Source organism: Micromonospora sp. NPDC049374 (assembly GCF_040677165.1).
GTDB lineage: Bacteria > Actinomycetota > Actinomycetes > Mycobacteriales > Micromonosporaceae > Micromonospora.
Map to the genome: position 1 here is coordinate 1 of NZ_JBFAQH010000028.1, position 52185 is coordinate 52185.

Sequence of the window (52185 nt, forward strand, 5' to 3'; positions counted from 1 at the left end):
CGCTGCGCCGAAGACACATCAAACAAATCCGCAGCCACCACCAACACACCCTGCAACCCAGCCGGACAACCCCGCCCGTCAAACAACTCGACCATCTTCACTTCAAGGTCGAACTTGGCCATCGGGCTGACCTTGGGAACGATCTCGGCCTGTACGTCCGCGAACTCCAGCGCGCCGTCGCCGGTGTTCCGCAGCGTCAGCGACACCTGGAACAGCGGGTGGCGGGCCAGCGACCGGGTCGGCGCCAGCTCCTCGACCAGGCGCTCGAACGGCACATCCTGATGCGCCAGGGCGCCGAGGTTCACCTGCCGCACCCGCCGCAGCACCTCGGTGAACGTCGGGTCGCCGGACAGGTCGGTGCGGACGACCAGGGTGTTGACGAAGAAGCCGACCAGGTCGTCCAGGGCCTCGTCATGCCGACCCGCCACCGGGAAACCGATCGGGATGTCGGTACCCGCCCCGAGCCGCGACAACAACACCGCCAACGCCGACTGGAGCACCATGAACATGGTCACGCCCTCGGCCCGCGCCAGGTCAGCCAGCCGCTGATGCACCTCGGCCGGCACCTGCAACGGCACCAAATGCCCGCGGTGCGACGCCACCGCCGGGCGGGGCCGGTCGACCGGAAGCGCCAACTCCTCCGGCGCCCCGGCGAGCGCCTGTCGCCAGTACGCGACCTGCTTCGACAACAGGCTCTTCGGGTCGGACTCCACGCCGAGCAGTTCCTGCTGCCAGAGCGCGTAGTCGGCGTACTGCACCGGCAACGGCGCCCACGCCGGGGCCTCACCGCGCAGCCGGGCCTCGTACGCCGTCGAGATGTCCCGCCACATAAGCGCCTGCGACCACGCGTCGGTGGCGATGTGGTGCACGACAAGCACGAGCACGTGCTGGTCCGCGGCGGTCTCGAGCAGCCAGGCCCGTACGGGGATCTCGGTGGCCAGGTCGAAGGCGTGCGCCTCCGCGCGCGCGATCGCGTCGTCGACGTCGGCGGTCGCCAGCCGCACGACCTCGAGGCGCCACCCGGCGGCGTCGACGATGCGCTGGAACGGCTCGCCGTCCACGGTGTCGAACACCGTACGCAGCGACTCATGGCGGCCCAGCACGTCGCGCAGCGCGGCGCTCAGGGCGGCGACGTCGAGGGCGCCGGTCAGCCGTACCGTGACGCCGCTGTTGTACGTCGGATTCGGGCCTTCCATTTGACTGAGGAACCACAGCCGCCGCTGAGCATAAGACAACCGAACCATGAACGGATCTCCCCTAAGAGCTTGTTGCAGCGGCCGAATTCCAACGCATTGATGGCGGTTCAACAAGGAAGCAGTCGAACGGTGAGCCGGCGCTGTTCAACCGTGTTGTTCAACCGCCGGAAAGGGCGTGGTTGAACAGGGCAAGAAATTGCGCCGCGGAGGTCGTCCCTCCACGGCGCAGCGAACGCGTCGCAGCTGGTTCAGCCGACGATGAGCCGGTCCCGCTCGACGGCCTCGTAGAGCGCGCGGATGTTGGCGCTGCCGAAGCCACGGGCGCCGCGGCGCTGGATGAGCTCGTAGAACAGCGTGTTGCGCGGGTACGGGGACCGGGTGAACAACTGCAGCAGATAGCCCCACTCGTCGCGGTCGGCCAGCACGTTGGTCGCCCGCAGGCTTTCGATCATCGCGGATCGGTCCGGGAACCGGTCGGCGAGCGCCTCGTAATAGGTCCCCGGCGTCTGCAGGAACGCGACGCCTCGGTCGGTGGCCTCGGACACCGCCGCGACGATGTCGTCGACCAGCAGCGCCAGGTGCTGGACGCCCGGTCCGCCGTTGCGGTGCAGAAACGCGTTGAGCTGGCCCGAGCCGGTCGCCGAGCCCGGCGCCACCAGGGTGAACGTGATGTCGTCCGAGCTGCTGCGGACCACGATCGAGTCCATCGAGCTCCCGCCGACGTCGATGAACTCCGACGAGTACCGGTCCAGACCGAAGGCGTCGGTGTAGAAGTCGGCGTACTGCTCCAGCGTCCCGGCCTCGAGGCAGATCGCGACGTGGTCGAGCAGGCGGATCCGCTGTTCGGGCGCCGAGTCGTCGATCAGCGGCGTCCAGGTGCGGCCACCGGGCAGCAGCACCTCCGCGCTCGCCGGCACGAGTGTGTGGCGGACCGGACCGAAGCCGCCGACGACCGGGCTGCCCCGCACCGTCCCGAGGTCGACGGCGCCCGCCCCGACCGCCCGTGCTCGGGCGGCCGTGACGTCGTCGCAGCCGAACGCGATGTCGGCGACGCCGTCGCCGTGCGCGTCCAGGAACCGCGCCGCCTCCGCGCCGGCGGTCACCACCATCTGCAACCGCCCCTGGCGCAGCAGGATCGAGCGGGACTCGTCGTCGGCGGACTCCGCTACCCGGGTGAAGCCGAGAGCGTCTCCGAGATAATCGACTGCGATTTTGGGTTCGCTCACGTAAAGCTCGATGAACGCGATCTGCCGTGCCGCCATCATACCTCCCGAAGACGGGACTACGCGGGGCTTTCCTACGCCGCGTCAGCGTCACAGACGGGTCCGATAGAGGCAATGCCGGTCGCGATCCGGCAATCAAACAGCGGGTGTCCAACCGTTACCGGCGACGCAGTCGAACACTTCTGGTCCCGCGGTTTACGCTATTCAGGCCGGTGGCGGGGCGAGGGCGTGCTGCTCGGCCGTCGCCAGCTCGCCGGCGCCCACCATCGAGAACACCACCTCGACGACGAGGCCGCCGTGCGGCTGCGGGTGCGCGGTGAGCTCCGCGCCGTGCGCCCGGGCGATCGCGCGGACGATGGACAGCCCGAGGCCGTGATGCCCGTCGTCAGCCGTGCGGCGCAGCCGCTGGAACGGCTCGAAGAGACGGTCCACCTGATCCGCGGAGATGACCTCGCCGGTGTTGGCCACGGTGAGCACCACCCGGCCGATCTTCCGGTGCACGCTGACCTCGACCGTGCCGCCGGGCACGTTGTGGTGGATGGCGTTGTCGCAGAGGTTGACCAGCAACCGGCCGAGCAGCACCGGATCGCCCGGCACCGACACCGGCCGCAGCGAGGTCACCACCTGCACCCCGCGCCGTTCGGCCTCCGGCGCCCGCTCGCGCAGCGCCAGCTCGACCAGCCCGGTCAGGTCAACCATCTCGTCCGCGGCCCGACCCTGCTCGCTGCTGGAGAGGGTGAGCAGCGACTCGAGAAGCTGGCCCCGCTGATCGCTGATCACCAGGAGCCGCTCGAAATTGTGCCGGAACGATTCCAAGCTGGCGCCCGGATCGATCAGCGGCTCCTCGAGCAGCGCCCGCTCCACGGTCAGCGGGGTGCGCATCTCATGTGCGGCGTTGGCGACGAATCCCTTGTGGGCGTCGAGCGCGGTCTCCAACCGGCCGAGCAGGCCGTCGACGGTGTCGGCCAGATCCTTCAGTTCGTTGCGGTTGCCGGGCAGGGCCAGCCGCTCGTGCACGTTGCGATCGGAGATCTGGCGCAGGCGCTCGGTCATCGTCAGCACCGGGCGCAGCACGCGGCCGGCGATCAGCCAGCCGAGGAACAGCGAGATCAAAGCCATGATGGCCAGCGCGATCAGCGGCTGGAGCAGCCCGCTTCCGGCCGTGTCGGCCGCGTCGATAGCGGGCAGTGTGCCGTCGTCGGCGGGGCCGGGCGACGGCGGGCCGGACATCGGGCCGGACGGGAGCGGCGGCGGCGTCACGGGATTGAGGCTCTTGGCCAGCGCCCACATGATCACCAGCAGGACTGTGCTCGACATTACGGAGACGAGGACGTACAGCAGCGTCAGCCGCAGGCGGAGAGGGTGTTGTCCGAGTCGCATGATCAGATCCGGTATCCGGCGCGGGGCACCGTCTCGATCAGCGGCGGATCGCCGAGCTTGGTCCGCAGCCGGTTCACGGTGGCCTTCACCGTGGTGGTGAAGGGGTCGGTCGCCTCGTCCCAGACGCGGTCGAGCAGTTCCTCGGCAGACACCACCCGGCTGCCACAGGTCAGCAGATACTCCAGCACAGCAAACTCCTTAGGACTCAAGTTAAGCCGGGCCCCGGCCCGGGTTGCGGTGCGCTGCGCCGGGTCGAGGCGCAGGTCACCGTGCTCCAGCACGGGCGGCGCTGCGGGCTGCGAGCGCCGGGCCACCGCCCGGATCCGCGCCACCAGTTCCGCGTATGCGAAAGGTTTGGGAAGGTAGTCGTCGGCACCGATGCCCAGTCCCTCCACCCGGTTCGCGATGGTGCCCGAGGCGGTCAGCATCAGCACCCGGCTCAGCGATCTCTGGCTGACCAGCGTGCGGCACACGTCGTCGCCGTGCACCACGGGCAGGTCGCGGTCGAGGACGATCACGTCGTACGGGACCACCGTCGCCCGCTCCAGCGCCGACCCGCCGTCGTATGCGACATCGACGGCCATGCCCTCGCGCCGCAGCACCCGAGCGACCGAGTCGGCCAGGTCCGGCTGATCTTCAACCACGAGTACCCGCATCACACGCCTTCCTGTCTGTGTGACTCAACTGTCGACGACGGTTCCGGACTGACGCTAATAAGGCTCCTGTCACAAGCCGGTCACAACGACACGGACCGTGCTGTGACCGCCCGCCGTCTACAAATTCTCACTGACAGCAAGAGTCCCGGAAACAAGGCAGGAGGATGTGATGACCCTGGCCATCCATACTGAATCTCTCAGTAAGCGCTACCGCCGCCACCTCGCGCTCGACGACTGCACGCTGGCGATTCCAGACGGACGGATCGTCGGGCTGGTCGGTCCCAACGGTGCCGGTAAGTCGACCCTTCTCGGGTTGGCGTCCGGCATGATCGCGCCGACCAGCGGAAGCATCGAGGTGCTCGGTCAGCGGCCGGCGGTCAGCGCGGAACAGCTGGCTCGGGTCGGATTCGTCGCTCAGGACGCGCCGGTCTACAGCCGGCTGACCGTTGCCGACCACCTCAAGCTCGGCGCCCGGCTGAACCCGAAGTGGGATCAAGCGTTCGCCGAGCGGCGCATCCGCGAGCGTGGGCTCGACCTCAAGCAGAAGGCCGGTTCGCTCTCCGGCGGTCAGCGGGCCCAGCTCGCGCTGACCGTCGCCGCAGCCAAGCGGGGCGAACTGCTCGTCCTCGACGAGCCGGTGGCGGCGCTCGACCCGCTGGCCCGGCGCGGGTTCATGCGGGACCTGCTCGACTTCGTCGACGAGCTCGAGGTGAGCGTGATTCTCTCGTCGCACCTGCTCGGCGACCTGGAGCAGGTCTGCGATCACCTGATCGTGCTGGCCAACGGCCGGGTGCATATCTCCGGCGACGTGTCGGATCTGCTCGCCGTCCACTACCGGATCACCGGCCGTGCGGGCGACCCCTACCGGCTGCCAGCCGACGCCGAGCTGATCCACGCCGAGAACAGCCGCGGCGAGTCGTCGGTGATCGTGCGGTCCACCTCGCCAATTCCCGGGGCGGAGGCCGTGGACCTCGAGGACATGACCCTCGCCTATCTGACCCGGGCCACCACCACCGGCCCGGTCGGGCCGACCGCAGCAATGACGGGAGCCGACCGATGATCTGGCTGACCTGGAGGCAGTTCCGCGCCCAGACACTGGTGGCCGCGGGGGCGCTCGCCCTCCTCGCGATCTACCTGATCTACCTGGGCAGCGAGATCCGCAGCTTCTACGACACGAGGATCGCCAACTGCACGGAGCAGGCGTGCTATCTCGCACGGCTGGACCTGCGGGCCAGCTACGACGACGCGATCTCGGTCATGGTGGTGCTGCTCATCGCCGTACCCGGCCTGATCGGGGTCTTCTGGGGCGCCCCGCTGGTGACCCAGGAGCTGGAGCAGCGCACCGATCGGCTGGTGTGGAACCAGAGCGTCACCCGCACCAAGTGGCTGGCGGTCAAGCTCACCGTGATCGGCCTGGCCAGCATGGCGGTGGCCGGCCTGTTCAGCCTGCTGCTGACGTGGAGCGCAAGCCGGTACGACGAGGTGATCGGTGAGCGGTTCGCGGCGCTGAGCTTCGGCTCCCGCAACATCGTACCGATCGGGTACGCGCTGTTCGCCTTCGTGCTCGGCACCGTGGTCGGCATGATCGTCAAGCGCACGCTGCCGGCCATGGCGATCACCCTGATCATCTTTGCCGGGCTCCAGTTGCTGATCCCGACGGTTGTCCGGCAGAACCTGATGCCCCCGGTCACCGACCGGGTGGCCGTCGACGCCAGCGTGCTCAACAGCGGCGTCGGGATGAATCTGAAGGAGGACAACACCTTCGACATCCAGGGATACACGGCCAACGGGAGCTGGGCTCTCGAGTTCTCGTCACCGCTGTACAAGGCGGACGGTACGCCGTACCGCGGCGAGGACGCGAGGCCCTGCCTCATCCCGGACGACCGGGAGGCCGGCGACTCCTGCACGGCCGCACAGAACCTGCACTTCGACTACATCCACCAGCCGGGCCACCGATACTGGACGTTCCAGTGGATCGAACTGTCAATGTTCCTCGGGCTGTCTATTTTGCTTACCGCGTTCGGGTTCTTCTGGCTCCGGCGCCGCTCCTAGCGGTGACCCCGGCATGGCTACGGCACCGCGTTGATGCGGTGCCGTAGCCATGCCGCACTGGGCCCGATGCCCGAATTCTGGAACTCCGGCTGATCCGGCAACCCCCGCCGGCCCCGTCACCACCGCGCGGCGGCGAAAGAGCTTGTTGATCGTGGTGCATGATGTGCTGTTCCGCGGCCGGGCGGAGGACGAGCCGGCGGGTGCCGTGCTCCCGGCATGGATCGAGGCAACGATCCCCACGACAGGGGCTGCATCCTCGCTCACGCGTCCGTGGTGCTCCTCGGCCTTGCCAACGCCACGGGCCAGGATATCGGCCGCGTTGTCCCGCGGAGGGCACCGGAGTGTGGTCCGCCACGAGGTCGCACGCGTGTCTCGGCACCTGTGGGAGATGGCCGGCGACGACGTCGGCGGTCTGAACCGCCCGGGCCAACGGGCTGTGGTGGATCGCCGAGAAGGGCACTGTACGGAGCCGTCGGCCTAGCCGGTCCGCCTGCTCACGACCGAGTTGTGAAAGACCTCCGTCCGGGGGCGTGAGCGGACGCCGGATCCTGTTCGCCGTGGCGCACGAGGTACAGCTGTGTGCGAGCCATTGACACGCGCCCTCCCGTCTTTGCTCGGCGACGAGCACGATAGATCACGAAAGCGCGGATGACCCGGCTCAGAACAAGGCCAGCCCACTCTGCTGCCGCCGTCCGAGCGCTCAGCGTCGGCCACCTCGGTACGTCCGTGGCAAGTGTCAAGTGCGCCCTGGTCAGTCGACCATTACGGCGAAGACCGACGACACCGGCACCGGCCCGGCACACCGGGAGTCGTTCGACCGGGCGCGGCTATCGCCCATGACGAAGACGGAGTCGGCCGGCACGCTGACCGCGGCGAACCGGCGCGGCCCGCAGTAGTTCGGGTTCGGCGGCTCGTCGAGCGACGCGTCCTCAGCCACATAGGGCTCGGCCAGTGGCTTACCGTCGACCGTCACCTTGCCTGAGGTGTCGCAGCAGGCGATGGTTTCGCCGCCGACCGCGACGACGCGTTTGAGCAGCGGCGCCTTACGGTCACCCCAGAGACCGCCGGGGGAACGGATCAGGACGACATCGCCGCGCCGTGCCTCATACGTGCCGGTTACTTTCCGTGCGGTGACAACCTGACCGGCCTTGACCGTCGGCTCCATACTGACGCCGCCCTGGGTGAACTGTTCGGTGGCTCCCATCCCGGTCGCGTCACCGTCGCCGCAGCCGGCAACAGCCATCACGAGAAGGAACACCATCAGTCTGCGCATCCGACGGATCCTGCCAGAATCGACGGCGCTGTGCGGTCCGTCGGGCGCGGCGCTACCCGGCACTGCTGCCCCACGGTCATATGCACTGTCATGCCGCACGCCGCGCATTACGTAGGGCCACCATGGCCCCCCCTGCATCCGCGCAAGTGCTCGCCGTCGGTTGAGCAGAGCCCCTCCGTGGGCGGGCCGCTGCTGTGGCCGGCGAACGAGCCCTCTGGCCAAACCTTTGGGCCCTGGCCGATTCCGGGCCAGGGTCCGCTTCCCACGACTACGACGGCGTCACCCGTGACATCGAGGTCACCGACACCACCGGCCCGGCCGCCGTCCGGGCGCTGAAGGTAAAGGAGTCGTCGCACGACTCCCCGCCACCAATCGTCTTCCCTACCACTACCCAGACGTGCGGCCCGTGACCGCTCGTACAGCGTCTTCCACGGCCCGTACCGTGCCGGCACGTCCCGCCACGGTATCCCCGGTACGCACCCGGAACACGATCCGTTCATCACCTGCCGCTGATCCCGCCACCGCCCGCCACGCTACGGTTTCATCGCCGGCAGCAATGGCGCGATCCGCGCGTACTCGACCTCGCTCAGCTCGAACCGCCCACTCACCACAGACATTGATAGCCGCTCCACACCCCAAGATCCAGGAAGCTCCGGCACGCCCGGCGGAGAGCAATCGGATAGCACTGAGCCCCCAGACCGTCCTGCGGCATCCGTGCTAGGTGCCTGCCTGGTCGAGCACTTCAATAACACGCGCGCTGATCTTGCCGAGGGCGGCGGTATCAGCTGCGCCCAGGCTATCGAAAAGGACGTCTCGAATTTCTGCGCGTTGCGCGCGTAGCACGCGCACCACGAGCAGCCGACCTTGATAGGTCAAGGTGGCCTCGTAGGCACGTCGCCCCGTTGGTACCCGACCGCGGATAACCAAACCCTGGCGTTCCAGGACGTTCAGCGTGTGGCTGACGCGGCTGGGCGAGAAGCGCAGCATTCCGGCGAGCGCTTTCAAGCCCAGCGTCTGGTTCTCCGCGGCGCTGAGCAGGACCAGCAACTTGAAGTGCCCGTGGGAGATGTTCCCGTCGCGCTGGGACTGCCGTTCCAGCGCGGCCTCGAGGAGGTGGGCCGCCAGCACGAAGGCATGCCATACTGCGGCCCGGTCGAGGTCGTCGTCCCGTCGCACCGTCACGGTGCCCATTTTGCGGTCGACGCACCGGCATGTCGACCTGCCGGGCCTACACCATGGGGTTGCCGTTGGCGGAGTCTTCGGCTGGGACGATGTCCTGGACGACATCCCAGTGCTCCACGATGCGCCCGTTCTCCAGCCGGAAGATGTCGACGATGGCCACAGGGTTCGGGGCCCAGCCATGCACGATGCTGTGGGTAAAGACCAGATCGCCCTGCGCGGCAACCCGCTGTGGCTCCCACGAGAAGCCTTCCAGCCCCGGGACGACGTTGCGCAAGGTGTCGAGCCCGTTGGGCATCTGCGGGCTGTGCTGGACGTAGGGCTCGGCCCAGTAGCGGTCAATCGCGGTCAGATCCTTCTCCGCGAACAACTCCCGCATCGCGGTGAGCACGATGTCGGTGTTCCGCTTTGCCTGGTCGTCCTGGGCGGTGGGGTGCTGGGTCATGTTCAGGCCTCCTTGATCGTTCCGACGAAGTTGTAGAGCTTGCCGTCGACGGTCACGTTGGAATAGACCGTCCCGTTCTCGAAGTCCTCCAGGTGCGTGACGGTGGCCCCGCTCGCCTCGGTCCAGGAGTTCAAGTAGAGGCCCTCACGGATCTCCCGCAGGTCCAGACCCACTGTCTCCGCGTGACCGTCGGGGGCGAGCCCCGCGCCCTGCACGACGACGAAGCTGCCCTGGGTCGGCGAATCAAAGGTGAACCGCACCTTCAGATCGCCCAGGTCGAAGCGGTAGCTACGGCCTATCAATTGCCTGGTCAAGACAATGTCCTTCCGATCTCGAGCGGTGCGCCTCACCGCTGAGTTGAAGTCTCAACTCACGGGCTCGTTTCCGCAAACTTCTGGGATGTAGGTCACTCAGGCGCTTCGACCCGGGCCGGCGCCGCGATAAAGGTTCGTGGCGTCGAGCACCGTTTTGCCTTCGAGTCCGACGACGGATGACAGTGCCGCCTGTACGGGCGGTTCCCAGGACGGCGAGCAGCACCGCTTCCGAGGCGCCGACGTTGCCTCCTTCACGCCCGATCCGCCTCACGTGATGCCCGGCACGTTCCCAGACGCCGGCCAGCCCACCACCTGTGTTGCCCCGTCCGATCACGGTGATGTTCATTTCGCTCTTCTTGTCAGGCTGATGCGCGTTGGAACGTCTTCGACCCTTGTTCTTCCGGGGCGCCTACGGATGGGGTGGTGGGTCAGCCCTGCGGTCTCTGGCCGCAGGGGCCCGCGCGGTCTCAGTACGGCTGAAGGCGGCTCTGCCCGCAACCGCGCAGGACGGCCCTGGCCTCGGCGCGCGGGCCTTCCGGCGTGTCCACGCTGAACTCGCCGTGCACGACCAACTGTCCGGTGAAGCTGCGCGTGATCTGCGCGGGCCGGTCCGGGGTCTCCGCCCCGCCGTCCACCAGTTCGTACTGCAGCCTGGGTCGGCGAATCAAAGGTGAATCAGATCGTCAATCGCAAGCTCGACCCTTGAGTCGAAGTCTCAACGTAGCTCGATGGACGAACTGCCGACACGGATATCGCCACCGGCCATGATCAGTGACACCACGTCACCTCAGACGTCCGTTGAGCGTCTCCGTCTCCAGCCAGCGCGCTTCTCGATCCAGGATCGGCAGGAAGCCACGGCGCGTCTGGTCCTTGACGCTGCATGAAGGTGCAGGGCCGGTATCGTCGGCGGCGGCACGTCCTGAGGTGACCGCGCGGCCGCTGGTATGCCTTACGCCGCCGCGGTGACGGCGTCCACCGTGGTGCAGCCACTGGCCGGGCTCAGGCTGAGCGCGATGACCGCGTCGAGCCGGTCCCGGACCTCGATGAGTCGGGTGATCTGCGCGTCGATGCGGTCGCGCTCGCCGTCCAGCATGGCTCGGGACTGCGGTGTGGTGACCTTCGCGTCGACGCAGGGCAGGAGGTCCAGGATCGTCTTGCTGGACAGGCCTGCGCCGTACAGCATCTGGATCAGATGCACCCGGTCGGCCGCCATATCGCCATAGTGACGCTGACCGCCGTTGCTGCGTGTGCTGGTCAGTAGTCCTTGTTCCTCGTAGTAGCGCAGCGCTCGCACCGACACCCCGGCCCTGGTGGCGAGTTCACCGATCCGCACGACTTCTCCCCCTCAACTGGTGACGCCAGACACAGCACTTGCCTCTAACGTCAGCGTCAGGTTCTAGCGTAGCCCCCGCAACGGAACATCTTGAGCCTGTGGAGGCATCTCATGCGTATTGCTGGTTCGGTCGCGCTCGTCACCGGCACCAACCGTGGACTCGGCAAGCACTTCACCCAACAGTTGCTGGAGCGTGGCGCGACCAGGGTGTATGCCACGGCCCGCAACCCGGAACTTATCGACATCGCTGGCGTTGAGAAGCTGCGCCTGGACATCACCGACCCACAGTCGGTCGCGGACGCGGCGGCCGCCGCCCCTGACGTCACCCTGCTGATCAACAACGCCGGGCTCGCCACCGGGGCAAACCTGGTCAGCGGCGACCTGAGCAAGATCCGGTTGGAAATGGACACGCACTTCTACGGCACCCTCGGCATGGTTCGGGCGTTCGCGCCGGTACTCGCCAGCAACGGCGGCGGCGGGATTCTCAACGCCCTGTCCGCTCTGTCGTGGTTCTCCTACGACGGGGCCAACGCCTACAGCGCGGCGAAGGCAGCCGCGTGGAGCCTGACCAACGGCATCCGCATCGAACTCGCCGAGCAGGGCACCCTCGTGACCGGGCTGCACCTGGGCGCTGCCGACACCGACATGGCGGCCGGCTACGACGGCGACAAGATGGCCCCCGCCGACGTGGTCCGTGCCGCACTCGACGGCATCGAGGCCGACAAGCTCGAGGTCATTGCCGACGAATGGAGCGCCTACGTCAAGGCATCCCTCGCCGGGGACCCGAGCACGTTCTACACCGCCGCCTCGGCGAGCTGACGAAGCAGGTCGACGGGAGGCCCCGGGCACGGCGGCCAGGTCTGCGCGGCCGGTGGGGACGCGCAGACCCGCCGAACGCGCGGCGTCCCGAGCCACCTCCGCGAGCCGCTCACCCTCTGGATCGAAATCTCAGTCACCACCACAGCGCACGGTCATCAACCCCCCACGGGTACAGCCTTCACGCTCAGTCACGCAGACTCCGAGCATGCTCACGCTGCGCCAGCCAGGCATCACCGCCCAGTTTCCGGTGAACCTTTCGGGTGACGTCGGGCGAAGTCCCAGACGATGGCGCTGGCGTCCGGGCCGGCGCGATCGGTGAACAGGCCGTCGCCGGCAGGGCCTGGCCAGACGTGCCCCATCTCGTGGACGAGGTACGACTCGACGACAGACGTGCCGTCCGGCGTGGTGATGGTGGTTTGCGTGTACGAGTGCCTGCCCGGTTCCGCGGGCACCGTCGTCGTCTCTTCGACAACGTCCAAACTCTCGTTGAGTAGACCGTCGTCGACGAGGTCGCTCACCGCGGTCCAGTGCTCGACGAGGCGGGTGGCGACGATCGGTGGGACGACGTCATCCTTCTCGCCCTGGATGACGAGCAGCGGCACCTGCCGCGCCCGGTCGCCCATCTGGGACCACGCCTGACGTGCGGTGTAGTCCGGCGGGGTGCCGCCGGGGTCGTCAGCGTCCACCTGGTTCAGCCCGTACTCGCCACCGGCGACCGACGTCGCGGTCGCGAAGACGTCGGGGTAGGTCGCCGCGAGGATGACGGCGGCCCCCGCACCGGACGACGCGCCGGCGACGTGCACCTGGTCCGGGTCCGCGTGGTACTCCTCCACCACCTGCCGGGCCACGCCTGCGAGCAGCGCGGGTTCTCCGTCGTAGCGGTGCTGTTCCCGCGGGTCACCCGAGTTCCAGCAGTTGATCGCGCTGCGGAACATGCGCTGCGTCGGATAGACAACGATGAAGCCCTCGCGGTCGGCCAGATCGTTGAACTGCGTCGTGAACTTCATCGAGTTCCACCCGTACCCGGACATCCCGCACCCGTGGATCGCCATGATCACCGGCAACCGGGTCGTGCCGTCGTACTGTGGCGGCAGGTGAACCTGGTAACGCTGGGAGCCGACATCGCTTTCGTACTTGTGATTGCGATCTCCCTCCCCCATCCACCATGGCAAGCCAAACTGGAAAACCGCAGCACCGGCACCGATCGCGGCCACGAGCACCAGCACGACGCCGGAGGCGATCCAGAGCCATCGCCGCCGACGAGGCCGGTCGGACCGCGGCTGATCGGACTCAAGCGCCTGGTTCGGTGCGGTCATTGAGTGCTCCTTTCGCCGGTCAGCGCTCACCTGCTGGTAGTTGCCACGCTGGCGGTGGCGATCGCCGCTGCGGTGCGAGTCACCGCGGCGGCGACCGCCTCGGGTCCCCAATGGCCCCGTGCGATCTCGCTGGCCCGGGTCACCGTCGTTGACGTCCAGGGCAACGGGGGCCGCAGCGAGGGCATGGCGCCACTGGCGAAGAGCAGCCCGATGATCGCCGAGGTGCGGGGATCGGGAGCTTCACCTGCCTCCAGGATCCGGCGAATCCGCGCTCGCAGCCGCGCCTCGTGCGCCCCGTCGGCCGCAGGCCACCGGGTGGTGCGGAACACTCGCAACACCCGCGTCTCCTCACGACGAAGCAGGCCGCGGGCCACGAGCCGGTCGACCACTTCCCGCCACAGGTCGGCGCCAAGCGTGACGAGCAGCGGTTGTATCCGCTGGGTCTTCTCGGCGATGGTGTCGTAGGCGGACTGCAGCAGCGGGTCGGGCAACGGACCCTCGCCCGCCGGGGTGACCTGTGGGCCGTTCAACTCCCCGGAGCCGTCGGTTTGGATCCGATTGAGCAGCGCGAGTTCGGTGAGCACCGCGCCGCCAAGCGTGTAATACAGGGTGCCCGCCGCCTGGATGGAAGTGCCGTCGTCGTCCATCAGGAGCAGCATGAGGTCGTCGACGATGAGCAGGTCGTTCCGTGCCGACACCGGCGTCTCGCCCACAGGTGGTTCCTTCCCCTAGTCTTCGCGCGTTGCCTCTTCCCGTCGGCTCAGCCCAGGAAGGTGCGCAGGGCGGCGTTGACCTCTTCGGCGTGGGTCCAGAGCAGCCCGTGTGGGGCGCCTTCGACCTCGACGTACTCGGCGTCGGGAAGTTCCCGGCGGAAACGCCGGGCGGTGGTGTCGATGGGGAGGATGTTGTCGGCGGTGCCGTGCAGGATCAGGGCCGGCTTGCCGCTGGCACGGACCGCCTCGACGTCTTCGCGGAAGTCCTCGATCCAGGATGACACGACGGCGTAGGCCGCCACCGGCGCGCTGGAGACGGCGACGTTCCAGCTGCCGGTGACAGCCTCCTGGCTGATCCGGCTGCCGAGGTTCTCGTCGAGGTTGTAAAAGTCCGAGAAGAACTGCGTGTACCAGGCGTAGCGGTCACCTTTCGCCGCGGCCTCGATCCCGTCGAAGACCTTCTGCGGCAAGCCCTGTGGGTTGTCGTCACGGGCGACCAGGAACGGTTCGAGTGAGGCGAGGAACGCCAGCTTCGCCACCCGCTGGTGGCCGTACCGCGAGACGTAGCGGGCCAGCTCACCGGTGCCCATCGAGAACCCGACCAGGACGACGTTGCGCAGGTCGAGCGTCTCCAGCACGGTGTTCAGGTCAGCGGCGAACGTGTCGTAGTCGTAGCCGGAACCAACCTTCGACGAGCGCCCGAAGCCGCGGCGGTCGTAGGTAATCACTCGGTACCCGGCAGCGAGCAACTCGCGTGTCTGGAGCTCCCAGCTGTGGCCGTTCAGCGGATACCCGTGGATGAGGACAACCGGCTGACCTGCGCCCTGATCCTCGTAGTACAGCTCGATCGGGGTGCTGTTCTCGTTCCCGACGGCGATGAATCCCATGATCGTTTCCCTTCTGTCATCGGTTGCGGAGCATGGAGTCGGCGAGTGGGACTCCGCCGTTCCAGGCGTTGACGACCAGTTCGGTAGCCGAACCTCCGGGCAGAATCCGTTTCAGCAGCGCAAGGCTCTCGGTGCCGGTGACCCGACCCGACTGGCCACGGCGACCACACCCAGACTGAGCGGAAACGCGGTGACCTGTGCATGCTCCGGGCAGTTCGTGAACTCCGGCAGTGGCGATCGCGAAGGCGAGCATCATCACCAACGTCGCGGCCAGGGACGATCAGCTCCGGCCGTCCGTACACAGCGGTGGCGAAGTCAAATCGCCGCTTCTCCCCGCCGGACAGCTGCTTGTCGACGGGTCTGGCTGACATCGCGGTTCCTTTCGTCTGACACCATGCTCCCGCCAGCGCCGCCATGTTCGCGTCGGTATAAGCCCCTTAGCTGTCACCGTCAGCGCGCTGCCGCCTGCTCGAAGCCGCTCTCGACCGCGGCATCCGAATCATCAGTCGTCCGTGCAGAACGCGGCATTGTGAATGTGGTACGCATCAGGAGTAAGAACGATCCGCGTCGGCAACAACGGCCTACTCCGACACCGACAGACTCACCCCACACTCGGGTGGGAGCGAACTTGGCCGACCTTCTAGGCCGGTACATAGAGCGCGTCGCCGTCGAACACCCTCACGCCCAGGCACAGGCTGGACGCAGCGGGGCGTTCGTGGTGCGCGGAGAAGCAGGTGGCGCTCCGGCTGGCCGCCATCAACTTCGGGCCGCCCTACACATATCTTCCGCAGACTCGACATCACTCCCGCCGGCAGCTCAAAGAACTGCCGCGGCCTGACCGGGGCGGCGCTCTCGCGCAGTCTCAGAGTGCCAGCGCGTCAGATCGGCGTGGCGAAGGTGCCGTCAGTGGCGAGCTCGAGCAGCAGACAACGAGGCGGTCGCTATGCTCGCCGCGTCCTCGTGCAACCTGATCCAGCGTGACAGCGGCACCTTTCGCCCAGAATCACCTGAGTGGCCGCATCGAGCACGGCCCGCCGCGTGCGCTCCGTGTTCCGCGTCCGTCGCCCCTCAGCCACACCAGACCACCCGCCGCACATGGACGACGTTACTGACCGAGCGTTCTGCAGTACGGCACAAGCGTAGGTGGCGGGGCCCCGGATCAGGACACGAGTTCGCGTTCGTGTTCTGCGGCGAGATCCGTGTTCGCAGCCGCGCCTCGGAGCGTGACAAAGGCCCAGATCGCCGTGAGGACCATGATCCCGATGCCGGCTATGCCGGTGACGATGATCGCGTCGGTGAAGGCGGACTCGGCGACCTCGAGGATGGCCGCCCCGTCATCGTCACCGACCTCGCCCGCTACCAGCAGGGCCTCTGCCATCGTCGAGGACGCCCGTTCGGCGACGGACGCCGGAAGGTTGAGCGCATCGGTTCCGGCGGTGACCACCCTGGTGTACCAGGCGACGAGTATCCCGCCCAGTAGGGCTGTTCCCAATGTCGTGCCGACCTCGTACGCGGTCTCCGAGGTCGCCGCGGCCTGTCCCGCACGTTCGGGCTTGACGGAGCTCATGATGATGTCGTTGCTCAAAGCAAGGCCCATGCCCGCGCCCAGCGAAACCAACGCGAGAGACACGGCGATCAGGGCGGGGCTCGACGTCGGCGACAGCAAGTAGGTCAGCCCGAAGCCGACAGCGGCGATCACGAGTCCGGCGGTGATGACGTAGGCGGGGAGGAGTCGCTTGACCACCACTGCCGCAACAAATGCGGCGGTAGCGGCGAATATCGCCTGGGGTATGAGCCAGATGGACGCCTGGAGCGGGTTGAGGCTGAGTACAAGCTGGAGGTACTGGATGAGTGCCACCAGCGCGCCGACCATCGCGAAGATCGACAGCAGATCCGCGACGACGGCGCCGCGGAAGTATCGCACTTTGAACAGCCTGACATCCAGGAGCGGAGCGGAGAGCGTGAGTTGCCTGCGGACGAAGAGGGCGATTGCGGTCACGCCGAGGACGAGAGCAGCGATCCCGAGAGCGGTGTCCCTGCCGCCCGTGAGGGTCTTGATGGCGTAGACCACGCCGATCATGCCCACGAAGGAGAGGACGACGCTGCTGATATCGATCTTGCCCAGGTCGGGGTTGCGACTCTCTGGCAGTAGGAACGGGCCGAGCATGAGCAGAAGCAGCATGACCGGGATGTTCATCAAGAACGCCGCCTGCCAACTGAATGTCTCGATGACCCAGCCGCCGACAATCGGTCCGACCGCCGCGCCGACCGAAGCCATCGCTGCCCATGCGGCCATCGCATAACGGCGCTGCTGCCGGTCGAGGAACATGTTGCGCACCAGCGACAGCGTCGAGGGCATCATGATCGCACCGCCCACGCCCAGGAGAGCACGAGCGCCGATCAGCATCCACGGCGACGTGGCCAGCGCGCCGGTCACGGATGCGGTCGCGAAGACGACCGCGCCGATGAGCAGGTTGCGTCGCCGACCGAAGCGATCACCCAGGGTGCTCATGGCCACGAGCAGACCGGCGAGCACGAGCGAGTAGATGTCGATCATCCACAACTGTTCGACACCCGTGGGGCTCAACTCAGCGGAGATGGCGGGCAAACCCAGGATCAGGACGGTGCCATCGATGGCTATCAGCAACAGAGGCAGGACCAAGACGGCAAGACCAATCCAGCTCCTGGCGGTGGCCTTGGGGGCGGCGTCATTCATGAAGGTTCCTGATCACTGGTCGGGTGGGCTGTCGCACACAGCCTACAGTCCAGATGGTCGGTTCGACAAAGCAGTCGTGCTGCTGTGCAGTCTGATCATTTGGCTAGCTGAGGGGCGGTCGTCTGACGCGCTCCACCACTTAGCCGCAGGTACGCGCTGGGGCTGCCCATGCCGATCACCCCAGCAACCCTCGTTGCCGGTCGTTGCCGTCTGGTCAGGCCCGCAGCAGTGGCGGCGGCTGGGCGTCGGTGGAAGTTCCGTCCGTGGATGAAGCGTTTCGCACTCACCAGAAGTCCTTACCTGGTGCGGTTTTTGCCTCGTTGTCAGGCTGGCAGCAGTGGCCGCACCTTCGAGCCCGTCGGAGCCCCTGATGTCGTCGCCGGTCGTCACCGTGGCGCGAGGTGGATGGTCGCTGCCTGTGGCCTGCCAGGACCAGCAACAGCGCCGGCCACCCGGCCACTCGGCCAGGGTTGAGACCCTGCTCTGGCGGCTCCGGTTCGCGTCGGTGATAATTACCTAGTTCTTAGCTCCTTGTACGATGCCGACGGACTCAGGTGAGAGCGAACTGGCGAACCTTCTGGGCCGGCGTGCAGAGCGCGAGGCCGTCGAACACCTACTCGCTCAGGCACAGACCGGACGCAGCGGGGCATTCGTGGTGCGCGGGGAAGCGGGCATCGGGAAGACCGCGATCCTGGAGCACGCCCGCGACACCGCAGCTCCCTTGGGGTTCCGAGTCGAGCAATCGGTCGGAGCGGAGTCCGAGACGCAATTCGCGTTCGCCGGTCTGCACCAGCTGTGCGCGCCACTGCTTGACCACACGGATGCGCTACCCGAACCGCAGCAGGCCGCCCTCGGCGTGGCGCTCGGCTTACGCGCCGGAGCGGCACCGGACCGGTTCCTGGTCGGGCTGGCCACCCTCAACCTGCTCGCCGAGATCGCCGAGGAACAGCCGCTGCTGTGCCTCGTCGACGACGCCCAATGGCTGGACGAGGCCTCCGCGCAGGTCCTGGCGTTCGTGGCACGCCGGGTGGCAGCCGAGCGGATCGCTCTGGTATTCGCGCTACGTGACGCCAGCACGAGCGAGGGTCACCCCCTCTGCGGACTGCCAGAACTGCGCCTGGACGGGCTCGGCGACACCGATGCCGAAGCGCTGCTGGCGGCCGCGGTCCGCACCCCGCTGGACGACAGGGTCCGTGACCGGATCGTCGCCGAGGCACGCGGCAACCCGCTTGCGCTGCTGGAACTCCCCCGCAGCACGCCGCCCACACAGCTGGCCGGCGGGTTCGAACTGCCCGACACCCTCAGCGTCCCGCACCGCGTCGAGGACGAATTCCGGCGCCGCTCCGGCAATCTGCCCCCCGACACCCAGCTGCTACTGCTGGTTGCCGCCGCCGAGCCGACCGGCGACGTGGCGCTGCTGTGGCGCGCCGCCGCGGAGCTGAGGATCGCCCGCGCGGCGGCCGCACCCGCAGAAGCCGCCGGACTGCTCGAGATCGATATCCGGGTGCGGTTCTGTCATCCGTTGGCGCGTTCGGCGGTCTACCGGGCCGCCACGCCACCCGACCATCGCCGCGCCCACGGCGCCCTGGCCGCCGCCACCGACCCGCAGACCGACCCGGACCGGCGCGCCTGGCACCGCGCACAAGCGGTCCTGGGCACCGACGAGGAAGCCGCCGCGGAGCTGGAACGCTCGGCGGACCGGGCACGGGCCCGTGGCGGGCTGGCCGCCGCGGCCGCGTTCCTGCAGCGCGCGGCAACCCTCACCCCCGATCCCGCCACCCGTGCCCGGCGGACGCTGGAAGCCGCCCGCGCCAAGCACGAGGCCGGCGCGTCCGAAAGCGCGCTGGAACTGCTCACGGCGGCGCCGCTCGGGCCGCTGGATCCCCTGCAACGCGCGCATCTTGACCTGCTGCGAGCCCAGATCGCTTTCCACCTGACCCGAGGCACCGAGGTGCCGGGCATGCTGATGGATGCCGCCAAGGCACTCGCCCCGTTGGACGCCGCACTGTCCCGCGAGACCTACCTACACGCGCTGGATGCGGCGATCATCAACGGAGGGGGCGACGCGGTGCGCATCGCCGAAGCGGCCCTGGCCGCCCCCGCACCCGAGGCGCCGCCGCGACCGGTGGACCTGCTCCTCGACGGGCTCGCGACGACCCTGACGAGGGGCTATGTGGCGGGAGCGCCGGGGATACGGCTCGCGCTGGAAGCGTTCCGCGACGGCCCGCAGGCAGAATCTGTGCAGTCCAGCCAGAGCGACCGGTGGCTGTGGCTGGCCGGCCGCAACGCCGTGGCGGTCCTCGACGACGAGCTGCTCTATGTACTGGCCAGCCGCAACGTCCAGCTCGCTCGTGAGGCCGGCGCGCTGGCGACGCTCCCCGCCGCACTCAACTTCCTGTCCATCACATCGGTCCTGATGGGCGATCTCGCCCACGCCGACGAGCTGGCCACCGAGGCCACGGTGATCACACAGGCGACCGGGGGCGTGCCGCTGCACCATGCTCGCGTCATTCTCCACGCCTGGCGTGGCGACCAGGCCGAGACCACCGCGCTCAACGCCATCATTGCTCAAGAGGACATCTACCCCGACGGCGGTACGGATGTCTCCCTGGCTCAGTACGCGATGGCGGTGCTCCACAACGGGTCGGGCAACTACTCGGCCGCGCAGGAAGCGGCGACGAGGGCGTGCAGGTCCGACGAACAGTCGATCAGCAGCGCGGGCCTACCCGAGCTCATCGAGGCTTCCGTCCGCGCCGGCGACCCGGCACGAGCGGCGCTCGCACTGGAGCAGTTCACCTCACTCGCAGATGCGTGCGGCACCTCATGGGCGCTCGGCCTGGCGGCGCGCTCACGAGCGCTGACCAGCACGGGACCCGAGGCCGAGGAGCACTACCGCGAGGCGATCGAACGGCTCGGAAAGTCCCGGATGGCCAGCGAGGCGGCTCGTGCACAGCTCGTCTACGGCGAGTGGCTGCGCCGCGAAGGCCGCCGCCAGGACGCGCGTAAGACCCTCCGCACCGCCCACCAACTGCTGTCGGACATGGGCGTAGAAGCGTTCGCCGGGCGGGCCGCCCGCGAGTTGCGCGCCACCGGTGAACACCCACGCAAACGCAGCACCCAGCCGGCCCACGCCCTCACCACTCACGAGCTGCACATCGCCCGATTGGTCGCCACCGGGGCGACCTCCCGGGAGATCGCCGCACAGTTGTTCCTGAGCCCACGCACCATCGAAGCGCACCTGCGCAGCATCTTCCGCAAACTCGGCATCACCTCGCGCCGACAGCTCAAGGATCTGCCGCTTCCCTGACCAGACATGCACATACGGCCCGAAGCCCTTGGGAAGGCCGAGCGTCGGCGCCCGTCCTACCAGCCGCGTTCGGCAGCCTTGACCTCATTACTCGTGATCGCGGCTCATGAGCGGTGAACGCGTCCTGGTCGACGAAGCCCGCGACGCTGGCATACGGTGGCCGACCGTACTGCGTGGCGGATCTGCTCCGGTAACGGCTGGTGGAGCGCCTTCGGCAAGCGCAAGAAGCGCGGCATCGGCCGCGAGGTCGGCCCACCGGTCCATGATGACCACCGGGATCATCGCCCGAGTGCCTGGCGCATTCCGCTACGAGATGCGAGGGGGAATCGCAACAGTTTCACCCGCCACATCGATCGCGACCTTCCCGCGGAGTGCATACGATCTCCTGTTCTCCAGGAGCTCGTGAGCCTCGCCCATTCGAGCGAGCGGAAGAGTCGCGCCAATGATCGGCTGGACGAGACCGCGCTCGACCAGCGTGGTGAGCGCGTCCAGCTTTTCTCGGTTCTGTCGGGTGAAGATGAAGTGATAGGTGGCGTTCCTGCCCCACGCCTCGATGAGGTTCTGCGGGTGCGCGATGTCGACGATGCTGACGAGGCGTCCGAAGTCGGCAAGCGTCAGCGGGCTTCTCGTGAGCGTCTCGCCACCGATCGTGTCGAAGACGACATCGACCCCCTTGCCTCGCGTCATCTCGGCCACGGCCTCGACGTAGTCCGTCGAAGTGAAGTCGATCGCCGAGTCCGCCCCGAGAGAGCGCACGAACTCATGGTCGGCGGCTTTCGCGGTGGTGATCACTCGTGCGCCCATCGCCTTCGCGATCTGGATCGCGATCGTGCCGACACCGCCCGCGCCTGCATGGATGAGGATCGTCTCCCCCACGATGAGTTGAGCTCGCGTCACCAGGGCCTCCCAGACCGTTCCGCCGACGAGGGTCAGGCTCGCCGCCTCCAGGTGCGTGAGGTTTTCCGGCTTCCGACCGACGAGGTCGACGTCGGCGACGTGCTGCTCGGCGTAGGAGCCGGGGCCGCCAAAGATCCGGGGTGTGTAGTACACCGCATCACCGACGCGGAACTCGCTCACGTGGGATCCGACCTCCTCGACCACGCCGGAAATGTCGTGCCCAATGATCGCCGGGAGCGGCACATAATCCGCGTAGTCTCCACGACGGATCTGAAAGTCGAGCGGATTGACGGCCGTCGCATGGACGCGCACCCGTACCTGACGGGATTCGACTCGCGGTACGGAGACGTCGCGCAGCTCGAAAGCATCGGCCCCTCCGAAACGGGCGAGCACAACGGCCTTCATCAAATCAGTCATATCGATGTTCCTCGTCGTGGTCCTGAGCGCGCGACGCGCCGGGACGGGCGCTTCTTTCTCAGTGTCAGCCGCACGATCCACACACTCCAGTGGTGACAATGCCAATATCGGCGCCAGGTGGGGCGCCTCTGCGAAAGGTCACATCGCGGATCAATGCTGCCGGTTGTCGATCGCCATTCAAGGCGGGCCCATTCCGGCAGGTTAGCAGGTTGGGCGTGGGTAGTGGGCAGAGACGCCACCAGATAGACCGTCTCTCGGCTGCGTTCGCCTGCTGCGCTTACGCGGGACAAGTCTATCGCCGCCCCTGGACGTCCGCTGCGTCGCGAACAGGGGTACTGACCGGCTCACCGCTGGCGGTCAATCTCCACCCAAGTCAGTCTGTCGAGCGCCGACTGCACCGTGGGAAGCGGGGTGTGTGGCACACAGGACCCGGCAGGGCCGGGCGTGCGGAGCCGCGCCGGCAGGCGCTGAGGACCTGGTTGGGTTGCTGTCGCCGCTGGCGAGCAAGAACGGCTGGACCCTGACCGAGGCCGCAATCGGGCTGCGATGAGCAGCTCGGTCTAACTCGCGCCTAAACGCAGGGACCTGGCACCTCCGAATGCCGAGACTGCGAATGCGCACACGCCCTCCTCGGCCGGCCGTATGGTGACCGAGAGACTGCTGTCGGGTCATCTTCCAGGCTGAAGTGGAGTCGGTCGCGATGCGAGAAACGAGCACCGAGTTCTTTGTGACTATGGCAGAAGTTGCTGGCACGCTTATCGGCACATTCCTCATTGGAATCTTTTTCTACCTCGACTCCGACCTGCACAAGACCCGCCAGGGCGCAGCTCCGGCCGACCGTTACCTCCGCTCTGGAGTGCGGTGGGTCTTCCTGGTTCTGGCCGTGCCGCTCATCGTGTCCCTCACACTCGCCGGCCTGGAGCCGATATGGGGTGCTCTTACTTTCATCGCGCTCTCGGTCCTGCTGGTTGCCTCAACTGCCGACACGACCCACCGTATAGTCGCTCGCGGCAGCTCAGCCATCTCGACCGCATTCGTTGTAAACGAAGTCATCTCCACGGCAGCGGTCGTCGTCCTCGTCACGCTGCCCTGGGTGCTTGGTGGCTGGGTGCCACCGCCATCTGCCTTCGTGCCCTCGCTTCTGCTGGCCTTGGGCTCTGGCTTCTTCAGCACCGTGGCGCTCGTCATGACTCTCTTCGGGCCGGCCCGGCAAGACGACACCCCTGCATAGCACCGGCCGTGCGCCCGGCCACGCCTCCGCGACGACGACCGGTTGTCCCTCCGGCGGGCGACGTACGGCGCTACCCCTTCTGCGCTCGGTACTTCCGGGGCAGCGCCGTGATCTTGGCGTGGTCACGGGCGCCATTCAGCTCATTGAGCAACTCGTCTGGGCAGAGCTCATATAGGTCGCCCCACCACCGGCAGGCCCGGTTGTCCCAGATCCGGTAGCCGCCGTCAGCGCCTCTCGCCACGTACCTTCGCCTCGCCATCGGCGGCAAGGTAGCAATGTCGTCAGCCGACCGCATGCGGTTTGCGGCTATCCAGCTCGGAACGCTCCGCTGCCACCGACAGTGCACGTTCTTGAGGGCCAACGAGCGACGCGGTGCCGCGCGGACCCAGCGGTGCCGGGCGGCCGATTCGGCGATTGCCGCCTGCGCTCCTCGTCTGATCGGTCGGTTCGTGCAGCTGTCAATCAGAGCGCCCCGCAACGACGCTGCGGAAATGTCGTTGGCTTGGCCCGTTGGTGTTCTTTGACGTGCCGCCTCCACAGGACGACATCGAGGACCCGCAGGATGCTCACCTTGTCGTCCACGCCCACGGTCCCGCGAACCTCGGCGAGGGCAGCCCGCAGCTCACCTTCGTGCTTGGCTACGTAACTGGTCGTGCAGCTTCAGCCACACATGCTTCGGCGCTCTGAACTGGCAGCTGACGATCGAGTCGTAGACGGGGATCAGTTTCGGCCGCTTGTCAGCCAGTAGCGCGGCGGCGATCACCCAGCCGATACCCGTCTTCTCGTTGCCGTTGTTCAGCAGCTGCCATGCCTGATCGGCGCTTGCCGGCACGGTGCGACCGGTCGAGATCTCAGTAGCTTCCACTGACGCGAACTGTGGCCACGGGTGCGAGTCTGGTGACCCGACGATGACTGACGGCGATTCGGATCACCAGACTTCTTCCCCGAAATAACCTGAAACTATGCGACACCATGTCGCACAACCGATTTGGCCACCGAGTCGCCCTCAGGCCAGACCACGAGAGGACGATCATCATGCCTACCCTCAGCCACACGATCGACATCGCCGCGCCTGCGGATCGCGTGTGGGCGATCCTCACCGACGCCGCCGCGTACCCGGAATGGAACCCATTCATCACGAGCCTTGATGGCAGCCTGACCCGTGGATCTCGGCTGGCGGTGACCATCGCTCTTCCCGGGGCTAAGCCGCGCCGCTTCACTCCCACCGTCACCGCCGTCGAGCCCGAGCGGCGGCTCGCGTGGCTCGGCCGTTTGCTCATCCCAGGCATCTTCGACGGCGCGCACTCCTTCGACATCGAACCGCTCACCACCGAGTCGACCCGGTTCACCCAGTCAGAACGCTTCTCCGGACTGCTCGTGATGATGATGCCCGGCGTGTTGCGCTCAACCGAGTCAGGCTTCGCGGCAATGAATACGGCCCTCGCCGAGCGGGCAGAGGCATAACGGCCGTGTGCGCGGCCCCGAACGCGATGAGTTCGGTGGTGCGGATGTACGGCGCGACACCCGCGACCTTCGACTCTCCCTCGACCCGCGCCTCGTACTGGTTGGCTTCGGGGACATCCTTCACATTCACGACCAGATTTCCTCCCTCGGTCTCATCCCCGATGCGGGCCGACCGGGCACGCCGGTCCGATCAGAGATCGCTTGCGACGTGTCCGGCGAGCAGTTGCGTCTCCCGGACGCGTCGCGCAGCTCGACCATCGGCCGTACCACCGGTTACCGCCACTCGTGTTCGCGGGGGTAACGCGGCGATGGTGCGGTCACACTGCTGGCCTCACCGAGCAGGGCTCCGGTCGTGCCACCGCAACGGGTTGTCCTCCAGTGCGGAGCGGTCCCAGTGCCCGAGGTTCGCGGCGGCTTCGTAGGTGCTCTGGAGGAACTCGGCGACCGCGCGGTCGGGGTCCGGTGCGGTGCGGGCGACCTCGTACGGCAGCAGGAACTGCTTGAACTCGGTGCTGAAGTACGCGCCGTCGGGGCCGACGTGCTGCTCGGCGAACCCGTCGGGTTCGGGATAGGCGTAGGAGTAGAAGGCGCCCTCCTCGCCGCCGCCGGGCCAGAACCCGCAGCTGGACAGTTCCCGGGAGTAGCCCTCGACCATGACCCAGTCCCCGCAGTTCGGCACACCCCCGGGGTGCGGTGGGGCCGACCGGCCGGAGAAGCGGGTGCAGGCGAGGTCCATCCCGCCCCAGAAGAAGTGCACCGGACTGACCTTGCCTATGAAGTGCGACCGGAACTCACCGATCACCCGGTTCGCCTGCAACAGCTGTCGCCAGAACAGGACGGCCGCCTCACCGTCGTAGGAGGCGTGTTCGTGGTCCTCGGCGAACGGGATCGCCGGCTCGACCTCGTTGGGGCGCGCCCGAATCGGTGCCTCGATCCCGAGCTCGCCGAGCATGGCCATGACCCGCGAGTAGAACTCGGCGACCGGCATCGGCCGCAGCGGGAGGCTCCGCGCGCCACCGTCGCTGCTACGGACGTCGAGCCGATGACCGAGGAAGTCGAACTCGATCTCGAAAGCCCCCGTGCCGTACGGGATGGCCGACGTCGTCAACCCACGCGGGCTCACGTACAGGGTCACCTGCCACCAGTGATTGATAAACGGAGCGTGCGCCATGCGGATCTTGCCCACGATCTGCGTCCACATGTGCAGGGTCTCGCGGGTATCGGTCCAGTCCGAGACCCGCAGACTCGGCCAACTCATCATCGCCGGACTTGTCATCACTACTCACATCCTTGGCCCTGTCACGACAAGGTGACGGTCGTCATGGTCGTGTCCCGCAGCCGGTACCTACCAGGGGGACCACCGGTCTGCTGATCGACGATCTTGTCTGGTCAGCGGTACTCGGGATTGGCGGCATCCGGATGAACTCCTGCATCCCAGGCCGTGCGCTGGTTGCCGTAGGCCGGGAACCCGCCGGCACGACGCATCATCGACGCGAGGTGCATCAGGTTGTAGGTCATGAACGCGGTATTGCGGTTGGTGAAGTCGTTCTCCGGCCCACCCGAACCCTCGTCAAGGTAGGACGGCCCCGGGCCCACCTCACCGAGCCAACCCGCATCGGCCTGCGGCGGAACAGTGAAACCGATGTGCTGCAAGCTGTACAGGATGCTCATCGCACAATGCTTCAGACCGTCCTCGTTGCCAGTGAGCAGACAGCCACCAACCCGCCCGTAGTAGGCATACTGGCCCTGCTCGTTGAGCACACCGGAGTAACCGTAGAGCCGCTCGATCACCCGACGGGTCACCGAACTGTTGTCACCGAGCCAGATCGGCCCGGCGATGACCAGGATGTCAGCCGCCAGCACCCGGGCCAGCAACGTGGGCCATTCGTCGGTATCCCACCCGTACTCAGTCATATCAGGTCGCACACCGGTGGCGATGTCGTGGTCCACGGCACGAATCTGGTCCACGCTCACCCCGTTCGCCTCCATGATCGCCACACTGCGATCGACCACCCCCTGAGTGTGACTACGGCCAGGGGAACGGTTGAGGGTGCAGTTGATGTACAACGCGCGCAACCCGCCGAAATCAGGCTTCTCGATAACCGTCACGGTCACGGGGTCCTTCCTTGTCGCAAGTGATCAATAGAATCGATGACCGTGAGTCGGCCACCGTCGCCGGGATCCGGGTCCGGGATCATCATCTCCGGATCTACGAGATAGACATCGTGACCGTCGAGCGTTAGCCGACGCGCGACCTCCAGGAGCATTCGTCGGGCCACATCGTCGATGGAGTGCACAAGCGAGACGTCGAGAACCACTCGGGGCTCCGAAGGGGCACTCTCCACGAACTCGCGAACGATCCGCTCGGCTCCCGCGAAGCGGATTCCGCCCTGCAGTCGGAGAACCCGGGTGGCGTCCGCTCCGCCACCCCGTACCCGATTGGAGCGCACGTTCGCGCGCGCCGCGGGAGGAACCTCCATCACATGCAGCCCCATGTCGGACGAGAACCGCTCGAACAGCGACACTCCGCGCACGCTGTTGCCGTGCCGGTCCAGTCGAGGCGAGAAGGTGGCGATGCCGAGCTGACCGGGGAGTGCACCGATCAGTCCCCCGGCCACCCCGCTCTTCGCCGGGATGCCGACCTGCGTGGCCCAGTCGCCGGCGGCGTCGTACATTCCGCAGGTGGCCATCACGCTCAGCACCTGACGCACCACTGCCCCGTCCACCACCTGCTCGCCCGAAAGGGGATTCACCCCCCGGTTGGCCAGCGTCGCCGCCATCATCGCCAGATCCCGGGTGGTCACGAGCACCGAGCACTGACGGATGTAGCCGTCGACGACGGCCCTCGGGTCCTCGGTGAGGATGCCGTGGCTGCGGAGCATGTGCGCGATGGCGAGGTTACGGTGCGCGCTCTCCATCTCGGATGCGCACACCGTCTCATCGACCGTCAGCTGGCGGCCCGCGAACGCCGAAAGCCCCTGAACGACGCGGTCGACCCGCTCGACGGGCTTCAGGTTCTCCCGTCCGGCCAGTGAGTGAACGGTGATCGCGCCGGCGTTGATCATCGGATTCCGGGGGCGCCCCGTGTCGCTTTCGAGGGAGATCTCGTTGAACGCCTCCCCGGACGGCTCGACCCCGACCTTGGCGAGCACCCGATCGAAGCCGCGGTCGGAGAGCGCCATCGCGTACACGAAAGGCTTCGAGATCGACTGGATCGTGAACGCGGCATCGACGTCGCCGGCACCGTGGACCGTGCCGTCGACGGTGGCGAAGACCGCTGCGAGACGCTCAGGATCAGCTGTCGCGAGCTCGGGAATGTACCCCGCCGGCTCCCCGGAGGTGTCCGATCCGACATCGCCAAGCACCTCGGTCAGATAGTCGGGAACGACTGACCGCATCTGTCCTCCTCACGTTCTCGTGGAGGCATGTCCGCAGCGCCTCGCGCACCACCAGCCCGGCAGGCTGCAGTCAGGGTTCGCAACTCGGCGGCCTCGACATTCGCACCGAATGCAGCAGTCCCAGGCTCGAGACGGGCGCCGGCCGAAAGGGAGCCGATCGCAACGGCGTCGAATCCGAACGCGTCGATCAGCTGTGACACCGAGGCAACTTCCTCGCAAGAGTCGCCGGCGACCGCGATCGCCTTGCGCCCGGACTGCCCTGCCGGACGAGCCTCGTCCTCGAGGTCGTGATAGCCCATGTGGTTCAGGGCCTTCACGACACGCGCGCCGGTCAGGAACCGCTGCACGGCATCGCTCGACGACACACCGGACGGGACGACCGTGTCGCGGGGGCCGTCAACCTCCCACCAGTAGTTCATCGCATCCACCACGAGCTTTCCCCTCAGCTCGTCTGCCGGGAGCTCGCGGTGCTTGCCGAGCGGCAGCGCGAGGATCACCACGTCCGCGGCCGCCGCGACCTCGGTCGGCCACCCGGCAGTCGCGCCGGGGGTCAGCACCTCGGTGGTCAACGCGATCCTCGCAGGATCTCCGGAGCCGGAGATAAGGACGCGGTAGCCTGCGGCGACGGCCAGGCGGGCCAGGACGGTGCCGACCTTCCCGGCGCCCAGGATGCCGATGGTGGTGACCTGGGAGGTCATCGTGCCCCCCGCGTGGACTGCTCGGCCAGAAGCTCACGCACCCGCGGAATGACCTGCGTGCCGTACAGCTCGACCGAGCGCATCCGGGCGGAGGCGGCGACCGTCCCGGCGGCGGAGTAGATCATGTCGAAACGGCCCACGTCCAACACCCGGATCGCGCGGGCGATCTTCGCCGCGACGGTCTCGACCGACCCGACGTACAGCGAGCCGTGCTCCACGTCGGCATCGAACTCCCGCTGCTGGAGCGGCGGCCAACCGCGCAACGCACCGATCCGGTCGCGGATCTCCCGGTATCCGGGGTAGAACAGCTCCCTGGCCTCCTCGTCGGTCGCGGCGACGAAGCCGGGCGAGTGCATCCCGACCGGCGCAGCGGTCGTGCCGAGTTGCTGGTGCGCGCGTCGGTACAGGTCCACGTACGGAGCGAAGCGATCGGGTGCGCCACCGATGATGGCGAGCATGAGCCGGAACCCGTAGTGCGCCGTGCGGAGCACCGACTGCGGCGTACCGCCCACTCCCACCCAGGTGTTCAGCCGTCCCGAGTCCGTCTTCGGGTAGACGTCCGCGTTCTGCAGGGCGGCGCGAGTGGTGCCCTTCCAGGTCACCGGTTTCTCGTCCAGGAGCCGGTGAAACAGGTCGATCTTCTCCTCGAACAGCACTTCGTAGTCCGTCAGGTCGTACCCGAACAGCGGGAACGACTCGGTAAACGACCCTCGCCCGAGGATCACCTCGGCGCGACCGTTGGAGAGCGCATCGACCGTGGCGAAGCGCTGGAACACCCGCACCGGATCATCCGAAGACAGCACCGTCACCCCCGACGCGAGCCGAATGCGCTCCGTGGCGGTCGCGATGCCGGCGAGCACCGTCTCCGGACTGGAGATCGCGTACTCCGGCCGGTGGTGCTCGCCCAATGCGACCACATCGATGCCGATCTGGTCGGCTAGGACAGCCTCGGCCACTGCCGCGCGGATCGCCTGCGCGTGCGACACGATCTCCCCCCGGTCATCACGGGGACGGTCTCCGAAACTGTCGATACCGAACTCGATCTGCGATGCATCCATCGCGGGCAACTCCTCTATGTGTCGGCCATCTCCCGCATGATCCGCACCGTGGTCGATGCTGATCCGGTTCTTCGCTGCCTCTCAACCTCGCGTTGCCGGCAAGGCGTACTCCTTGATCGCTTTCCCGCCGAACGTGGCGGCGCTTCGGCGATGCAGTTGGCCGAGGGTGTCGGCGCGCCGAAGGGCGGCGTCGGCGTGGAGCCTGCGGGTCGCGGGCCCGCAGAAGGTGTCCTTCGGCATTGTGCCGTCTACCAGGTACGCCGTGGTCACGTTCAGCGCGCACACGTTGTCGCCGTACACGTAGACGCCGTGCCCGCTACCGTCGACGCTTACCAGCCGGGAGCGTTTGGCGAACTTCTCCCGGATCAGCTCACCACCTCGGTGCGGCGTGCCCGGGTCGCGTAGGTTCTGCACGATCAGCACGTTGCGCGGCCCCTTGTCGTTGATCCGTACCGGCGGTTCAGACGGCTCGTGCGCCCAGTACGCGCAGGGGGTGATGTTCGCGCTGGCCGCGCCGTACATCGGGTATCTCTTGCGGTCCTTGGCGACCGCGTGCCGGTAGGTGCGAACGTCCTCGGGCCAGTTGACGTCGTTGCAGGTCACGGCGAGGTACGCCGACAGGAAGTTGTCCCAGGGCAACATCTCCGCCGGCGTCGCGACACGGTCGCCCGCCCCGGTGACCGCCGCGTCCTCGCCGCGGAGCAGCGACTGCCAGTCCTGTGCCAGTGCCGGATAATTGACCTTCCCGTAGAGGGCCGCGAAGGTGGTGAACCGGAAGGCCGCCCCGTTGACGTAGCCCACCGGTGTCTCGTCCAGCCGTTCGGCGAGGCGGAAATAGGTCTTGCGTACCTGCGCCGGGGTACGGCCCAGGCCGTAGGCACCGTGCCGGGCCGCCGCCCAAGCGGCGAAGTCAGGAAACGTCTGTTCCACACCCAGGCCGAACCGGCGCTGCGCGGCATAGTCGAGGTGAGTGTCGCCGAGGTTGCTGTCGATCACGACGCGGTCGGTGGTGTCCGGAAACATCGACGCGTGCGCGGCACCCAGGGCCGACCCGTACGACGCACCGTAAAAGCTGGCCTTCTCCTCGCCGAGCGCCGCACGGATCGAGTCCAGGTCACGGGCCGTGTTCGCGGTCGTGATATGCCGCAGCCGACCCTCGGTGTCGTTGGCCACACACAATTCAGCGGCCGCCTTCGCGGTCCTCGCCCGCTCGATAACCGCCGCGTCGTCGACCGCGTACGGCGGAACGTTGCTGAAATAGTCCAGCTCGCCGGTGAAGCCGCAGCTCACCGGGGCCGAAAGCCCGACCCCCCGAGGGTCCATGCCGATCAGATCGTAGCGATCCGACACGCTGCTCGGCAGACCCAACCCGACCAGGTCAGCCGGCATCGCCAGTCCCGAGGCGCCCGGGCCTCCCGGATTGAGCAGGACGATGCCGCGGCGCTCAGCCGGCTTCGCACTTGCGATCCGCGACACCGCAATGTCGATTGCGACACCGTCGGGATCCCGGTAGTCCAGCGGCACCGACACCGTCGCACACTGCAACGTCGGCGAGACAATCGCGATCTCCTCGGGGCACACGCCCCATTCCACCCACGTCGCCGGACCATCGGCCTGCGCCGGTGCCGCCACCAGGGTCGCGGCGATGCCGGTGACGACGGTGACCGCCACGCTTCGACGCAACTTCATACCCCCGCCCTCGACTGCTGACGGTCGTTTCCTGACGCTCCCGCGACGGTGAGGTCGGCTGCGAACCCGCTCCTCTGCAGCCTGGTCCCCGCCCTGGAACGCACCGCGCGCCGGTCCGCGGAGATCTTGCCGGAGACACGCACCGTGCCCGCCAACGTCATCCAGCGGCCCTCGATGACCTCGAGCGTCGAGGTCTTGCCAACCCCGTTAGCGCCGCGGAGTGCGTAGGTCTCCGGGCGCGCGACCTGGAACGAAAGCTCCTCGACGGGGTGGAAGTCGCCGTAGGGAGCGTTCAGTCGGGCGACTTCGATGACTGGGCTGACGGGCATTGCGGATCCTTTCCTCTCGGCACAAGGCTTCCGTCATTGGCGGCACCTTCGCGTCGGTAAAAGCCCCTTAGCTCTCGCCCTCAGCGCACTGCGACGCAAGCGAGCTGGTCGCTGTCGGTGCGAGCCAGCCGGTTCGGGCGGCCTGTACGCGGTTGACCAGCGATGAAGGCCGCGAGTTCGGGGCCTGTCTCGACCTGCGGCATCCGTTTCATCAACCGCTTCGCGTGGAGATCACGGCCTTCCCGTGGCGGCCTAGATCAGGAACAGCTGCAATTCCCATCGGTGACAACTACCTACTCCGATTGGGTCCAACCTCAGCTCAGCATCGGGTGAGAGCGAAACTGACCGACCTCCTGGGCCGGCGCGCAGAGCGCGTCGAGACCCCCGCGCCACCGAAGTGGCTGCGGAGGAGCAGGCGATCACGCAGGCGGCGGGGCCCGCCGCTGCCCGACGCCAGACCGAATCCTGGCTGCCTGGCGCGGCCGGCAGCCCGAAACCTCGGAGCTGCACGAGGCCAAAGTCAAAGAGCGCAGTGTTCTGGGATTCAGAGGATCGCCAGCGCGTCAGATGGGCGTGGGAAAGGTGCCGTCAGTGGCGAGCTCAAGCAACAGGCGACGCGCGGTCGCGATGCTCACTACGTCCTCTTCCCCGTGCATGGTGGCGACGACGACGCCCTCGGCGGCTCGGCGCACGATCTGGATGCGCTCGTTGCTCAACCCATCGACGGCGAACTGCTCGCTCCACCACGCACTGTGCTTTTCCGCCACCGCGGCAACCGCGGGGATCGCGTGCAGACCGATCCAAATCGCCGCTGACGTGACGTCGTGCGCAGCTTCGGCATCCGAACGTCCAGCGCAGAGTGCGCGAACGTAGGCACGGAGCATCTTGCCGGGGTAGTTCTCCGACAGGTCGAGGTAGCTGAGGACCGTCTCCCGGAAACGTTCCTGAACGTCTTCCACCACGGCGATCACCAACTGGTCCCGACTGCCGAAGTGGTGAACCAAGCCGCTCTTCGACACACCGGCGACCGAGGCGACCTGATCCAGGGTGACCGCGGCGCCTCTGGCCAGAATCACCTGGGTCGCGGCATCGAGCACGGCCCGCCGCGTGCGCTCAGTGTTCCGCGTCCGTCGCTCCTCAGCCACCGGACCACCCATCATGAATCGCGCCAATACGGACCAGCTGGTCTACAGTACCGTCCAAGCGTACCGCCGCTGGTAGCTGGCGGACCCTCCGGGTCAGTGCATGAATCCGACCATCGATGGCCACGGATGAGCCGGTGGCGGTTTTGCGCACGTGTAGGCGCGATGGGATGCGCCTGCGTAGTTCCGCGACGTGGCTGACGAGTCCGACGGTTCGGCCGCCGGAGCGCAGGGCATCGAGCGCGTCGAGCGCCTGATCGAGTGCCTCCTGATCGAGGCTGCCGAAGCCCTCGTCGACGAGGAGGCTACCGAGTTGAGTGCCGCCCGCCTCGGCCTGGCAGCGCTGCGCCTTACCCGGACCTCTATGAGGGTTGCGTTCGTGTCTTCCGGTAGTGTCGCCGCGCTTTGAGTCGGTTACCGCAGGTTGCCATTGAGCACCAGCGGGCAGTGTTGGCGCGGCTTCGATCGAGTAGGAAGAGGCGGCACTCGGCGTTCGCGCAAGGCCGCAGGCGGCCGGGGGCGCTCTCGCGCAGGCTGGCCCAGGTGAGCACTGCCCGTACAACACACTGGTGATGCGCCGGGGCGCTGAGCCGCCAATCGAGGCGCGTCGCCGTCAAGTAAGGAACTTGGCGTACGCCGACCAGGAGCGGTGCGAGGCAGTCGGCTGTCAGCTCACCGCGAGTCACGCCCTGCAGCAGAGAGCGGGCGGATCGTACAGCGTTCAGCTCCTCGAACGTGCCGGTGCCGCCAAGTTGCCGCAGCGTCGCACACGCCGCCGTAGCGTCGCTGAAGAGATCCTGCGGCTTACCGTCGACGAGTGGCGTGCTGTTGAGGATGAGCAGGAGAAGTTCTTCGTCGGTCGATGCTGCCATCACGAGCCCTAACTGCCATCACCGCCCTTGACGGGTTAGGAGTCTAGCAGTAGCGTATCTAACCAGTCTTACTGGCGATGGGGGTTAGAGATGCGGGTGTTCCACCGGTACGCCACAGTCGAGGGGCGGCAGCTGTTCTACCGGGAGGCAGGCGACGCTGACGCCCCTGCGGTAGTGCTGCTGCACGGCTACCCGACCAGCTCGTTCATGTTTCGTGAGCTCATTCCGAGGCTGGCCGACCGGTACCACGTGTTCGCGCCGGATCACCTCGGCTTCGGCCAGTCGGACAGCCCGAGGGTCGAAGAGTTCGACTACAGCTTCGACGCCTTGGCGCGGCTCACCGCCGGGTTACTCGACCAGATCGGCGTCGACCGCTACGCCATCTACGTCCAGGACTACGGTGCACCGATCGGGTGGCGGCTCGCGCTCCAGTCGAGCGCTCCGGTGACCGCCATCATCACTCAAAACGGCAACGGCTACGAGGCCGGATTCGTGCCCGAGTTTTGGAAGCCGATCTGGGCGTACGGCGATGACCCGAATCCGCAGACGGAGGCCGCGCTGCGGCCTGCTCTCGGCCTCGACGCGATCATCTGGCAGTACACCCACGGCGTACCAGACCCCAGTGTGGTCTCCCCGGACACATGGACCATCGACCACGCGCGGTTGCAGCGGCCAGGCAACGATGAGGTGCAGTTGCGGCTGTTCGGCGACTACCACACCAACCGTGAGCTCTACCCTCGGCTGCAGGAGTACCTCCGGACCAACCAGATTCCCCTGCTCGCGGTGTGGGGCCGCAACGACGAGATTTTCCACCCGGACGGAGCGACGGCCTTCGGCCGCGATCTACCCAACGCCGAGATTCACCTCTGGGACGCCGGACACTTCCTGCTGGAAACCAACCTCGACGCCTTCACCGAACTCGCACGCGACTTTCTCAACCGGGTCCTACACGCCAACTGAGGGGCTGCCTCGCTAACGGCTGCCGGCGGCGTGCTTTGTCGCGGCCGTGCGCGGCAACCCCACCGCTCCTCGCGGTAACCCGCGGAGGTGAGCACCCGCAGTACGTCCTCACGCATGCGTTGCCGCGAAGGGGCCTGGCCTGGGTCGGTGGCCACCTCGCGCAGCAGCTGCGTCAACCGGGTGTCGACGTCCTCGGCGATCTCGCGGGCCTGCTCGATTCGCTTCGATTCTCGGTCCTACCCACCGCGCCCGAATGCAACCCCCGCAGAGCGCTCCGTCGGGCGGTGGCGGCTTCTGACGAGGAGGGTTCCTTTCGGAAGTCACGCCCACTGTCGCCCCGAGAAGTATTCTACTGGAAGTGGTGTAACTCGGTTATTCCGGTCAGCATGTCGGACTTCGACGCCATTGGCTGCCCTGGTGGGTCGAGCCGCGCCGTGGCAGCGACAGGTCGTGTCGCACGACTGGAGGGAGGCCGCGTCGCCATGCCCGACGCCATACGCACCGTCGATTTGCTGATCGACGGTAGGTGGGCACCCGCCCAATCGGGGCGAAGGACCACAAAGTTTCGTAATGTCGATAATAAGCCGTTGTCCGAGGTTGCCGCCGCCGGCCGTGCTGATGCGGCGGCTGCCGTTGATGCGGCAGCCGCCGCGAGGGCTACCTGGGGAACGTGGCCACCGGGGCAACGGCGCGAGGTGCTGCAGCGTGCCGCGGGTCTGCTGACCGAACGCGGCGACGACATCGTCGGGGCGATGTGCCAGGAGACCGGCGCGGTGCTCAGCTGGGGCCTGTTCAACCTGAAGCTCGCCACCGACATGCTCATCGAGGCGGCCGCGCAGACGTACGGCATCGTCGGCGACGTCGTCCCGTCCGACGTGCCCGGCATGACCGCGCTCGGCATCCGCCAGCCGGTAGGAGTGGTCGTCGGCCTTGCCCCGTGGAACGCGCCGCTGATCCTCGGCATGCGAGCCGTCGCGCTTCCGCTGGCATATGGCAACACGGTGGTGCTCAAAGCGAGCGAGGAGGCCCCGGCGACCCATGTGGCCATCGCCGCTGCCCTGCATGACGCCGGCATGCCGCCCGGCGCGATCAACGTGATCACGAACGCACCGGCCGACGCGGCGGACGTTGTCGACGAGTTGATCTGCCATCCGCAGACCCGCTGCATCAACTTCACCGGGTCGACGTCGGTCGGGCGCGTGATCGGCGAGAAGGCCGGCCGGCATCTGAAACGCACCGTCCTCGAACTCGGCGGCAAGGCGCCGATGCTGGTGCTGGCCGACGCGGACATCCCGGCGGCGGTACGCGCCGCCGTCGCCGGCTCCTTCATGAACCAGGGTCAGATCTGCATGTCGACCGAGCGGATTGTGGTGGAGCGCCAGGTCGCCGACGAGTTTCTCGACCAGCTGGTGACCCACGCCGGCAGGCTGGCCATGGGCGATCCGCATGAACCGTCGACCGAGCTCGGCCCACTGGTGAACCAGCGGGCCGTCGACCACGTCGCGTCGCTCATCGCCGACGCCCAGAACAATGGCGCCGAGGTGCTCATCGGGGGCCGAGCCGACGGCTTGTTCTACCCACCGACCGTACTGCGCCGCGTGACCCCGAAGATGCGGGTCTACAGTGAAGAGTCGTTCGGGCCGGTCGCTGCGGTGATCGAGGTGGATGGCGTCGACGAGGCCGTTGACGTCGCCAACGACACCGAGCTCGGTCTGGCCAGCGCGGTGTTCAGCCGCGACGTGGCCAACGCCTTGCAGGTGGCCCGCCGGATCGAAGCCGGGATCTGCCACATCAACGGGACCTCCGTCCACGACGAGCCGCAGATGCCATTCGGCGGCGTCAAGGCCAGCGGCTGGGGTCGGTTCGGTTCCCGGGCGGCACTCGCCGAGTTCACCGACCTGCGGTGGATCACCATCTCTCCGTTGGACCGGCAGTACCCGTTCGGGCCTCACGTCCCGTCCCTGTCCGGAATCTGAGGGGCGGCATGCGCAGCGGGTGATGCGGGCCCGACGGAGGGCTGGTCACGGTCATGCCGAGGTGGCACGCGAGGGAAGGATGATGATGCCAAGTGGGCGACCAACTGGCTGACGCACTCCAGATGCTGGAGCGTGGGAAGAGCCGTACCGTCAAGAGTATTCCGCCGGAGCCCACGGGCACCGTCCGCCTTGACGTGACAGAGTCGGCCGGCACCGTCGTGAAACAGTGGTTCGTCACCCTGGAGAGCGGGACTGCCCGGGTCCGCAGGCCAAATTCGGAAATGCCCCGGCCGGAGCCGGACGCCGTTCTGCGCACCGACAACGATACGTTCGACCGGCTGGTCAGGGGCGAGGAACGGTTCGTGCCGCTGTTCTTCCGCAACGCGCTTGTGGTCGAGGGGCACCTGGGACTGGTGCACATGCTCGCCACGGTGCTGTTCGCCGGACCGCCCACCGGCCATCACCCACGGGATTTCGTCCATGAGGAAGCCGGCTCCTAATGGTCGAGAAGACGCTCAGCATCCTTGACGGAAACACGTTCCTCCTCACGGATGTGCGTGGCGATGTCACCCCTTCCCCGGGTTCACCGGCTGGGCTCTTCTCGTTCGACACCCGCTTCCTGTCGACCTGGGTGCTGCGCGTCAACGGGGAGCGACTCAGCCCAATGTCCCGCAGCGATCTGCACTTCTTCGAGACCCGGTTCTTCCTCGTCCCCGGGGAGCCCACGCACTACGTCAACGCCAAGCTCTCGGTCATCCGTAAGCAGACCATTGGCATTTGTCTCGTCGAACGGATCGTAGTCCTCAACCACGACATCGAACCGGCGGACGTCTCCATCCGGATAGACGCGGACGCCGACTTCGCCGACATCTTCGAGGTCAAGGAGAATCAGCCAAAGCGCGGTAAGCGATCGGTGCGCCAGGAGGATGGGCGCCTCCATCTGCACTACGAGCGGGCGACGTTCTACCGGGACACCGTCATCTCCAGTGATAGACCGGCCAAGGTGGACGACGGCGGCATGACCTTCGACATCCGTCTCGAACCGCACGGCCGCTGGGACGTCGAGCTCCAGGTGGAACCGATCATCAATCGGGGGGGCGGCGGTTCCGCTACCGTCTGGGAGGCGTACCGCCGGCGGAGCAGGCCACAGGTCCGCGAGGAGTTGGAACAGTGGATCGACAACGCGCCGCGACTCGCCTGCGACTTCGAACCCCTCGCCGCGGCGTACAAGCGCAGCCTGTACGACCTGGCCGCGATGCGTTACTCGTCGCTGACCGCGACTAGCCCGATCCCGACCGCCGGACTGCCGTGGTTCATGACCCTCTTCGGCCGGGACAGCATCTTCATCAGCCTGCAGACGCTGCCGTTCGCGCCCACGCTGACCCCGCCCGTGCTGGGCCTGTTGGGGACGCTGCAAGGCAGCGCCTTCGACGATTTCCGCGAGGAGGAGCCGGGTAAGATCCTGCACGAGTTCCGGTACGGCGAGTCGGCGGCGTTCGAGGAACAGCCGCACACCCCCTACTACGGATCTGCGGACGCCAGCCCGCTGTTCGTCATCCTGCTCGACGAGTACGAGCGGTGGAGCGGCGACGTGGAAACCGTACGGCGTTTCGAACCGCAAGCCCGTGCCGCGCTGAACTGGATCGACGAGTACGGCGATCTGCTTGGCACCGGCTACATCTACTACCGGCGGCGCAACACCCGCAACGGCCTGATGAACCAGTGCTGGAAGGACTCCCGGGACTCGATCTCCTACCGGGACGGCCGGCTGCCCGCCCTGCCCAGGGCGACCTGCGAGCTACAGGGGTACGCCTACGACGCGAAGATTCGCGGGGCGCGGATGGCCCGCGAGTTCTGGAACGACCCCGAGTACGCCGACCGTTTGGAGTGCGGGGCAGCGCAACTGCGGGAACAGTTCAACCGCGATTTCTGGATCGAGGAGGAAGGGTACTACGCGCTTGCGCTCGACCCGGAGGGCAAGCCCGTTGACGCGCTCGCCTCCAACATGGGGCACCTGCTCTGGAGCGGCATTGTCGAGCCGGAGCGGGCACGCCGTGTGGCGGACCACCTCCTTGGGCCGAGCCTGTTCTCCGGTTGGGGCGTGCGTACCCTGTCCACCACCAACCTCCGATACAACCCCGTCGGCTACCACGTCGGTGCGGTCTGGCCGTTCGACAACTCGATCATCGCCTGGGGTCTGTGGCGCTACGGTTTCCGGGAGGAGGCCGCCCGGATCGCCGATGGCATGATCACTGCGTCCGGGTACTTCGACGGCCGATTGCCCGAGGCATTCGCCGGCTACGAGCGGAGCCTGACCGGCTACCCGGTCGAGTACCCGGCGGCGTGCAGCCCTCAGGGCTGGTCGGCGGGGGCACCGCTGCTCCTGCTTCGCACGATGCTGGGGCTCAGCCCGTACCCGGACCATCTGGCCGTCGATCCGTACCTGCCGCCGTCGGTGGGCCGGATCGAACTGCTCGACGTACCGGGGCGGTGGGGGCTTGCCGACGCGTTCGGTCGGCGCACCCGCCGCCACCGCGACGCCGACCACCACTCGGAGCCGGTCGCCCGACTTACCCACGGCGACTAATACGGGCATGGGCGGCGGCGGTCGAGGACACGCGTGGGCCCAGTTGCGAGGGCCGTAAGCAGCCGCCCCCGCGCGGCAGAGAATCGCCGTGGCGCGGTCGCTCTACGATGCCCGAGTCAAGGAGTCCAACAGCGGCGTGATAGACCAGGCATCCATGCCGAGCAATGAAAAGAGGGCTTGCGCAAGTCTCTGACCTGCGGAAACCCTCTCGCTGTCGGGACGGCCGGATTCGAACCGACGACCCCTTGTAACGGAACGTAGCTATCCCAGGCCTGTCACTGATTGCCAAGAATGGGCACCGAGCTGCACAGACGTTGTTGATCGCCGGTCTCGCCTTGTCACTGATTGTCAATCATCAGCCGGAGTTTTCGGGGGGTAAACGGGGGGCACTGTGGGCGATGCCGCCGCCAAGAGAGCCGTGATCGTCTTCGACGGCGACCTGCGGCTGATGCCCAGATAACGACGACCACACAGCTACCCCTGGCGTTGGGGATCAGTTCGAGTGTCAAGACCGATTCTGGCGGGTTGTCAGGTCATGTCGATGGCGTATGCCTCTTCCCGCACGTCGGGGTCCGAGTGTTGGCGTAGCCGGATCAGCAGGTCTCGCCATGGCGTTTTCCATCCGAAGCTGGCTCCGTGGTGGACCAGCGATACCGCGAACAGGCCGCCAGCGAGGTCGCCGCGCTCTGCCAGTTCGGTGATGCTGTTGGTCAGAGCGTCTGTGTCGGGCCACTCGCGGAGGCTTCGCAGGCGGACACCGATGCGTTCGGCGGTGCGGGCCGCGAGGATGGGTCGGCCTGCGCACAGGTCGGCGATCTCGTTGAGATTGTCCAGTCGGTTGAGGTCGACCAGTAGACCGGTTGCCGTGCCGGTGAAGCCGGGTCGGTTGGCGAGCCACCGTGCCGATTCGATCAGTGTGGTCCGGTCGGCACTGGGCGGCTGGTAGCCGGATCGGACGGCCGCGCCGCGGGACAGCGGGGCAAAGATCGTCAGCGTCGCGTACGCCGCCTCGACGGGGGATCGGCCGCTTGGCGGTCGGCTGATCGTTCTGGACGGCCGCCGGTTGAGTGGCCATGGCGGGCGGCCAGCGGTACCACCTCGCCAGCGGCGCCGTTCACGCCGCCCATGCCGGCACCCTCGTCCACCGTAGCGGCTCCGGCACGGTGCGCCGGACGGCTGCCGAGGGAGCGCCGGCCGCACAGCGCCGCGGACGGTAGAGCCATCAGATCGATACGAGTTCTGGAGGCGTTCGTATCAGACAGATTCGTCCATAGGGCGACCTGGCCACGCGATCTGTTGACTTTCATCTGATGACCGTCGTACCGTTCGCAGTGACAGCCTTCGATGGCGGGCATGGCGACCGGGCCGGCGCCGTGTTACCGGGCGGCCTCTGGGCGCGGTCGTCAATGGGTGTTGGGGTTCGCAAGCCCAGTTCCCTGTCTACGTATGCCGGCATTCGAACGGCAGAGGGAGTTCCATGATGTCCAGGCGTAGATCCCTCTTTGGACCCGTCGCGTTCGCAGCAGCTCTTGTCTTGGCCATGGGTGGCACGATGCCGAGTGGCGGCCTCGGCAGCACCGCGTCGGCCGCGGATGCCGTCCCACTCGCGGCGACGGCCGGATGTGGCAAGGCCCCGGGATTGAACAGTGGCACGCACACGATCCAGAGCGGCGGCCAGAATCGCAGCTTCATCCTTCGGGTGCCCGCCAACTACAACAACAACAACCCGTACCGGTTGATCTTCGCGTTCCACTGGCGCGGTGGCACCATGAACGACGTCGCGTCGGGCGGGAGCAGTGGCAGCATCTGGTCCTACTACGGGATGCAGGAGCAGTCGAACAACAGCGCGATCCTCGTCGCACCGCAGGGTATCGGCAACGGCTGGCCCAACTCCGGTGGTCAGGACATAACCTTCGTCGACGACATGATCAGGCGGATCGACGATGCCCTCTGTGTCGACACGACGCTGCGCTTCGCCCTCGGTTTCAGCTACGGCGGCGGCATGAGCTACTCGATCGCGTGCAGCCGGGCCAACGTCTTCCGGGCGGTCGCGGTCTACTCCGGCGCGCAGCTGAGCGGATGCAGCGGCGGCAGCCAGCCGATCGCATACTTCGGCCTGCATGGCATCTCGGACAACGTCCTGAACATCTCTCAGGGCCGTTCGCTGCGGGACACGTTCGTACGCAACAACGGCTGCGCCGCCCAGAACCCGCGCGAACCGTCGCAGGGCAGCGGGCAGCACTTCACCACCCTCTACTCGTGCCGGGCGGGTTACCCGGTGCAGTGGGCCGCGTACGACAGCGGCCACGGGCCAGCTCCGGTGGACGGATGCTCCGGCTGTGAGGACGGCGCCCGGACCTGGACCAGGGCAGAGGTGTGGCGGTTCTTCGCACAGTTCGGGGGCACCCCGCCGACCACCCCACCCACAACCCCGCCGACCACCCCACCCACGACCCCACCCACGACCCCGCCGACCACCCCACCGACCAGCCAGCCGCCGGGCAGTTGCACCGCCACGTACAAGGTTGTGAACCAGTGGCAGGGCGGCTTCCAGGGTGAGGTAACCGTGACCGCCAGCGCCGGCGCCCTGACCGGGTGGCGGGTCAGCTGGACCTTCGCTAACGGGCAGGCCATCACGCAGATCTGGGGCGGCCGCAACGCACCGAGCGGCAGCACCCAGAACGTCACCAACGAGAGCTGGAACGGCAACCTCGGTGCGGGCGCCTCGACCACGTTCGGCTTCCTCGGCACCTGGAACGGCACCAACAGCATGCCTGCCCTGACGTGCGCGCGGGCATAGCCGTGACGATCACCTTCCACTTCTGGAGCGGCGCCCAGGTCACGTACTACATCACCTGGTCCAGCAACACGGTCACCGACACCACCAGCTGACCTCGACAGGGTGCCGCGGCCCACCACCGGCCGCGGCACCCTCCACATCCGACGGTCGACGGCTCACCATCCACATCGATGGGATCCACCACGGCAGACCCTCGCACGCCGGACGGCCGGTCGTCGCCCACACGACGATCGGGCGTGTCAACGCCGGCTGAACTGCGGGCGTTGTCCCACCTCGTGCGTGTGCACATTCCTCGCATCGCTGCGGGCGGACACGGACAGCACGGTTGCGTCGGCCACACCGACGGAGGCCGACGATGCCCGGTGAGCGGCCCGCCCCGCCGCCGGAACGCCTCTACGCGGTCAACGCCGCCGCCCAGTTCTACGCCAGTCGGCTGCCCGCCTCACGCAAGGCAGCCCGCTACCTCCTGGCCTTCGACGGAGACGACGCCGGACGCCGAGCCGCCGACCGGGTATACCCGGTCGCCTCTCGATGGCCCGGCCAGGTCTCCGCAGTACGCCTCCCGAAGGGACAGGATCCCGCCGACATGCTCGGCACCTTGGAGCCCATGCGGGCGATGACCGAGATCATCGGCGCCGTCCAACCCCTCGCTCAGGTCCAGATGACCAACACGCTCGACCGGTTGTTCGCCACCAAGCGGATCACCGATCCGGTCCGATTCGCCGAAGATCGGATCACCGCCTACCGGGCTATCGCCGAGTTGTTCGTCGACGCCCCGCACGCCACCCGTGACATGGCCGAAGCCGCCGCCGAGCGGCTCGGCCTGGCCTCGACCGACGTCGCGCGTGGGGTCATCGAGGCATGGAGTGCCCGCACCGACACCCCCGGCGGAACCGACCCACCTCCGGACGTAGCTGTCCCGGCCCCCGCCGCTCAACCGGCGGCAGGCCCACCCGCCGAGGGCTCGACTCCCGTCAGTCAACATCGCCGCCTCGCCGTCGTCGACTCGGGGCGGGGTGTTGCGGTCCGGCTGCTGCCCGAGCTGCAGCATCGGGTAGACCAGCAGCGTCTGCCACGGCGGGTGTCCGTCGGCGACGGTCCGCAGGGTCACCGCTGCGACGAGTGCCGCCTCCGCGCTCGCGCCGCCGATCGCGATCCGACTCGCGTCGACGCCGAGCCGCGCCGAATCGTCCCGCACGGCGTCGAGCACCGCGGCGCAGTCGTCCTGCGGGATGGGAAACCGCACGGGCCTCCCCCGTTCGTCGACCCGTCCGTCGACCGTGCCGCCCAGCTCGGCGGGCACCGGGCACAGGCGGTAGTCGACAGACACGACGACGACGTCGGCCCGCCCGGCGATGCCGCGGGCGACCTCGTGCGCCTCGGCCATGTCCAGGTCGCACCAGGCGAAGGCGCCCCCGTGCATCCACACCAGGCAGGCGCGGCCGCCGTCGGGCGCGGGACCCGTGGGCATGTAGACGCGCACGGGCACCGGGCCGTGCGGGCCGTCGATCGTCTGCTCGGCAACGCACAGGTCCCACTCCTCGGGCGGGCCGAACGGCGCCTTCCAAAGGTTCGTGACGTCCTCGGGGACGTCCGGGAACTGCGCGTACCCCTCGATGAGGTGCCGGCGCGCTTCGATCTCGGGCACGAGCAGTCTGATCATGGCCTCATCCTGCCTGGCTCGTCGACCCCCGATCCGGGCGCTGGCCGCCGGGGAGCGTCGGCGCGACCGAGGCGACCGCCCAGGCGGACAGCGTGAGGTCGATGTCGAGGACGCCGTCGTCGCCGACGGTCAGCGTGCTGCGGTGGAGGCCGTCGGCGACGTGGCGCAGCTCGGCGGTCTGTTCCCGCGTGATGTTGAGCGGGGCGCCCATCTGGTACCAGGCCTCGGCGACGTTCCCGTGCTCCCAGTCGAGGATCTCCACGGTGAGCTCGGTGCCCGGGCGCAGCCCTTCGACCCGGTGCCGGACGCGGCGCTCGGGGCCCATCTCGGCGAGGGCTCGCGTCTCGGCGTAGCCGTTGCGGGACGCGAGCCCCGTCGTGCCCATCTCGGCGGGGTAGTTGTAGAAGATGGCCGACACGTCACCCGTCGCGGACGAGCGGGTGATGGCACCGTCGGGCAGCTCGGCCAGGAGGCGGTCACCGAGGCGGTGGAGCATGGCCACCGCGTGGAACGTCGGCTTGTGCAGGCCGTTCTCGTTGACGAACCCGAAGCCTCCGTGGAAGGGGCCGATGCCGCTGCCGCCCTCCTCGAACACGTCGGTGAAGGTCCAGTAGGAGATCGAGTCGGCCAGCGGCGCGCCCTTGAGGAACGCCCGGACGATGTACGCGGCGGCGAAGAGCGTGTCGTGGATCGCGTCGCGGCTCGACGGCGAGGTCGACCACTCGGTGATGTGCAACTCGGCGTCCGGATACGGGCTGTTCTCGATGATCGTGCGCAGGACCTGCAGGTCGACGTACGTGGCGTCCTTCTGGCGCGTGATCGCGCTGACGTTGCCCAGGGAGTCCGCCGCGTAGTCGGTCGGGTACAGGTGGGTGGAGAGGAAGTCGATCGGCAGCCCGCGCTGCGCGCAGTACTCGATCAGTTCGTGGATCCACACCGGCTGCCAGTCGAGCGCGTCGGGGTCGGTGGCCACCGCGGTCTCGACCTCGAGCGACGGGTCGTGGGTCTCTCCGGAGTAGCGGGCGTCGGGGACGAACACGCTCGTTGACGGGCCGCCGACCCGCAGCCGGGGGTCGATGGCTTTGATCGCGCGCGCCGTGGCCTCGTACAGCTCGAAGTACTGGGCGCGCGTCCCGGTCCAGAAGTTCGGCACGAGGTTCGGCTCGTTCCACACCTCGAACGGCCACTGCCGCACCTCGTCGATGCCGTACCGCTCGATCCAGTGCCGTACAGTGGCGTCGACCAGCGCGACCCAGCGGTCCATCTCCTTCGGCGGGCTGCAGTGCGCCTTCCACCAGAACAGCGTCTCGGTCTGGGTGGCGAGCTGGCGCGGCATGAACCCGAGCTCCACGAACGGGCGGGCGCCCGCGTCGAGGATCGCGTCGAACACCTTGTCGACATACGCGAACGTGTAGACCGGCTCGGGCAGCGGCTGGTTCGGGCCGAAGCCGCCGCCGTTGTCCGTCCGGTAGACGAACATGTCGTCATGGAACAGGCCGTGGAAGCGCACATGCCGGGCGCCCAGCACCTGGACGGCCTCGCGGAAGTGCGCCTGCCAGTCCGCCCGCAACGCCTCGTTCGCGCGGCCAGCACCGACGCACTCGTTCCACACGTGATGCAGCGGTACCTCGGCGGGTGCCTGCCCGTCGATCAGCAGGGCTGACGTCGCCTGCTCAGTCATGGACAGCTCCTTCGCTCGGTCGGTGAGTAGGGTTTGCGAGCCCGGCGGTGCCGCTGACCCGGAACCAGTCCACGTCGACGTATCCCCCGGGCTCGGCAGTGGCGTAGTTGAAGAGGGCGAACCGGTACCCGGTGAAGTGCGCGAGGTCGTACTGCATCTGCACGGTGTCGCCCAGCCACGTCCAGTTGCTGCCGTCGTACGAGTACGCGAACGACGCCGTATCGACGGCATCCCGGAAGTCGACGTCCACGCGCAGGTAGACGACGTCCGCCCGCAGCGGCACCGGTGCGCTGGTGAAGGCGATGACGCCGTCGCCGCCTGCCCGGCGCATCACCAGGCTCCTGGTCCCCGCCTCCATCGTCACCGCGATGTATCCGTACTTGCGCTGGTAGGCGGAGATGCCTGCGACGTCCCCGTCCTTCATGTGCGAAACGTCCAGCGAGATGGCGCCGGAGCTCGTGGGTCCGAGCGTGCGTTGGGTGAGCGTGTTGCGCGCATCGAGGATGCCCGAGGCGACGCTGCCCGTGGTCAGCCGCAGGTGTCCGGGCCGCTCGGTGAGCGACCAGAACCGGTTGTCCGGGTTGTGGTTCCACTGCCACTGGAGCCCCAGGTTTGACCCGTTCCATGCGTTCTCGGCGGACTCTGCCAGGAGGTCCGCGTTGGCCGTGTTCCAGTGGCCCGCGCGCTCAAGGAGGTTGTCGAAGTCGTCCGAGGCGACGACGGCGGCGCCGTCACCGGCCGTCCGTGCGGCCGCCGCGGGCGCTTCCGGATTGAGAGCGAACACCGGCCACCCGTCGTCATCCCAGGCCACGCCAACGAGCTGAGGCGAACGACCCAGCGGGCCCTCGTCCTGGAACAGCATGGCGTACCACTGCCCGTCGGACGTCTGGACGACTCCACCCTGGGCCACGCCGGTTCCGGGTCGGCCCCCGACCGTCACGCCCTGGCTGAGCACGACCCGGCCCTCCCACACGCCGCCCGCCGACTGCGGCGTTAGTGACGTCGACCGCCACAGCACCTCCTGGCGGATGCCACCCGACGGCCACTGGATCATGAAGACGTAGTAGTAGTCCCCGATCTTGTACGCGTGAGCGCCCTCGGCATTCAGCCCGCTGGTCTGGTCGACGTTGGCGTGCTCGACGAGCCGCGTCGCCGGGCCGTCCCACGCAAGGGTCCCGTCCTCGTGTCGCCGCAGCCTGCGCAGGTCGATCGACCCGCCACCGTAGACAAGCCAGACGTCGTCGCCGTCGAACAGCAGCGACTGATCGTGGGCGTACCCGTCGAGCACCGACCTGGTCCACGGCCCGCGCTCGATGTTGGGAGTCGAGTAGATGTACGTCTGCCGCGTGGTGAGGCTGCCGACCGACACGTAGTAGGTCCCGTCATGGAACCTGATGCTCGCTGCCCAGCTGCCCTGGCCGTACGCGTCCTGGCCGTTGCGCAGCGCCAGCGCGTCCGTGTCGTCGAGGATCGCCGCTGTATACCCGGCGATCCACCAGTGCACCAGGTCGCTCGAGCGCATGATCGGGACGCTCGGCGCGAAATACATCGTCGTGCTGACCATGTAGTAGTACCGGCCGTCGAAGACGACGTCCGGGTCGGGCACGTCCGCGAAGATGACCGGGTTGGTGAAGTCTGCCCCCGCCCCGCCGTCGCGGATGTTCAGGTTCGGTCGGTCCATCAACGCAGCTCGAGCGCCACGGTGACGTAGGAGTGGGCGGGCAGGTCGACCTCGAGCCCTCGGGGGTGGGGGCGCACGCCGGCATGGTCGGTGGGGGCGACGGCGTCGAGCTGCTCGGGGGTGTTGTGCGCGTCGAGCGCCGTGGCGGTCAGCACCCGCGCGGTGTGCCCGACGACGTCGCGGCCGCGCAGGTCCAGGACGAGGATGCGGTCCGTATCGGCGTCGAGGTTGGACAGCGAGACCAGGGCGGTGTCGCCCTTGACCGATGCGGACGCCGAGACCAGCGGCAGCTCGGTCCCGTCGACAGCGCGAGTCTCGACGTCGCGCAGGTGCACCGCGAGGGAGGCGGCGTCGTGGTGGCCGGTGTTCATGGCGAAGACGTGGTACGTCGGGGTGAGCACGAGCGCCCCGGTGTCGGGGTCGGTGAGGATCATGGCCTGTAGCACGTTGACGGTCTGGGCGATGTTCGCCATGACCACGCGCTCGGCGTGCCGGTGGAACGCGTCGAAGTGCACCGAGGCGACCAGGGCGTCGCGCAGCGTGTTCTGCTGGTACAGGAACCCGGGGTTGGTGCCCTTCTCCACGTTCCACCACGTGCCCCACTCGTCCACCACCAAGCCGACCTTGCGGTGCGGGTCGTAGCGGTCCATGACCGTGGAGTGCCGGGTGAGCAGCTCCTCCATGCGCCGGGCGCGGGCCATGGTCACGTACCACTGGTCGGTGCTGAACCCGGTGGCGTCGCCCTTGTCCGACCACGACCCGGCCATCGTGTAGTAGTGCAGCGACACGGCCTGGAACGGGCCCGCCGGCGCGGCCGGGTCCGCCGCCAGGTCGTCGAACGAGCGCAGGAGCGTCTCGGTCCAGTGCAGGTCGGCCTCGTTCGCGCCCGCCGCGATGCGGTACAGCAGGTTGCCGCCGTGGTTGCGGGTGTAGGTCGCGTACTGCCGGGCCAGCGAGGCGAACTGCTCGGCGCGCAGGTTGCCGCCGCAGCCCCACGCCTCGTTGCCCAGGCCCCAGAACGGCACCCGCCACGGCTGCTCCCGCCCGTTCGCCCGCCGCAGCGCCGCCATCGGTGAGTCGTCCGCCCGGGTCAGGTACTCCACCCAGTCCGACATCTCCGCCACCGACCCGGACCCCACGTTCCCCGACACGTACGGGTCCGCGCCGAGCAGCTCGCACAGGTCCATGAACTCGTGCGTGCCGAACGCGTTGTCCTCCACCACGTCGCCCCAGTGCGAGTTGACCATCCGCGGGCGGCTCTCGCGCGGGCCGATGCCGTCACGCCAGTGGTAGTCGTCGGCGAAGCAGCCGCCCGGCCAGCGCAGGTTCGGAATCGAGATCGTCCGCAACGCCTCGACCACGTCCGAGCGGATGCCCCGCACGTTCGCGACCGGCGAGTCCTCACCCACCCAGAACCCGCCGTAGATGCACCGCCCCAGGTGCTCGGCGAAGTGCCCGTACACGTGCCGGCTGATCGTGGCGCCGGGCAGGTCGAGGTCGATCACTGCGGTCGTGGTCGTCGTCATTGTCTCCCCATCAGTTGCGTGTTCCGTCATCGCATGCCTCAGCGAGGAGCTCGCGGAAGCCAGACCCGCATCGGGCCGGGGGCGCGGTTGCCCCAGGTCGAGAACGGGATCGCTGTCACCGTGTGCTCGTCGACGAGCTCGGTGGCGGTGTCGGGGTCGTAGATGCCGGTGCCGCGTCCCGGTGATCGGGGATGCGGGGACGGCGCGCAAGGCGGACGTGCGCCCATAGGTGCTCGACATGGTTTCCTTCGACCGAAACGGGCTAAACGGCGCGGGTGGTTGCACGGCCCTAAGCCCCACCGCGGGTGGAGCCACGTACCACGAGACGGACGGGCGCGACGACGTGCTCGGCCGGGCCGGTCCAGCCCGCCATCTGCCGGTGCAGCAGACCCACCGCGGTCTCAGCGACACCTTCATGGTTCGCGTCGACGGAGGTGAGGCCGGGCGGGACGAAGCTTGACATGTCGAGGTTGTCGAACCCGGCGAGCTGGACGTCGGTGGGCACCCGGAGCCCGCTCTCTGCCAGGGCCGCGACCGCGCCGAGCGCGACGACGTCGGTGACGGCGAAGACGCCGTCGAAGGGCAGACCGGACGCGATCACATCGAGCAGGGCATCACGTCCGGCCGCCGACGTGAACGTGGAGATGGGCACCACATAGCGTGCGTCGACATCGAGGCCGGCATCGCGATGTGCGCGCTCCCAGCCAATGCGGCGGTCCGACGTCATCATGTGCGCGGTGTCGAACGTGCAGCCCAACCCAACGATGCGCCGCGAGCCGTGCTCGATCATGTGCGCCGTCGCGAGGCGGGCGCCCTCTTCGTTCGCCAGCCGCACGTGGTTGAACCGGTCGGGCACGTCACGCTCGCCGAGCAGCACGATGGGTTTGGCGGTACGCACGCGGTCCAGCTGGTCGCGGTCGAGTCCGGCGACGGACAGCAGGACGCCGTCGTAGAGCTGGAGTCGCGCGACGCTCAGCGCCGCCATCTCATGCTCGGGGCTGCCGCTCGTCCGCTCAAGGACGAGGTGCCGCCCCTCGGCCTCGATCAGCGGCGCGATCTTGTCGGAGACCTCACCGAAGTAGTCGTGGAAGCTCGGCACGATGAAGGCGACGGTGTCGGTCCGTCCCGCGCGCAGGTGGCGCGCGGTCAGGTTGACCTCGTACCCCAGCGCCTCGACGGCGGCCATGACACGGGCGCGCGTCGGCTCGTTGACCGGGAGGCGCTCATTGACGACGTTCGACACGGTCATGACCGAGACGCCCGCCTCACGGGCGACGTCCGCCATCCTCACCACATATCCTCCTTATCGCGGCATTCTGCCAGCTCAGCAACGTCGTCTGGCGAGAAGCCCGCCACCCATCCACACGCCGGGGCGGGCCTTGACGCAACACGATCGACTCTTTACTTTAACGCTAAAATCCCGCTCGGGATGAGGACGCCAAGCCCCAGCTCGCGTCGATGTGCCCACGAATTCCAGTCAAGGACGACCGGAACTGTTCTCAAGGGAGAGACCTCGGTGCGTACCACAAGAACGAAGTTGTCAATTGTTGTCCTGGCTGCAGCCGTGATAGTAGGACTTGTCGGATGTACCTCTGCCGACAACCCCGAAGACGACTCGGGAACGCTGACCCCCAGTGACCCCACGACGTTCACGGTCTGGATCACGTCGGCCCAGCAGGCCCCGGCACCCGACAACAAGATCACCAAGCTGCTCAAGGACAAGCTCGGTGTCACCCTCAAGTACGAGATCGTCACGCCGGACAACGAGGACCAGAAGATCGGTGTCATGCTCGCCGGCGGTGAGTTCCCCGACCTCATCGGCACCGGCGACCTAAAGCAGCGTCTCCTGCAGGGCGGCGCTCTGCGGCGCCTGGACGACATGCTGGCCAAGGGGGACTACCCCAACCTCGCCGAGCACGTCAGGGACGACATCAAGAAGATGAGCTACTCGGGCGACGAGGTGGACAAGGGCCTGTACATCCTCCCGAACTACAACCGCTTCTACGGCGACATCACGGGCGGCGTCTACTACGGTCCCGCGTTCTGGATCCAGAAGCGTGTGCTCGCGGACGCCGGCTACCCGGACCTCAGCAACATGACGCTCGACCGCTACTTCCAGCTCATCTCGAACTACAAGGCGAAGCACCCCCAGACCGCCGGCGCCCCGACCGTCGGCTTCGAAATTCTGGCGTCCACGGGCCGTGAGTGGGGCATGACTAACCCGCCGGCGCAGCTGGCAGGCTTCCCGAACAACGGTGGCGTCGTCGTCGACAGCAACAACAACGCGTCGATCTTCGCCGACAAGGACATCGCGAAGAACTTCTACAAGGTCCTCAACCAGCAGTACAACTCGGGTGTCGTCGACCCCGAGTCCTTCACCCTGACGTTCGACCAGTACACCGCGAAGCTGGCCACCGGCACCGTCCTCGGCATGCACGACCAGGGCTGGAACTTCCAGACCGCCACCCAGTCGCTGCAGAGCGCCGGCAAGGACGAGTACACCTACGTGCCCCTCATGCCCGTCTACGACGGGGTGAAGCCCTGGTACGCCGACCGCCCCGTCATGAACACCAACCAGGGGTTCGGCGTCTCGGTCTCCAGCAAGCAGCCGAAGAAGGCACTGAAGTTCCTCGACACCATGCTCAGCGATGAGTGGCAGAAGACGCTCTCCTGGGGCATCGCTGGCGAGGACTACCAGGTCGGCGCCGACGGCGTCTTCTCCCGCACGGACGAGCAGCGGAAGAACTACAAGGACCTCACCTGGCGTGCCTCCAACCGTCTCGATGCGCTGCTCGACATGCTGCCCAAGCGCAACGGCAAGTTCTCCGACGGCAACGCCTACAGCCCCGACGACCAGCCCGCCGAGTTCTACGCGACGCTGAGCGACTACGACAAGGACTTCATGGCGAAGTACGGCAAGAAGACCTGGCTTGACTTCGTGAACAAGGCGCCGGACAACCCCAAGTACTACCCGGCGTGGAACCTCACGCTCTCCGACGACGCCAACCAGGTCAACCAGCAGCTGACCGACACCAGCGTGCAGAAGCTGCCGGGGATCATCGCCGGCCCGCCCGCCGACTTCGACAAGAACTGGCAGGCCTACGTCGACTCCATCCGCAAGATCGACGTCAAGGTGTACGAGGACGCAGTCACCGCTGGCATCAAGGACCGTCTGGCCAACTGGTAACAGTCTGCGAGCAGTCGTGGGGGGGGGGGGGGGGGGGGCGCCCCCCCCCCGGGCGGGGGGGGGGCCCCCCCCCCCCCCCCCGGGGGGGGGGGGGGGGGGTGGTGGGGGGGGGGGGGGGCC

49 protein-coding genes and 2 pseudogenes are annotated in these 52185 nt (G+C 67.6%); 16 read left to right on the plus strand and 35 right to left on the minus strand.

Features of this window, described 5'->3' with window-relative positions; all coding sequences use genetic code 11:
- From AB0J93_RS28860 to AB0J93_RS28875, 4 genes are all read right to left on the minus strand, one after another.
- The coding region (locus tag AB0J93_RS28860) for a condensation domain-containing protein (RefSeq protein WP_363925491.1) at window positions 1-1196 on the minus strand (1196 nt) is incomplete at its 3' end.
- Between the two features lie 248 nt (window positions 1197-1444).
- The gene (gene hppD, locus AB0J93_RS28865) at window positions 1445-2461 is read right to left on the minus strand and encodes a 4-hydroxyphenylpyruvate dioxygenase (RefSeq protein WP_363925492.1); all 1017 of its coding nucleotides are present in this window, start codon (window positions 2459-2461) and stop codon (window positions 1445-1447) included.
- Window positions 2462-2623: 162 nt separating this feature from the next.
- A complete protein-coding gene (locus tag AB0J93_RS28870) occupies window positions 2624-3799 on the minus strand; it encodes a HAMP domain-containing sensor histidine kinase (protein WP_363925493.1) in 1176 nt (391 codons plus the stop codon).
- A gap of 2 nt (window positions 3800-3801) precedes the next feature.
- The gene (locus AB0J93_RS28875; protein ID WP_210937137.1) at window positions 3802-4455 is read right to left on the minus strand and encodes a response regulator transcription factor; all 654 of its coding nucleotides are present in this window, start codon (window positions 4453-4455) and stop codon (window positions 3802-3804) included.
- Between the two features lie 169 nt (window positions 4456-4624).
- Here AB0J93_RS28875 and AB0J93_RS28880 point away from each other — a divergent pair, with 169 nt between their 5' ends.
- Window positions 4625-5515, plus strand: coding sequence for an ABC transporter ATP-binding protein (locus AB0J93_RS28880; protein WP_363925494.1), 891 nt, complete (start codon window positions 4625-4627; stop codon window positions 5513-5515).
- Window positions 5512-6507, plus strand: a complete 996-nt coding sequence (locus AB0J93_RS28885; protein ID WP_363925495.1) for an ABC transporter permease subunit — start codon at window positions 5512-5514, stop codon at window positions 6505-6507. Before AB0J93_RS28880 ends, AB0J93_RS28885 begins: the two co-directional genes overlap by 4 nt.
- On the opposite strand, the gene AB0J93_RS28890 is transcribed toward AB0J93_RS28885, so the two are convergent.
- The 8 genes and pseudogenes from AB0J93_RS28890 to AB0J93_RS28925 all read right to left on the minus strand — a co-directional run bounded on the left by AB0J93_RS28890 (window position 6467) and on the right by AB0J93_RS28925 (window position 11051).
- Window positions 6467-7135 carry a histidine phosphatase family protein gene (locus AB0J93_RS28890; protein WP_363925496.1) on the minus strand — a complete coding sequence of 223 codons (669 nt, stop codon included), beginning with the start codon at window positions 7133-7135 and terminating at the stop codon, window positions 6467-6469. The genes AB0J93_RS28885 and AB0J93_RS28890 overlap by 41 nt on opposite strands.
- A gap of 123 nt (window positions 7136-7258) precedes the next feature.
- A complete protein-coding gene (lepB, locus tag AB0J93_RS28895) occupies window positions 7259-7780 on the minus strand; it encodes a signal peptidase I (RefSeq protein WP_363925497.1) in 522 nt (173 codons plus the stop codon).
- 413 nt (window positions 7781-8193) lie between these two features.
- Window positions 8194-8298: pseudogene (locus tag AB0J93_RS28900) on the minus strand (IS5/IS1182 family transposase); the annotation flags it as partial.
- 199 nt (window positions 8299-8497) lie between these two features.
- Window positions 8498-8962, minus strand: coding sequence for a MarR family transcriptional regulator (locus AB0J93_RS28905; protein ID WP_363925498.1), 465 nt, complete (start codon window positions 8960-8962; stop codon window positions 8498-8500).
- A 46-nt stretch (window positions 8963-9008) separates the two neighbouring features.
- Window positions 9009-9404 (minus strand): nuclear transport factor 2 family protein, encoded by a 396-nt coding sequence (locus tag AB0J93_RS28910; RefSeq protein ID WP_363925500.1) that lies wholly within the window; start codon window positions 9402-9404, stop codon window positions 9009-9011.
- Window positions 9405-9406: 2 nt separating this feature from the next.
- Window positions 9407-9718, minus strand: a complete 312-nt coding sequence (locus AB0J93_RS28915) for a hypothetical protein (protein ID WP_363925501.1) — start codon at window positions 9716-9718, stop codon at window positions 9407-9409.
- A gap of 467 nt (window positions 9719-10185) precedes the next feature.
- Window positions 10186-10386 (minus strand): hypothetical protein, encoded by a 201-nt coding sequence (locus AB0J93_RS28920; RefSeq protein ID WP_363925502.1) that lies wholly within the window; start codon window positions 10384-10386, stop codon window positions 10186-10188.
- Between the two features lie 281 nt (window positions 10387-10667).
- Window positions 10668-11051: a MerR family transcriptional regulator gene (locus tag AB0J93_RS28925; RefSeq protein WP_363925503.1), complete on the minus strand. Its 384-nt coding sequence runs from the start codon at window positions 11049-11051 to the stop codon at window positions 10668-10670.
- 111 nt (window positions 11052-11162) lie between these two features.
- Here AB0J93_RS28925 and AB0J93_RS28930 point away from each other — a divergent pair, with 111 nt between their 5' ends.
- Entirely contained in the window at window positions 11163-11870 is a 708-nt protein-coding gene (locus AB0J93_RS28930; protein WP_363925504.1) for an SDR family oxidoreductase, read from the plus strand.
- Between the two features lie 230 nt (window positions 11871-12100).
- Here the strand turns inward: AB0J93_RS28930 and AB0J93_RS28935 are convergent, their stop codons facing one another.
- The 4 genes from AB0J93_RS28935 to AB0J93_RS28950 form a co-directional block, all read right to left on the minus strand.
- Window positions 12101-13186: a PHB depolymerase family esterase gene (locus AB0J93_RS28935; RefSeq protein WP_363925505.1), complete on the minus strand. Its 1086-nt coding sequence runs from the start codon at window positions 13184-13186 to the stop codon at window positions 12101-12103.
- 26 nt (window positions 13187-13212) lie between these two features.
- The gene (locus tag AB0J93_RS28940; RefSeq protein ID WP_363925506.1) at window positions 13213-13899 is read right to left on the minus strand and encodes a GPP34 family phosphoprotein; all 687 of its coding nucleotides are present in this window, start codon (window positions 13897-13899) and stop codon (window positions 13213-13215) included.
- A gap of 47 nt (window positions 13900-13946) precedes the next feature.
- Window positions 13947-14786, minus strand: coding sequence for an alpha/beta hydrolase (locus tag AB0J93_RS28945; protein WP_363925507.1), 840 nt, complete (start codon window positions 14784-14786; stop codon window positions 13947-13949).
- A gap of 1159 nt (window positions 14787-15945) precedes the next feature.
- Complete coding sequence (locus AB0J93_RS28950; protein WP_363925508.1) at window positions 15946-17502, minus strand: MFS transporter; 1557 nt, start codon at window positions 17500-17502, stop codon at window positions 15946-15948.
- 538 nt (window positions 17503-18040) lie between these two features.
- Between AB0J93_RS28950 and AB0J93_RS28955 the strand changes: the two genes are divergently transcribed.
- Window positions 18041-20809, plus strand: coding sequence for an AAA family ATPase (locus AB0J93_RS28955; RefSeq protein ID WP_363925509.1), 2769 nt, complete (start codon window positions 18041-18043; stop codon window positions 20807-20809).
- Window positions 20810-21115: 306 nt separating this feature from the next.
- Here the strand turns inward: AB0J93_RS28955 and AB0J93_RS28960 are convergent, their stop codons facing one another.
- Complete coding sequence (locus AB0J93_RS28960; protein ID WP_363925510.1) at window positions 21116-22123, minus strand: zinc-dependent alcohol dehydrogenase family protein; 1008 nt, start codon at window positions 22121-22123, stop codon at window positions 21116-21118.
- A 685-nt stretch (window positions 22124-22808) separates the two neighbouring features.
- On the opposite strand from AB0J93_RS28960, the gene AB0J93_RS28965 reads away from it, so the two are divergent.
- Entirely contained in the window at window positions 22809-23354 is a 546-nt protein-coding gene (locus AB0J93_RS28965; RefSeq protein WP_363925511.1) for a hypothetical protein, read from the plus strand.
- A gap of 70 nt (window positions 23355-23424) precedes the next feature.
- On the opposite strand, the gene AB0J93_RS28970 is transcribed toward AB0J93_RS28965, so the two are convergent.
- From AB0J93_RS28970 to AB0J93_RS28980, 3 genes are all read right to left on the minus strand, one after another.
- On the minus strand, window positions 23425-23613 hold the full coding sequence (locus AB0J93_RS28970) for a hypothetical protein (RefSeq protein WP_363925512.1): 189 nt from the start codon (window positions 23611-23613) through the stop codon (window positions 23425-23427).
- A 203-nt stretch (window positions 23614-23816) separates the two neighbouring features.
- Window positions 23817-23942: a hypothetical protein gene (locus AB0J93_RS28975; protein WP_363925513.1), complete on the minus strand. Its 126-nt coding sequence runs from the start codon at window positions 23940-23942 to the stop codon at window positions 23817-23819.
- Window positions 23943-23976: 34 nt separating this feature from the next.
- Window positions 23977-24219, minus strand: coding sequence for a DUF6308 family protein (locus AB0J93_RS28980; protein ID WP_363925514.1), 243 nt, complete (start codon window positions 24217-24219; stop codon window positions 23977-23979).
- Between the two features lie 170 nt (window positions 24220-24389).
- On the opposite strand from AB0J93_RS28980, the gene AB0J93_RS28985 reads away from it, so the two are divergent.
- Window positions 24390-24818: an SRPBCC domain-containing protein gene (locus tag AB0J93_RS28985; protein ID WP_363925515.1), complete on the plus strand. Its 429-nt coding sequence runs from the start codon at window positions 24390-24392 to the stop codon at window positions 24816-24818.
- Window positions 24819-25149: 331 nt separating this feature from the next.
- Here AB0J93_RS28985 and AB0J93_RS28990 read toward each other — a convergent pair whose 3' ends face one another.
- The 8 genes from AB0J93_RS28990 to AB0J93_RS29025 all read right to left on the minus strand — a co-directional run bounded on the left by AB0J93_RS28990 (window position 25150) and on the right by AB0J93_RS29025 (window position 33135).
- Complete coding sequence (locus AB0J93_RS28990; protein WP_363925516.1) at window positions 25150-26094, minus strand: DUF5996 family protein; 945 nt, start codon at window positions 26092-26094, stop codon at window positions 25150-25152.
- Between the two features lie 113 nt (window positions 26095-26207).
- Window positions 26208-26933: a flavodoxin family protein gene (locus tag AB0J93_RS28995; protein WP_363925517.1), complete on the minus strand. Its 726-nt coding sequence runs from the start codon at window positions 26931-26933 to the stop codon at window positions 26208-26210.
- Complete coding sequence (locus AB0J93_RS29000) at window positions 26930-28216, minus strand: glutaminase (RefSeq protein WP_363925518.1); 1287 nt, start codon at window positions 28214-28216, stop codon at window positions 26930-26932. The genes AB0J93_RS28995 and AB0J93_RS29000 overlap by 4 nt, the downstream gene beginning before the upstream one ends.
- Window positions 28189-28914 carry an NADPH-dependent F420 reductase gene (locus tag AB0J93_RS29005; protein ID WP_363925519.1) on the minus strand — a complete coding sequence of 242 codons (726 nt, stop codon included), beginning with the start codon at window positions 28912-28914 and terminating at the stop codon, window positions 28189-28191. The genes AB0J93_RS29000 and AB0J93_RS29005 overlap by 28 nt, the downstream gene beginning before the upstream one ends.
- Window positions 28911-29972 carry an LLM class flavin-dependent oxidoreductase gene (locus AB0J93_RS29010; RefSeq protein ID WP_363925520.1) on the minus strand — a complete coding sequence of 354 codons (1062 nt, stop codon included), beginning with the start codon at window positions 29970-29972 and terminating at the stop codon, window positions 28911-28913. Before AB0J93_RS29010 ends, AB0J93_RS29005 begins: the two co-directional genes overlap by 4 nt.
- Window positions 29973-30053: 81 nt before the next feature.
- On the minus strand, window positions 30054-31661 hold the full coding sequence (locus tag AB0J93_RS29015) for an alpha/beta hydrolase (protein ID WP_363925521.1): 1608 nt from the start codon (window positions 31659-31661) through the stop codon (window positions 30054-30056).
- Entirely contained in the window at window positions 31658-31990 is a 333-nt protein-coding gene (locus tag AB0J93_RS29020; RefSeq protein ID WP_363925523.1) for an ATP-binding cassette domain-containing protein, read from the minus strand. The genes AB0J93_RS29015 and AB0J93_RS29020 overlap by 4 nt, the downstream gene beginning before the upstream one ends.
- A gap of 563 nt (window positions 31991-32553) precedes the next feature.
- Entirely contained in the window at window positions 32554-33135 is a 582-nt protein-coding gene (locus tag AB0J93_RS29025) for a TetR/AcrR family transcriptional regulator (protein WP_363925524.1), read from the minus strand.
- A 190-nt stretch (window positions 33136-33325) separates the two neighbouring features.
- Here AB0J93_RS29025 and AB0J93_RS29030 point away from each other — a divergent pair, with 190 nt between their 5' ends.
- Window positions 33326-33541, plus strand: coding sequence for a hypothetical protein (locus tag AB0J93_RS29030; protein ID WP_363925525.1), 216 nt, complete (start codon window positions 33326-33328; stop codon window positions 33539-33541).
- Here AB0J93_RS29030 and AB0J93_RS29035 read toward each other — a convergent pair.
- Entirely contained in the window at window positions 33495-34004 is a 510-nt protein-coding gene (locus AB0J93_RS29035; RefSeq protein ID WP_363925526.1) for a CGNR zinc finger domain-containing protein, read from the minus strand. The two genes, AB0J93_RS29030 and AB0J93_RS29035, sit on opposite strands and share 47 nt — an antisense overlap.
- Before the next feature lie 90 nt (window positions 34005-34094).
- On the opposite strand from AB0J93_RS29035, the gene AB0J93_RS29040 reads away from it, so the two are divergent.
- The 8 genes and pseudogenes from AB0J93_RS29040 to AB0J93_RS29075 all read left to right on the plus strand — a co-directional run bounded on the left by AB0J93_RS29040 (window position 34095) and on the right by AB0J93_RS29075 (window position 42419).
- The gene (locus AB0J93_RS29040; protein ID WP_363925527.1) at window positions 34095-34964 is read left to right on the plus strand and encodes an alpha/beta hydrolase; all 870 of its coding nucleotides are present in this window, start codon (window positions 34095-34097) and stop codon (window positions 34962-34964) included.
- A gap of 35 nt (window positions 34965-34999) precedes the next feature.
- A complete protein-coding gene (locus AB0J93_RS29045; RefSeq protein WP_363925528.1) occupies window positions 35000-36940 on the plus strand; it encodes an aldehyde dehydrogenase in 1941 nt (646 codons plus the stop codon).
- Window positions 36941-37032: 92 nt separating this feature from the next.
- Window positions 37033-37440 carry an SCP2 sterol-binding domain-containing protein gene (locus AB0J93_RS29050; RefSeq protein WP_363925529.1) on the plus strand — a complete coding sequence of 136 codons (408 nt, stop codon included), beginning with the start codon at window positions 37033-37035 and terminating at the stop codon, window positions 37438-37440.
- Window positions 37440-39527, plus strand: a complete 2088-nt coding sequence (locus AB0J93_RS29055; protein WP_363925530.1) for a glycogen debranching N-terminal domain-containing protein — start codon at window positions 37440-37442, stop codon at window positions 39525-39527. Before AB0J93_RS29050 ends, AB0J93_RS29055 begins: the two co-directional genes overlap by 1 nt.
- Before the next feature lie 636 nt (window positions 39528-40163).
- Entirely contained in the window at window positions 40164-40382 is a 219-nt protein-coding gene (locus tag AB0J93_RS29060) for a hypothetical protein (RefSeq protein WP_363925531.1), read from the plus strand.
- Between the two features lie 1521 nt (window positions 40383-41903).
- Window positions 41904-42086: a PT domain-containing protein gene (locus tag AB0J93_RS29065; protein WP_363925541.1), complete on the plus strand. Its 183-nt coding sequence runs from the start codon at window positions 41904-41906 to the stop codon at window positions 42084-42086.
- Window positions 42046-42327 (plus strand): annotated as a pseudogene (locus AB0J93_RS29070) (cellulose binding domain-containing protein); the annotation flags it as partial. The gene AB0J93_RS29065 and the pseudogene AB0J93_RS29070, both read left to right, overlap by 41 nt.
- A 2-nt stretch (window positions 42328-42329) precedes the next feature.
- On the plus strand, window positions 42330-42419 hold the full coding sequence (locus AB0J93_RS29075) for a hypothetical protein (RefSeq protein WP_363925532.1): 90 nt from the start codon (window positions 42330-42332) through the stop codon (window positions 42417-42419).
- A 350-nt stretch (window positions 42420-42769) separates the two neighbouring features.
- On the opposite strand, the gene AB0J93_RS29080 is transcribed toward AB0J93_RS29075, so the two are convergent.
- From AB0J93_RS29080 to AB0J93_RS29105, 6 genes are all read right to left on the minus strand, one after another.
- Window positions 42770-43990, minus strand: a complete 1221-nt coding sequence (locus AB0J93_RS29080) for an alpha/beta hydrolase fold domain-containing protein (protein WP_363925534.1) — start codon at window positions 43988-43990, stop codon at window positions 42770-42772.
- Window positions 43991-43994: 4 nt separating this feature from the next.
- Entirely contained in the window at window positions 43995-45671 is a 1677-nt protein-coding gene (locus AB0J93_RS29085) for a hypothetical protein (protein WP_363925535.1), read from the minus strand.
- Window positions 45664-47352, minus strand: a complete 1689-nt coding sequence (locus AB0J93_RS29090) for a glycoside hydrolase 43 family protein (protein ID WP_363925536.1) — start codon at window positions 47350-47352, stop codon at window positions 45664-45666. Before AB0J93_RS29090 ends, AB0J93_RS29085 begins: the two co-directional genes overlap by 8 nt.
- A complete protein-coding gene (locus AB0J93_RS29095; protein ID WP_363925537.1) occupies window positions 47352-48878 on the minus strand; it encodes an alpha-L-arabinofuranosidase C-terminal domain-containing protein in 1527 nt (508 codons plus the stop codon). The genes AB0J93_RS29090 and AB0J93_RS29095 overlap by 1 nt, the downstream gene beginning before the upstream one ends.
- 38 nt (window positions 48879-48916) lie before the next feature.
- Window positions 48917-49105 (minus strand): hypothetical protein, encoded by a 189-nt coding sequence (locus AB0J93_RS29100; RefSeq protein WP_363925538.1) that lies wholly within the window; start codon window positions 49103-49105, stop codon window positions 48917-48919.
- Window positions 49106-49167: 62 nt separating this feature from the next.
- Window positions 49168-50163, minus strand: coding sequence for a LacI family DNA-binding transcriptional regulator (locus tag AB0J93_RS29105; protein WP_363925539.1), 996 nt, complete (start codon window positions 50161-50163; stop codon window positions 49168-49170).
- A 279-nt stretch (window positions 50164-50442) separates the two neighbouring features.
- On the opposite strand from AB0J93_RS29105, the gene AB0J93_RS29110 reads away from it, so the two are divergent.
- Complete coding sequence (locus AB0J93_RS29110; protein ID WP_363925540.1) at window positions 50443-52065, plus strand: ABC transporter substrate-binding protein; 1623 nt, start codon at window positions 50443-50445, stop codon at window positions 52063-52065.
- Window positions 52066-52185: the final 120 nt, after the last annotated feature.

Coding starts and splice junctions, on each gene's coding strand:
- hppD (WP_363925492.1), bottom strand. CDS start 2,461: ATGATGGCGGCACGGCAGATCGCGTTCATCGAGCTTTACGTGAGCGAA.
- AB0J93_RS28870 (WP_363925493.1), bottom strand. CDS start 3,799: ATGCGACTCGGACAACACCCTCTCCGCCTGCGGCTGACGCTGCTGTAC.
- AB0J93_RS28875 (WP_210937137.1), bottom strand. CDS start 4,455: ATGCGGGTACTCGTGGTTGAAGATCAGCCGGACCTGGCCGACTCGGTC.
- AB0J93_RS28880 (WP_363925494.1), top strand. CDS start 4,625: ATGACCCTGGCCATCCATACTGAATCTCTCAGTAAGCGCTACCGCCGC.
- AB0J93_RS28885 (WP_363925495.1), top strand. CDS start 5,512: ATGATCTGGCTGACCTGGAGGCAGTTCCGCGCCCAGACACTGGTGGCC.
- lepB (WP_363925497.1), bottom strand. CDS start 7,780: ATGCGCAGACTGATGGTGTTCCTTCTCGTGATGGCTGTTGCCGGCTGC.
- AB0J93_RS28910 (WP_363925500.1), bottom strand. CDS start 9,404: ATGACCCAGCACCCCACCGCCCAGGACGACCAGGCAAAGCGGAACACC.
- AB0J93_RS28930 (WP_363925504.1), top strand. CDS start 11,163: ATGCGTATTGCTGGTTCGGTCGCGCTCGTCACCGGCACCAACCGTGGA.
- AB0J93_RS28935 (WP_363925505.1), bottom strand. CDS start 13,186: ATGACCGCACCGAACCAGGCGCTTGAGTCCGATCAGCCGCGGTCCGAC.
- AB0J93_RS28945 (WP_363925507.1), bottom strand. CDS start 14,786: ATGGGATTCATCGCCGTCGGGAACGAGAACAGCACCCCGATCGAGCTG.
- AB0J93_RS28950 (WP_363925508.1), bottom strand. CDS start 17,502: ATGAATGACGCCGCCCCCAAGGCCACCGCCAGGAGCTGGATTGGTCTT.
- AB0J93_RS28955 (WP_363925509.1), top strand. CDS start 18,041: ATGCCGACGGACTCAGGTGAGAGCGAACTGGCGAACCTTCTGGGCCGG.
- AB0J93_RS28960 (WP_363925510.1), bottom strand. CDS start 22,123: ATGACTGATTTGATGAAGGCCGTTGTGCTCGCCCGTTTCGGAGGGGCC.
- AB0J93_RS28970 (WP_363925512.1), bottom strand. CDS start 23,613: ATGGCGAGGCGAAGGTACGTGGCGAGAGGCGCTGACGGCGGCTACCGG.
- AB0J93_RS28985 (WP_363925515.1), top strand. CDS start 24,390: ATGCCTACCCTCAGCCACACGATCGACATCGCCGCGCCTGCGGATCGC.
- AB0J93_RS28990 (WP_363925516.1), bottom strand. CDS start 26,094: ATGACAAGTCCGGCGATGATGAGTTGGCCGAGTCTGCGGGTCTCGGAC.
- AB0J93_RS29000 (WP_363925518.1), bottom strand. CDS start 28,216: ATGCGGTCAGTCGTTCCCGACTATCTGACCGAGGTGCTTGGCGATGTC.
- AB0J93_RS29005 (WP_363925519.1), bottom strand. CDS start 28,914: ATGACCTCCCAGGTCACCACCATCGGCATCCTGGGCGCCGGGAAGGTC.
- AB0J93_RS29010 (WP_363925520.1), bottom strand. CDS start 29,972: ATGGATGCATCGCAGATCGAGTTCGGTATCGACAGTTTCGGAGACCGT.
- AB0J93_RS29015 (WP_363925521.1), bottom strand. CDS start 31,661: ATGAAGTTGCGTCGAAGCGTGGCGGTCACCGTCGTCACCGGCATCGCC.
- AB0J93_RS29020 (WP_363925523.1), bottom strand. CDS start 31,990: ATGCCCGTCAGCCCAGTCATCGAAGTCGCCCGACTGAACGCTCCCTAC.
- AB0J93_RS29035 (WP_363925526.1), bottom strand. CDS start 34,004: ATGGCAGCATCGACCGACGAAGAACTTCTCCTGCTCATCCTCAACAGC.
- AB0J93_RS29040 (WP_363925527.1), top strand. CDS start 34,095: ATGCGGGTGTTCCACCGGTACGCCACAGTCGAGGGGCGGCAGCTGTTC.
- AB0J93_RS29055 (WP_363925530.1), top strand. CDS start 37,440: ATGGTCGAGAAGACGCTCAGCATCCTTGACGGAAACACGTTCCTCCTC.
- AB0J93_RS29080 (WP_363925534.1), bottom strand. CDS start 43,990: ATGATCAGACTGCTCGTGCCCGAGATCGAAGCGCGCCGGCACCTCATC.
- AB0J93_RS29085 (WP_363925535.1), bottom strand. CDS start 45,671: ATGACTGAGCAGGCGACGTCAGCCCTGCTGATCGACGGGCAGGCACCC.
- AB0J93_RS29090 (WP_363925536.1), bottom strand. CDS start 47,352: ATGGACCGACCGAACCTGAACATCCGCGACGGCGGGGCGGGGGCAGAC.
- AB0J93_RS29095 (WP_363925537.1), bottom strand. CDS start 48,878: ATGACGACGACCACGACCGCAGTGATCGACCTCGACCTGCCCGGCGCC.
- AB0J93_RS29100 (WP_363925538.1), bottom strand. CDS start 49,105: ATGGGCGCACGTCCGCCTTGCGCGCCGTCCCCGCATCCCCGATCACCG.
- AB0J93_RS29105 (WP_363925539.1), bottom strand. CDS start 50,163: ATGGCGGACGTCGCCCGTGAGGCGGGCGTCTCGGTCATGACCGTGTCG.